This window comes from Streptosporangium sp. NPDC049046 (assembly GCF_040649155.1).
Classification (GTDB): domain Bacteria; phylum Actinomycetota; class Actinomycetes; order Streptosporangiales; family Streptosporangiaceae; genus Streptosporangium.
The window spans coordinates 124,758-182,428 of record NZ_JBEZEZ010000013.1 but is presented as its reverse complement, the minus strand read 5'-3'; the positions used below and the strand labels follow the sequence as shown (position 1 = coordinate 182,428).

Genomic DNA, 57,671 nt, shown 5'->3' with positions numbered 1-57,671 from the left:
CCGCGTCGAAGTGGTACGGCCCCTGGGTGGTCTCCTCGGTCAAAACGCACGTCGGCGCGTCCTCGAACAGCGCGGCCAGTCCGGTCGAGGAGGCGGTGGTCGGCTGAACGGTCGCGGTGCCTCCCGTCGTCGTCGCCACCTGCGTGGTGGTGCTGTCCGATCCGGCGCAGGCGGCCAGCAGCGTCCCGAGGCCCACGGTGCCGAGCCCTGCCAGAGCCGTTCTCCGGTCGATGTTCTTCATGGCGATGCCTTCCTCGTGTCGGCCCCTCGTGTCGGCCCCCACGCTCACCGCGCCCTCTGGACTCTCGCTGAGCGGGTCCTTAACGCTTGATGAGAAGCCTCACGGCGCCGCGGGAATGTGGGCGCGGGCCGAGGAGCCCGGCAGGCGGACCCGCGCCAGGATGCCGCCGCCCTCGGCGTTCCTCAGCTCCACCTCTCCCCCGGCGTCACGCACCGCCTTGGCGACGATGGCCAGCCCGAGCCCCGAGCCGGGCATGCTGCGGGCCGAGGAGGACCGCCAGAACCGGTCGAACACGTACGGCAGCTCCTCCTCCGGGATGCCGGGGCCGTGATCCCGCACGGTCAGCTCGCCGTCGCCGAGCCGCACCTGCACGGGTGCGGCCCGGTCGGCGGAGAACTTCACCGCGTTGTCCAGCAGGTTCACCACGGCCCGCTCCAGGGCCGCCTGGTCGCCCAGCAGGTACCAGGGGCTCAGCTCCACCTCGATCGAGGTGTCGGGGGCGCGCAGCCGCGCCCTGCGTACGGCCGCCTCGACGACGTCGTGGAAGGCGACCTCGACGTGCGGTTCGTGCTCGTCCTCCGACCGTGAGAGCTGCAGCAGGTCCCCGACGAGCGTGGACATCTCCTCGAACTGGGCTTTGAGGTTGGTCAGCAGCCTGCGTTTGGGAGCGGCGTCGAGAGGGCGCCCGGCGTTCTCGCTGCGCAGCAGCAGGTCGATGTTGGTGCGCAGGCTGGTGAGCGGGGTGCGCAGCTCGTGGCCCGCGTCGGCGATCAGCCGCCGCTGGCGCTCGCGGGAACCGGCCAGCGCGGTGGTCATCGCGTTGAAGGAGACCCCCAGTCTGGCGATCTCGTCGTTGCCCTCGACCGGGATCCTGGTGTCGAGGTCCTCGGTCCTGGCGACGTACTCGACGGCCTCGGTGAGGCGGCCGACGGGACGCAGCGCCGTACGGGAGACGAGCAGCCCGGCGGAGGCGGCGCCGAGCACGCCGAGCGCGGTGACTCCCGCGAGGATCCCGGCGAGCGTGGCGAGGGTGGTGCGGACCTCCTCCAGGGATCGGGACTCCATGACCGCGACACCGGGCCGGACGTTCCTCGTCAGTACCCGGACCTCCTCGCCGTCGTCGGTGACGCCGTTCCTGAACACCTGCCGGCCCGGGGGGCCGTGGGTCAGGGCCAGGTCCGCCGGGGTGACCTTGACGGGGGTGGAACCGGCCACGCACCTCTCGCCGTCGGCGTAGAGGAGCTGGATGGGCGCGAGGCGGGGCAGCGGCCTGCGACCGGGGGCCTCTCCGGGGTGATCGGGACCATCGGGGACCTTTCCGGGATGGTCGGGACCTCCCGGAACCCCCACCCCTCGCGGCCCTTCGTGGCAGTAGGGAGCGATCCACTCGATGCCCTGCGGCCGTCCCTCCAGCGAGCGCTCCACCTGCCGCAGCAGCTCGGCCTTCACCACGAACCAGCACAGCGCCGCGCACACCGCGATCGCGAGCGCCACGGCCGCCGCCACCAGCAGGGTGAGCCGGGAGCGCAGGGAGCGGCGCCCGTTCACGCGGAGGTCCGCAGCACGTATCCGACGCCCCGGACGGTGTGGATCAGCCGGGGGCGCCCGCCGATCTCGGTCTTGCGGCGCAGGTACATGACGTAGACGTCGAGGGAGTTGGAGGACGGCTCGAAGTCGAAGCCCCACACCTCGCCGAGGATCTGCTCCCGGGTGAGCACCTGGCGGGGGTGGATCATGAACAGTTCCAGCAGCAGGTACTCGGTGCGGGTCAGCTCCAGCGGCTCGCCCGCGCGGGTGACCTCGCGCCCCGCGGTGTCCATCCGCAGGTCGCCGAAGATGAGGACCCCGTCGTCTTGGGCCGTGGGGGCGCTCAGGGCGCCGCGCCGCAGCAGCGCCCGGACGCGGGCCAGCAGCTCGTCCAGCTCGAACGGCTTGACCAGGTAGTCGTCGGCCCCCGCGTCCAGGCCGGACACCCGGTCACCCACGGCGTCGCGGGCGGTGAGCATGAGCACCGGCAGGTGGTTGCCCGCCGCCCTGAGCCTGCGGCAGGCGGTCAGCCCGTCCATCCTGGGCATCATGACGTCGAGCAGGACCAGCTCGTACGGCTCCCGGTCGATCGCCTCCAGCGCCGCCTGGCCGTCCGGGGCGACGCCGACCCGGTAGCCCTCGAACTCCAGGCTGCTCTGCAGCGCCTCCCTGAGCGCGGGCTCGTCGTCCACGACCAGCACCCGCGCCGCCTCACCCTCAGCCATGACCTCCACGGTAGACGCACACCATGAGAGCGGGATGAACGCCTCAGGTGAGCGGCGCCATCGCTGCCATCGCGGCGTTGTGGCCGGGGATGCCGCTGACGCCACCGCCGCGCCTGGCGCCCGCGCCGCAGAGCAGGACGCGCTCGAAGGCGGTCTCCACGCCCCAGCCCCCCGGTTCCCCGTACGGCCAGGACAGGTCGCGGTGGAAGATGTGACCGCCGGGCAGGCCCGCCTCGTTCTCCAGGTCGACCGGGGTCTTGGCCTCCAGGCAGGGGCTGCCGTCGGGGGCGCGCAGCAGGCAGTCCTCGACGGGTTCGGCGAGCACCTCGTTCATCGAGGCGAGCGTGGCGCGCAGCGCCGCCTCGCGCGCCCCCGCCGGGTCCTCCCGGAACAGCCTGGCCGGCATGTGCAGGCCGAACAGCGTCATCGTGTGGGCTCCGCTCCGGCGCAGCTCCGGGCCGAGGATGGAGGGGTCGGTCAGCGAGTGGCAGTAGACCTCGGCAGGGGGCAGCGAGGGGATCCGTCCCGCCGACGCCTCCCGGTACGCGCGGGCGAGCCGGTCGCGGCCCTCGTTGATGTGGAACGTGCCGCTGAACGCGGCCGCGGGGTCCACGCCGGTGTCCCTCAGGCGCGGCAGCCGGGAGAGCACCATGTTGACCTTGAGCTGTGCCCCCTCGGGGGTGGCGGGCTCGGCGTCCCCGAGCAGCCGGGCGAGCACGGCGGGCGGCACGTTGGCCAGGATCCGCTCGCCCGTCACCGTGTGCTCCCCGAGGGTGTCGCGGAAGGAGACCTCACCGGAGGGGTCGACCGCGAGGACCTCGGCGCCGGTCAGGATCTCCGCCCCCGCGGCGCGGGCGGCGTCGGCGAGCGCGCCGGAGACCGCGCCCATGCCGCCGACGGGGACGTTCCAGTCGCCGGTACCGTCGCCGATCACGTGGTAGAGAAGGCAGCGGTTGGCGAGCAGGTCCGGGCCCGCGGGGTCGGCGAAGGTGCCGATGAGGGCGTCGGTGAGGACCACGCCGCGTACGGTGTCGTCGGCGAACCGCTCGTCCACCACCTCGCCGATCGGGCGTTCGAACAGGTCGCGCCAGGCCTCCTCACCGACGAGGTTCCGCGTCGCCGCGCGGTCGGCGAGGGGTTCCAGCAGCGTCGGCGCGATCCGCCGGGCCACCTCGGCGGTCATCCCGTAGAAGCGCCGCCACGCCTCCAGCTCACCGGTGCCTCCGGTGACCCGGGCGAAGGAGGCGGCCGTCCGCGCGGCGTCGCCGTTGTCGACGAGCAGCCCGGTGTCGCCCACCGGCGTGTACGAGGCGTACCTGCGCCGGCGCAACTCGATCTTGAGCCCCAGGTCGGTGACGATCTTCGAGGGCAGCAGGCTGACCAGGTAGGAGTAGCGCGAGAGCCTCGCGTCGACCCCGGGGAACGCCTGCGCCGAGACGGCGAGGCCGCCGACGTGACCGAGGCGTTCCAGGACGAGGACGCGTCGTCCGGCGCGGGCGAGGTAGGTGGCGGCGACCAGGCCGTTGTGGCCGCCTCCGACGATCACGGCTTCGTAGCGAGAGCGGAGCACGAGACCTCCCGATCGGTGATGGATGAGGTGGATGGGATGAGGTGAGGGAGCCGGTCCGGGGTCATCGCCGCTCGCGGGCGGCGGAGAGGGTGATGTCGAGGAGGGTGGCGGCGGGGCCGGTGAGGACGCGGCCGTGGCGCCACACCGCCCGCAGGCGGCGCGTGAGGTCGATGTCCTTCGTGGGCACCTCGACCAGGCGGCCGGTGGCCAGTTCGGCCTCCACCGCGTAGCCGCTGAGCACGGCCGGGGCGGCGCCCTCGCGGGCGGCGCCCTTGACCGCGGTGTTGGAGCCGAGTTCCAGCCTCGGGGGGGCGACCGTGTGGCCGGTGAGCGCGAGGTCCAGCGTCTCGCGGGTGCCCGACCCCCGCTCGCGGACGACGAGCGGGGTGGCGGCCAGCTCCGCGGCGAGCAGCGGGGTGCGACGACGCGCCCACGGATGCCCCGGCGCGACCACCACCACGAGCCTGTCGGTGGCCACCACCCGCGACACCAGCCCTGCCGGGACCGATGGCCCCTCCACGAACCCGAGCTCGATCTCCCCTCCGATCAGCCTCGCCACCTCGGCCGAGTTCTGCACGTCCAAGCCGACCTGGACCTGGGGCTCGCGATCCTGGAGCTCGCCCAGCCAGCGCGGCAGCAGGTATTCGGCCACCGTCATGCTGGCGGCGATGTGCAGGTGCGCGGCCCGGCCGTGCCGTACCGCCTCCGCCCCCCGCATGAGCTCCTCCGCCGCGGCCAGCACCTGCGCGGCCCAGGCCGAGACCATCACGCCCTGCGGGGTGAGGGTGGATCCGCGCGGGGTGCGTTCCAGCAGGGGCAGCCCGAGACGGCGTTCCAGCAGGGAGATGCGCTTGCTCACCGACGGCTGCGCGATGCCCGCGGCCCGGGCGGCCTGGCCGAGACTGCCCAGGCGTTCCACGTCGACGAGCAGGCGCAGGGATTCGAGGTCGGGCAGCTCACTCATAGCGCCAGGCTATGACCTGCCACAGAGGTGACGGCTACCGGCCTCCCGGCGTCACACCGACACTCGGGGCATGCCCGTCTCGCACTCCCCCCGTCCTGTCGGCTCCGCCACTCAGTCCCCGACGACGCCCGTACGCCCGGCACCAGGCTCGGCCGCGGCACCGACATCGGCACCGGGCGCGCGGCCCGGAACCCTCGGGGCGTTCGGGAGGCTCGCGCCGGGGCTCGGGGCCGCGATCGTCGCGGTGGTCCTGGCGACGGCCGCGACCGGGGTCGTTCCGGGGGTGAGCGCCGGCGTGATCGCGGTGTTCCTCGGGGTCGCGCTCACCAACCTCGGCGGCCTGCGCCGGTCGCTCGTCCCCGGGCTCGGGTTCGTCTCCCGCCGGGTGCTCCGCCTGGCGATCGTGCTGCTCGGCCTGCAGATCGCGTTGCCGGAGCTGCTGGCGCTCGGCTGGCGGGCGCTCGCGGTGGTCGCCGCGGCGACGGGCGTCACGTTCGCCGCGACGCGGTGGATCGGCGGCCGCCTCGGGGTGGGGCCGCACAGGTCCCTGCTGATCGCGACCGGCGTGTCCGTCTGCGGGGCGGCGGCGGTGGCCGCGATGCACGAGGTCGCCGACAGTGACGACGACGACGTGGCGGCCGCGGTCGGCGTGGTCGTCCTGTACGGCAGCGCCTCGATCGTCACGCTGCCCCTGCTCGCGGGGGCGTTGGGACTGACGTCGCGGCAGCTGGGACTGTGGGCGGGGGCCTCGGTCCACGAGGTCGCGCAGGTGGCGGCCATCGGCGCGGCGGCCGGAGCGGGTGTCCTGGTGAGCGCGGTCGCCGTCAAGCTGGCCCGGGTCGTCCTGCTCGCCCCGATCGTCGGGCTGACCTCCGTCTCCCTGCGCCGTGCCGCGACGGACCGCTCCAAGACCGGGGGCCCTCGGAACGCGGAGAGCGCCGCAGACGACGGGAACTCCAGGAGCACCGGGAGTGCCGGGAGCACCGACGGCACGCTGCGGCGCCCGCCGGTGGTGCCGCTGTTCGTCGCCGGGTTCGTCGCGGCCGTGGCTGCGCGGAGCCTGGGCGCGGTGCCGCCCGAGATCATCGAGGTGGTTCCCGGTCTCACGGCGGTGCTGCTCGCCGCCGCGCTCTTCGCCCTGGGTACCGGTGTGGATCTGAGAAAGCTCGCGCGGGGCGGGCGATCGCTGCTCCTGGGCGGGATCGCCACGGCCATCATCGGCGGGATCTCACTGTTCGGGGTGCTGGTCATTGGCTGATCTTTAAGTGGACGTCTCCCCGCAACCGCCGTAACGTGCTCTTTTTGGGGAAGACGGTGTCGTTTACACCGTTCCAAAAGCAAGCAATGATTACGACCTCGGACAAGGAGACAGAACCAGCTCATGCGTACCACCCGACAGGCCCTCTCCGGTGTGCTCCGCCCCTCGGACGAGGTGGCCGAAGCACTGGAGCGGGGTGCCCCGATCGTGGCACTGGAGTCCACGATCATCTCTCACGGCCTGCCTCAGCCCCGCAACCTCGAGGTCGCGGTGGAGCTGGAGCGGATCGTCCGGGAGACCGGGGCGGTGCCCGCGACGATCGCGGTGCTGGACGGCGTGGCGCGCATCGGCCTCGACAAGAGCGAGCTGGAGCGCGTCGCCGGCGAGCCGGGGCTTCGCAAGCTGGGCTTTCGCGACCTGCCCACCGCCGCCGCGCTCGGGGCGAGCGGGGCGACGACGGTCTCCGCCACCTCGTTCCTCGCCGCCAGGGCGGGCATCCGGGTCTTCGCCACCGGCGGCCTCGGCGGCGTGCACCGCGGCTGGACCGAGAGCCAGGACGAGTCGGCCGACCTCGACATGCTGAGCCGGACCCGCATCACCGTGGTCTGCGCGGGGGTGAAGTCGATCCTGGACGTTCCGGCCACCCTGCAGCGGCTGGAGACGCGCGGCGTCACGATCGCGGGGTTCCGCACCGACGAGTTCCCCGGCTTCTACCTGCACTCCTCCGGCGAGCCGATCGACTGGCGCATCGAGACCCCCGACGAGGCGGCGGGCATCATGCGGGCCCAGGACGCGCTCGGCGGCCCGGAGACCGCGCTCATCGTCGCCAACCCGGTGCCGCTGACCGAGCAGCTCGACCCCGGGCTGCACGACCGCGTCCTCGCCGGCGCCCTCGCCGAGGCGGAGGAGCGGCGGATCACCGGTCAGGCCATCACCCCGTTCCTCCTGGGCTACCTGGTGCGCGGCACCGACGGCGCCTCGCTGGAGGCGAACCTGGCCGCGGTACGGGGCAACGCGCGTGTCGCCGGGCAGATCGCGGCCTCCTGGAGCCGGGGAGACTGAGGGCACCGTGGCCGGAACGGGTCTGCTGATCATCGGCGACGTGGTGACCGACGTCGTCGCACTTCACGGCGGGTCCGCCAGGAGCGGTCTGGCCGTCGGGACGGACACCGCCGCCGACATCGTGCTGCGTCCCGGCGGCTCCGGCGCCAACACGGCCTCCTGGGCCGCCTGGCTGGGCGCCGACGCGCGGATCCTGACCCGGGCCGGCTTCGACACCGCCGACTGGCACGCCGCCGAGCTGCGGCGGTTCGGGGTGCGGCCGCACCTGCGGGTCGACCCCGACCGGCCCACCGCGGTGGTGATCGCCATGGTGGACGTGACCGGGGAGCGTTCCATGCTCACCAACCGGGGCGCGGGCGGACACATCGGCACGGGCGACTGGGACGAGACCCTGCTCGACGGTGTGGGTCATCTCCATCTGTCCGGATACACACTGTTCGCCGAGCCTGGGCTCCAACTTTCCCGGCTGGCGATGGCCGAGGCGTCCCTGCGCGGGGTCTCGATCAGCGTGGACCCGGCCTCGACCGGTTTCCTGCGCTCGTTCGGCGTCGAGCGGTTCGTCCGGGAGACCCTCCCCGCCCAGCTGGTCATTCCCAACCTGGACGAGGCGCTGCTGCTCACCGGCGAGACGACCCCCGAGGGGGCGGCCGAGAGTCTGAGCCTGCGCTACGGGGCCGCGGCGGTGAAGCTGGGATCCCGCGGCGCGCTGATGGCCAGGGAAGGAAAGTTGGCCGCCCGGGTTCCCGCGCTCACCACCGAGGTGGTTGACTCCATTGGAGCGGGGGACGCGTTCGCCGCCGGGCTGCTGACGGCCCTGCTGAGCGGGGCCGCCGACGAGGTCGCGCTGGACGCGGGACGCCGTGCCGGGGCGGAGGCCGTGACGGTTCTGGGTGGCCGTCCACGTGTCCTACCGTCTGATTTGGGTACCAGGGAGCTTTACCCTCTTAATGCCAATTGATAGCTTGCGGCGTAAGCTGCACCATTAGCCACACGCGTCACTTTGGGGAGGTTACGGTCCGCCGATGGATGCCGAGTCATCGATCTGCCTGAGTGATCTGGTCCCGGCCCTGCGCTGGAGCCGTCCCCAGCAGGTCGCCGAAGCCCTCGCCGACCCCCGGCTGCCCGCCGGCTGGTGGTCGTCGGTCACCCTGCCAAAGGCCCTCGGCGCCGCGGGGCTCGACTGGGTTTGCGACAGGCTGGCCCGGCTCTCGCTGTCACGCTGGGATCATCTGCCGTTGAGCGACGTGCTGCCCGCGCTGCACGTGCACACGGTCGATCCCACCCTGCCCGACTGGCCGGAGCCCGCACGCTCGGCCATCGCCGGCCTGGGCGGCTGGAGCCGCCTGCGCCGCCTGACCGCGGGAGACCTGAGCGCGCCCGCGACGCCCTCCCCGGAGATCGTGGTCACCGCCGTCTTCCGCGAGGTGCTCAGCCACGTCCCCGGGCTCGCCGAGCAGACCGCGCCGTCCGCGCCGGCCGCCGTCCACGCCCAGGTCCCGCTCCAGGAGCGCGACCAGGACCCGGCGCAGACACCCGCGCCGCGGATTCCGGCTCAGCCGTCGGCGCCGTCGGCGCCCCAGGTGCCGGTCCCCGAGCCCGCGGCCGCAGAACCGGCGGTCCCCGAACCGGCCGCCCCCGCGCCCCCGGTCAACCTCAACGACTATCCGCTGGTGCGCCTGGTCGACAACATGTTCCGCGACTGGAGCCCGCTGGAGCGCGCGGTCGCCGTGGAACGGCTCTTCGCGGTCGAGCCGATCAGCCTGCGCGCGCTCGCGCACAAGCTGAACGCCGACCGTGACGCGCTCTCGGCGGCCCAGCGCGCCGCCGAGGAACGCATCCTGCTCTGGCTGCGCTCCCCGGAGTCCGCCCCGCTCACCGGGCACATGTTCGGGCTGACCGAGTGGCTCGGCGCCGCCGCCACCAAGGACCAGCTCATCGGCGCCGACCCCGCGCACCCGATCGAGGTTCCGACCCTGCGGACCCCGCTGTGGAGGGTGCTCGTCACGCTCATGCCGGACCGGCGGCTCCAGGACGACTGGCTCGTCGTGGGCGATCTGGGCGGCCTGCGCGAGCGGACCCGCCAGCTCCTGTCGAACAAGCCGATCGACAGCGACTCGCTCAGGCTCATGGAGCACCAGCTCGGCATCCGTGCCCACTCGGCCCAGCCCTGGCTGGACGCCCTCGCCGCCGCGAGCACCGCGCAGGAGGCGGCCCTTCAGGAGGGTTCCTCCGAGGAGGTCAGGCAGCTGCCACGCCGCACCCCGGGGGCCAACGGCCACCACCACCGCGGCGGGCAGCCGATCCCGCAGGTGAACGCCGGCGCCATCGACCCCCGCGCGGCCCTGGCCACCCTGTCGGCCCTGGCGAGCGGAAACTCCAGACCGCACCTGATCACCAGCCAGCGGGCCCCGCTGCACTCGCCCGCGAGCCCGTCGTCCGACCCGGGCCGCTGGCAGCGCATCGAGGTGACCAGCGACCACCTGCGGGGCGGTCCGGTGGCCGTGCCCGAGGGATACGCCACCCGGCTGGGCATGCGTCCCGGCACGCTGCTGTCGGTCACCGGCCCCGGCGACAACGCGGTGGTCCTGGTCTGGCGGGACCACCCCGTCTTCGACTCGCTGCAGCCCGTCCTGATGCGTCTGAACGCCCGTCCCGGCGACCAGGTCTACGTCACCGTCGACGGCTACCGCCTGGACGCCCAGCTGCCCGCCTGAATCCCGCGCCTCCCCTGCCCCGGACTTGAGGAAAAGGGCCCCGGGGAGGTGGGTCAGGGCTTTCCTCGACCACTCCCGAACAGGTCACTCCCAGACATCATCGTCAGGGCGCGGAACCGGACGATCTTTCCCGGCCGCTCTTCTTCGGCGCTATGCTTTTGGGACTCAAGTGACTTGGCAACACCACTGTGACCCGTTTTGACGAACGGGCTCTCATTGGTGTTGTTTTCTATGACTTTTTGTCAAGAAATTGTCATCGTTTCTCCAACAGCGGGAGTCCGTATAGCTCTCTCCCTCCATTGCCTTGTGAGGTGTTCCCTAGAACGCGGACGGGGACGGCGGGCGACCAGGTCGCGCTGGGGCACCCGGGATCAGAGAGCGACTTCGAACTAGCCGATGAGAAAATTCGCCCGCGTCTGGCTGGGGATGACATTCTCGACCGTGGGGTCACGAGCCGTGAGTGTCGCCTATCCCCTCCTGGCATTGACTCTGACCGGTTCCCCGGTGCAAGCGGGCTGGACCAGTTTCGCGCTGACCTTCCCGATTCTGGTCTTCTACATTCCGGCGGGTGTCCTGGCGGACCGGGTGAACCCGCGCTCGCTCATGCTCCTCACCGAGACCCTGCGAGGACTGATCGTCTTCACCGTGTTCCTCGCGCTCGTCCTGGACCGCCCGTCCCTGACACACCTCCTGGCGGCCGCCTTCCTCGAGGGCACTCTGTGGGTGCTCTACTCGCTGGCGGAGACGGCGCTGATCTCGTCCCTCGTCCCAAAGGATCAGGTCTCCCTCGTGATGGCGAGGAGCGAGACGATCTCGCATATCGCAGTGCTGGCGGGCAGGCCGCTTGGAGGGTGGCTCTTCGGGGTCATGTACGCGATGTCCTTCGCGGTGAACGCGGCGCTGTTCTTCCTCGCCCTCCTCTCTCCCCTGAGCGTGGCCGGCGGCAGGACGGAGCACAGGACAGGTCGTCCGCGACTGCGGGTGCTCCGCGAGATAGCCGACGGGGTGCGAAGCCTGGCGGGACGGCACCTGCTGAGGGAGATATCCGATGGTTTCCGGGAACTGTCCAGGCACAGCTTCCTTCGCAGGGCGATGGCCGTGACCACGGTCACCAACCTGATGGTGAACGCGCTCATCATGATCTTCATCGCGGGGTCGGCGAACCTGCCCTCGCACCAGGTCGGCCTGGTCCTCGCCGCCGGAGGCCTGGGCGGCGTGGCGGGATCGGCCCTCGCCCCCTATCTCAGGCTCGAACCGAGGAACTTCACGCTCTTCGCCCAGCTGTGGATATGGGTGCTGGCGCTCTTCGTCGCGGCGTACGGGGAGAGGCCGCTCTTCTTCGGGCTCGCGATACTGCTGACCGGCTGCACCGGGGCGCTCAGCAACGTGGCCATCAGAACCTTCGAGGTCGGCACCGTCGACAAGGGCAAGCTCGGGCGGGTGATGAGCGTGCATCGGCTCGTCGCGCACGGTGCCGTGTGCGTCGCCGCCCCCCTCGGCGGGATCCTGGTCGCCGGGTTCGGCGTCCGCAGAGCGGCCGTCATCCTGACCGTCCTGATGTTCGCCGTCGCCATGGGGGTGACGTTCACGTCACTGCTGCGCCTCCACGCCCGGCTCGGTCTCGCGGGGACGACCAGGAAAGTGAGGGCGACCGGTGCCCACGTGGCCGCCCGGGCGCTCACGACGTGGCGAGCAGCCGATCCGCTTCGGCCGCGAGATGCGCAGGCAGACTGGGCGCTCTCGCCTCCCTCGCCCGCCGGGCCAGATCGGCCGCCGACGCGGCGTCACCGGTCAGGGCGTAGACGCGGGCGGCGTACAACAGCGCCGGACCATGATCTCCCGCCTCGGCCGGCACCGCCCTGACCTCCCGTTCCGCCTCGGAAAAGCGTCCCAGGACAGCCAGCGCGAGAGCGTGGGCGGCCCTGGTGGAGGGCCACTGCAGCGGCCGGACCCTATCGAGGTCGCGTAGCGCGGCCTCGGGCCGGCCGAGGCCGACGAGGATCTCACCGCGGGCGCGCAACGCCTCGGCGAGGTTCCCCTCCCTGCCCAGCACGTCGTCGAGGACGTCACGCGCCGCGTCGGGATGGCCGTCGTACCAGAGCGCCCAGGCGAGCTCGGTCTGGATGTTCATGTCATCGGGCAGGCGGCGTATCGCCGAGTACAGCTCCCGCACCGCGGCCGAAGGGCGTCCCTGGGCCAGTCGCAGCCTGCCGATCCCGGCGAGAAGGCCGCCGACCGCCGAGGTCGCCCCCAGCGACTCGAAGAGGACCGCGGCGGTGCGGTAGTGGGAGACGGCCTTCTCGAAGTCCTCGCGCCGGTGCGCGACGTTACCGAGGAAGGACTCGATCTCCGCCCGCGACCTGGTGTTGTCACCGCAGCGCTCCAGGGCCTCCTCCGCCTGCTTCGCGGCCAGCGCGAACTCCCCGTCGCGGAACGAGAGTTCGGCGGCGCGCAGGTAGTCGTCGGGGAACGACCCGCTCTCGGCCCGCACGACGAGATGGTCGTTCTGGAGGATGGGTTGGATGAGACGCTCGTGCGAGAGCTCACACCACCGAGTTCCGGCCTTGATGTCCTCACGCAGGATGTGGCGGTCGACCAGCGCCCTGACCAGCGCGTTCGGCATGCCGGCGGTGACGGTCTCCCCCTGGTAGACGACCTCGCGGGTGCCGAGCTCGGTGATGAAACAGCGGCGCAGCCAGCTCCTGAGCTCCGCGACGTCGTCCCCGAAGTGGTCACGGGCCACCTCGGAGATCATCCGCTCGGAGAAGTCGGTGAGCGAGCGGTCGGCGTTGGCGAACCTGCGGACGTGGTCGGAGGAGATGACCCGCACCTCCTCGGGCAGGGAGCGCCACATGGCCGAGCACACGACCTGCAGCTGGACGGGCTCGACCACCTTGGCGTCGGCGACGACCTCCTCGCCGAGCGCCCTGCCGACCCTGATCATGCGCAGGTCGTCCACCAGCCCCCGCGCCGCGCCGGGGGCGAACGAGCGGCCCGTCCCCTCGAGCGGCCCCTCGGTCGCCCGGACCGCGGCGGCCGTGTCGAGGGCGGTCAGTGAGAAGCGGCTTCTGGCCATGCCCGCCAGTTTCGGCTCGTGGGGCAGGATCGCGGCGAGGTGGTCCTCCCGGATCGAGACGAGCAGGCGCAGGTTCGGGTCGTCGTCCAGCGCCTCGACGAGCTGGCCGATGAACCACTCCCGGTACGGCTGGCGGTGGGCGAAGCCGCCGAAGAGCTCCTCGGCCTGGTCGATCGCGGCCAGGGTGAGCACCGGATCGCCGTACGGATCCTGGCGGGGCGGGCGCCGGCCCAGGAACTCGCGGATCGTCAGCCCCGCCAGCCGGGTGGGTGTCTCCAACGGGGACCACGACGACAGCAGCGCGAACACGTGCGGGTTGTGGCGTGAGAGCGCGGCGGAGGGGAAGGGCGAGCCGTGCGAGACCCGTCCTATCGGCAGGACGTCGGTCCTGCCCGCGTCCAGCAGCGGGAGCACCCCGGCCTGGATCAGCGAGGTCTTGCCCACGCCGGACGGCCCGTACAGCACGGTCAGGCGCCCGGCCTGCCACAGGTCGGAGACCTCGCGAGCCTCCCTGTCGCGGCCGAAGAACTTGGCGCGGTCCTCGCGGCGGAAGGCCCGCAGGCCGACGTACGGCTGGCCGGTCGCGTCGGACCTGTCGCGATCGGGGGTCACCTCGAAGGTCACGGCACCGGTCCCATCCGCCGGCGCAGCTCACGGCAGAACTCCTCCGCCGTCCCCCAGAAGATGGAGATCCGCCAGTCTTCGTAGTATCTGGCCAGCTGGCGCTGGACCTCCAGCACGTCCGCCTTCGTGCTGGCGAGCGAGGGGGCGAGCTGGACGCTCACGTGCCTGCGGCGGTTGATGCCGGGAACGGCTTTCAACAGCCCGTGGAAAAGCACGCGAAACGTCCAGTCCTGCAGGCTGTAGCCGATGAACAGCAGAGGTCTCCTGGTCAGCGCCGCGAGAATGGAGGTGGGCAGCATGCGCTGCCCACCCGCGACGCCGTCCACCGCGAGGTTGGTGAGAAACTCCAGATAGTCGTCCTCGGCCAGCACGATCGACGCCGGATCCTGCAGGTTGCCGTGCAGATGATAGATGAGCGGAGCCTCGGGCCTGGGGTTCCAGCCTGCCTCGCTGCTGAACAGATCTTCCGCGTAGGCAAGCCCTTTGTTCCATGGGCAAATTGCCACATTCGGCCTTTTTCCCACTGCTTCGAGCGAGCGCAGGATGAAGTCGTCGTAGTTCGTCGTCAGGTACACCGGAAGAGGGAAACTCGCCAGCAGGGCGTGCGGCTCAAGCGGGTCGAGGAAGTCGGGAGCTCCCCCGGCATCGAGTTCGTCGCAGATCCGCCTCTTCACATATACCGAATCCCCATATCTCATCACCGCGAACTGCGTCACCCTGGGGAGATCGTGGTCGTCGGCGAAGGGATAGTCCCATCGGCGCGCCATGTCGCGGCTCAGCGCCGTCCCCGTCGGCAGGGTGCCCACGCACGCCCCCGACCCCAGGAAGGGCGTGCAGTCTCCGCTGTTCAGCTGGTCGAGCAGGCGCTCCCACTCGGCCTCCCCCATGTCGTGCACGCAGGGCACCACCTCACGGACGGCAGGTCCAATCAGGTCATGGACTCGATGCCGTACGACTCTATTGGCATGGTCAATCCCCCCCGCACGGTAAGGCATCCCCTGTGTCACCGAGGCGACCGGAGTGGGCGAATGATTCACGATCACCTTTCTGCCGCAACCCGCATGAAACGGCAAGGTGATTCCTCAGATCGAACTCGTGAATCCCGCCGCGGGCTCCGCCTTCTCCAGCAGCAATGGCTCCAGCATCCTGCGCAGCCAGGCCTCGTCGACCTCCGTGAGCTTCTCCAGGGAGAGGCCCTCAAGGTCGATGAGACCTCCCGGCCTTGAATCGTCATCGCGCATGCGTGCTCCCTATGACGTCGCGTCGTCTCCGGACCGACCCGGCACCGGTTTTTAGGACGCCCCAAAAGGGGGCGTGATACCACTCCCGAAAATTTCCGAGGCCAGGTTTTTTCTCAATGTGATTCTGTAATACCCCACTCTTCGAATCAACCTTTAGGATGACCGTACGATCCCTTTGGCTAGAAAAAGGCGGTGGCCCGAGGTGGTGGAGCTTTCACACGCGGCGAACACGGTGCCCGAGCGGCAGCCCGAGATCTGGGAGAAGGTCCCACCCCGCAACAGAAACTTCACCGGGCGCGACGACATGCTCCTCAAGCTCCGCCAGGGCATCAGCACCGTCACCGCCGTCGTCCCCCAACCCCAGGCGCTGCAGGGGTGGGGTGGTGTCGGCAAGACCCACCTGGCCATCGAGTACGCCCACCGCTACCGCTCGCACTACGACCTCGTCTGGTGGATCCCCTCCGACCAGCGCGTGCTGGTGCCGTCCGCACTGGCGGCGATGGCGCCCTACCTGGGCCTGCCGCCGGCGTCGGCCACCGGCGTCGAGGAGGCCGCCGAGGCGGTGCGCAGGACGCTGCAGAGCGGCACCCCCTACCGCCGCTGGCTGCTGATCTTCGACAACGCCGAGGAGCCGGGGCAGGTTCAGGAGTTCATCCCGCGCGGGCCGGGACATGTCCTGATCACCTCACGCAACCCCAAGTGGGAGGACCACTTCGAGACCCTCCAGGTCGACGTCTTCACCCGCGAGGAGAGCATGGCGTTCCTGAGGAAGCGCCTGCGCCGGGAGGTCCCCGACGACGACGCCTCGCGGCTCGCCGAGCAGCTCGGCGACCTTCCCCTCGCCCTGGAGCAGGCCGGCGCGCTGCAGTACGAGACCGGCATGTCGGTCGACGAATACCTGGAGCAGCTCAACGAGCAGGCGAGAAGGCTACTGGGGGCCAACAGGGCACCGGGATATCCGCTCTCGATGACGGCGGCGTGGAAGGTGTCGGTGTCGCTGCTGGAGGACCGCCTCCCCGAGGCGATCACGCTCCTGCGGTCCTGCGCCTTCTTCGGCCCCGAGCCCATCCCCCGCGACGTCTTCCGCAGGGGAAACAAGGCCGTCGCACCCCGGCTCGGCGGAATCCTGTCCGACCCGATCCTGCTCGCCACGGCGCTGAGCGAGCTGAGACGCTTCGCACTGGCCAGGATCGAACCCACCACCCGCACCATCCAGGTGCACCGGCTGATCCAGGCGCTCCTGCGCGACGACCTGCCGGAGAAGGACCAGGCCGACATCCGGCACGAGGTGCACGTGCTGCTGGCCGGCAGCGCCCCCAACGATCCCGACGAGAGCGCCAGGTGGCGCCGCTTCGAGGAGCTGGTCGCCCACGTCACCCCCTCAGGCCTGGAGGAGTGCACCGATCCGGCCGTCAGACGGTTCGCCCTCAACATCACCCGTTACCTCTTCGTGTCGGGCAACTACCAGTCGGCCCGTTCCTTCCTGGAGAGCTTCGTCAAGAGGTGGACCGAGGTCAGCGGGGCGAGGCACCCGGACGTGCTCGTCGCGTACAAGCACCTGGGCAACGTGCTGCGCGGGCTCGGCCAGTACTCCGCGGCGTACGAGATCGACCGCCGGACCCTCGACGACATGCGCGAGGTCCTCGGCCACGACCACAACGAGACGCTCCTGACGACCAACGGCTACGGGGCGTCCCTGCGGGCGCGCGGCGACTTCATCGCCGCCAGGAAGCTGGACGAGGAGTCCCTGGCCGCGCACTCCGCCGGCCGTGGCCCCGGCCATCCGTCCACCCTGCGCGTGCTCAACAACCTGGCCCTCGACTACGCCCTCACCAGTGACTACACCGAGGCGCGGCGTCTGCACCAGGAGACGTATCTGGAGATGAGCGACGCGGGGGAGGGCATCGGCAGGACCGTCCTGCTGCTGTCGTGGAACGGCCTGGCCAGGGCCGTGCGGCTCTGCGGCGACTACACCGAGGCGTGCGACCTGGGCGAGGAGGCCTACGCCTACGGCGTCCAGGAGCTGACGCTCGACCATCACGCCACGCTGCTGACGGCGAAGGACCTGTCCATCGCCAAGCGACGCTCGGGCGAGGTGACCGAGGCGCTGGAGCTCGCGCGTGACACGCACACCCGCCTTCAGCGGCTCTTCGGGGACGAGCACCCCGACACGATGGCCGCGGCGATCAACCTCTCCAACGCGCTGCGGACGACCGGCGACCTCGACGAGGCGTTCGCGACGGCGGAAAGGACGGTCGCCCTCTATCCCAGGGTGTTCGGCGAGGAGCACCCCTACAGCCTCGCCTGCGCCGGCAACCTGGCGATCCTGCATCGGTTGCGCGGTGACGTCGCGACGGCGAGGCGTCTGAACGAGATGGTGAGGGAGGGCCTGATCGCCAAGGTCGGCCGGGAGCACCACTATCCGCTGACGTGCGCCATCAGCCTCCAGACCGATCTCGCGACCCTGGGGGAGACCACCCGGGCGTGCGAGCTCGGCGAGGAGACGCTCGCCCGGCTGCGAGGGCTCTTCGGCGAGAACCACTTCCTGAGCCTGTCCTGCGCCAACAACCTCGCCCTCGACCTGAGGGCCGCGGGCGAGAAGGAGCGGGCCGAGATCCTGTACGACGACACGATGCGACGCTACGAACGCCCGCTGGAGACCGGCCATCCCGACGCCCTCCTCGCGAGCGAGGGCCGTCGCATCGACTGCGACTTCGACCCCCCGCCGATCTGACCGCCGCTCCGTCCCGCTCCGGTGGAACGCCTTTGACCCCGCACTTTTTGGCCGGAACGCCGGTTTTCCGCCGCGGTCTCCCGGTCAGGGGCCGGTGTGGGGCCACCCGTTCGCCCGGAACCCGGGGTTGCGCCTTCTCCAGGCGTCGAGGTGACGCTCCGCCTCGCGCCGGGCCTGGCTCTCCGCGGCGGAGTCGACCGGTTCCGCGGCGCACTCCTCCAGCGTCTTCCTCATGCGCGCCACGAACTCCTCCCCGCGCTCGTTCAGGCCCCCGCTCGCCAGCAGCGTGCCGGTGACCGCGTAGGCGGCCCGCCTCCAGCGGGCGAGTTCCACGCGTGCCCGGAACGCCTCGGCGTCCCGCTCGAAACGGTGCTGCCTGCGCCAGAACTCCGCCACCCCGAGATAGGCGTACGAACCCTGCAGCAGGCCGTAGACGGGGCGCGGATCGTCCCGCCAGGGCGCGTAGTGGCGGGAGCCGTCGTCCGGCAGGGTGAGCGGGATCGCCTCGGTCAGCGCGGTGAGCTTCGCGTGCTGGATCTCGTGGGCGAACGTGGCCGCGAGCCCCACGCCGTGCCACGGGTCGGACATGGCGACGGTCCCGAACGTCTCGCGCGAGGTGGCGCTGTTCTGCCCCCGTTCCGGGGCCTTGACGGGGGTGAGCACCGACACGGTGAGCCTCACCTCCTCGGCCACGGTCGCGTGGTGCGCGGCGAGGATCCGCCAGGCGTCGTCCAGGTGCGTCCCCCACGCGCGAAGCCGCCCGGGGTCCAGCCGCGGCTCCGCGACCTCCTTCGCGGACCACCGGTACGGGTCGAGGTCGTCGACGACCGGCTCGAATCCCGGGGTCACCCGCAGCCCGTGAAGCGCCTGCCAGCCGGGCCGGTCGCCGCGGGGACGGACGCGGACCGTCAGGCCTGCGGCCTCGAGTTCGGCGCCGTCGGCGTCCGGTCTCACCGTGATGTCGACCGTCTCCTCCACCCCCTCGGGGAGGGTGAGACGCCCCAGTGACGGCAGCATGATCGCGCCGTCACGGACGGGCAGCCGGACCCGGCAGGCGATCCGGGCCCGCACCGCGGCCACCACGGCCGGCGCGCCCAGCTGCGCGGGATCGTCGGACGTGCCGTTCCCGCTCCGCAAGGACCGGTAGGTCCGCCACGCCCACGCCCCCACCGCCGGATAGCGCAGCACGCGCTCGACCTCCTCGCCCGCCTCCACCTCCAGATCCGCCAGGAGGCCGTAGGCGCGTGCCGCCAGGGCGGCGCCGGGGTGGCTCGCCGAGCGCGCCTCTGTCACGACCCCGCGAATCAACATCCTGTTCTTGAGGCGCTGGAACGCGCTCAGCTCGGCCACGGCGTCGGCTCCGCCCTCACCGGCCGCCAGCGCGAGAACCGTCGTGTCGGACACTCCCTGCGCACCGAGCCTCATCGACTTCCCTTCAGCCGGGCGACGTCTCTCGCGAAACCTGTACGGATGTGGGTGATCAACCGGTAGAGGTCGGGACAGTAGACCGAGGGGCCCTTGAAACCGGTGGCCTCGCTGTATCTGTGCGCGTACAGCCCTCCGCCGCAGACCGAACGCAGGTCGCAGGCCAGGCAGGCGGGGGCGAGCGCGAGCTCGCCGATCTGCCGGGCGGCCATGGCCGGATGCCTGAGCGCGTCGTCGAAGGAGTCGCGGAGCAGATGCAGCCGGGTCGCGGCCGCTCCGTGGTAACTGGACTTCAGGATGTCCGACTGCTCGATGCTGCCGTCGGTCTCCACCACGGCCATCCTGGCGGGTGAGAGCCCCACCGTCTCGCTGCGCGAGGCGCCTCCCGTCAGCAGGCGCAGGATCTCGCGGAACAGCCGGATCTCCGTCTGGTCGGCGGCCGAGCCGTACCAGCGGTCGAAGATCGGGATCAGCCAGTCGGCGTACGGTGTCACCTCGTCGTCCGGGAGGCGGTACGGCGGCGGGGCGGACCAGTTGCCGTGCGGGAGCAGGAAGTCGACGGCCGGTGGGTCGAAGGCGAGGAGCGCCTCGTAGGTCGCCAGCGGGTCGTTACGGACGTCGACGGTGCACAACAGGCCGCTGAACAGGTGGTGGAACGGGCCCGCGGTCAGCCTGCGGAGCGCGTCCGCGACGATCGCGTGGCTGCCCCGGCCGTCCGCGTAACGCCTGTGCCGGTCGTGGCCCTCGGCGTAGCCGTCCATGCTCACCCCGACGCGGATCTCCAGGCTCTCGAAGAGCCTCAGGTAGGCCTCGTCCAGGCGCAACCCGTTGGTCTGCACGCCGACGCGGACGCGGGTCCCGACATCGGCGGCGGCCCCCCTGATGGTGCGCACGGCGTAGGAGATGAGATCGGGCCCGGCCAGCAGGGGCTCTCCCCCGTGCAGGATGACCTCGACCTCGGCCAATTCGTGGGCGAGCGCGTGCTCGGCGACGCGTCTCGCCGTACAGTCGACGATCGCCTTCGACATGCGCCGCGGCTGGGCCTTCCACGACTGGTCGGCCATCTCGTAGATGTAGCAATGGCGACAGGCGAGGTCACACCTGCTGTGGATCTTCAGGATGAACTGCCGGAAAGCCGCCGGCCGCCACCCCGAGTCCAGCAATCCCCCGACATCGAGCGTCGCGGGGAACACGCTTCGAGGCAGGGGGATTATGGGGTCAGGTTTCTCCGGCAAACGTGGCACACCTCTCTTGCGCCATTCCCTATCTGGCATGACTTTGCCCCAATAGTCAAGTTTTCAGCCCCGCGCATTCCTACCCCTTCATCGACATGATCACTGGTTTTTCCTTCAATCTGGAACGACGGCCGAGCATCATCTATCGTGGAAACATCTTTCGGGCGTCACATAACGTGGTCTCGGCAGGGGGCTGATCAGCGATGCGCGAGTGGCCGTCGACTCTCGATATCGGAGGGCTGATGGCCGATGGCTGGCGGCCGACTCCGTTCCGGCAGTTCATCCTGAAGATCCACAGTAGGTGCGATCTTGCCTGCAAATATTGCTACATGTACGAAATGGCCGACTCCTCCTGGCAGACGCGACCGAAACAAATGTCACGGGAGATCTTCACCGCCACGGCCGAGAGAATCGCCCAGCACGCCCACCGCCACAACCTGGCCCACATTGAGCTCATCCTGCACGGGGGCGAGCCCCTGCTCGCCGGTCGTGAGGCGATCCGCGAGCTCGTCACGCTGGTCCGCTCCGCGGTCGGCCCCGCCACCAGGACCACCGTCGGCCTGCAGACCAACGGCACCCTGCTCGACCTCCGCCACCTCCGCCTCTTCGACGAGCTGGGCGTCCGGGTCGGGGTCAGCCTCGACGGCGACGAGACCATGCACGACCGGGGCCGCCGCCGCGCCGACGGCCGGGGAAGCCACGCCGACGTGCTGCGCGCCCTCGGACTGCTGGGCTCGCCCACCTTCAGGCACCTCTTCAGCGGCCTGCTGTGCACCGTCGACCTCAGGAACGACCCGATCGGGGCCTACGAGGCGCTCCTCGCCTTCGACCCACCGGCCGTCGACTTCCTGCTCCCGCACGGCAACTGGTCCGCGCCACCTCCCGGCCGGACCCCGGACACCGAGGCGACACCGTACGCCGACTGGCTGATCCCGATCTTCGACCGCTGGTACGCCGCGTCGCGGCGCCCCACCTGGGTCAGGACGTTCAACGAGATCATTCGCGGACTGCTCGGCCGCTCGTCGTCGAGCGAGCAGATGGGCCTGTCCCCCGTCGCGATGGTCGTCGTGGAGACCGACGGCGGCATCGAGCAGTCGGACGCCCTGAAGTCGGCCTACCGGGGAGCACCGGAAACCGGTCTGCACGTGGCGCGCGACTCCTTCGACGACGTCCTGCTCCTGCCCTCGATCGCCGCCCGCCAGATCGGCGAACTGGCCCTCTCCCCGACCTGCCGGGCGTGCCCGGTCTCCCGCGTCTGCGGAGGAGGCCACTACGCCCACCGCTACCGCTCCGGCCACGGTTTCGCCAACCCCTCCGTTTACTCCCCCGACCTCCTCCGCCTCATCGGGCACATCAAGGGAACGGTCGAAGCCGATCTGCGGGCCCGATCGAAACGGCAGAGAAAGGGCACGATGAACCTGCGTGAGCACCGGATCGCGGCCGGCACGTTCTCAGAACTCGCCGCAGGCGGTGGGGGCACCACCGCGGTCGCCGAACTGTCCGCCGCACAGCACAGCAAGCACATCCTGCTCGTACGCGGGGTGCTGGAAACCGCGCGGGCGAGCGGCCATCCCGACGCCGCCGCCACCCGCCGCGCCTACGACCTGCTCGCCACCGTCCAGCGCCGCTACCCCGGCGTCGTCAACGCGGTCCTGCGCCACCCGTCGGTGGGCGCCTGGGCGCGCCGTACGGTCAAGTTGCTCGACGCCGGCGACCGCGACGCGGCTCCGGGACAACTCGCGGCCCTCGCCGCCGCGGCGGCGATCCGTTCCGGCACCGCCTGCGAGATCGACGTACCGGCGGTGGAGGGGGTGGTCACACTGCCGTCACTGGGGCAGGCGATCCTGTCGCCGACCGTCTCGGTGGCCACGGTCGAGTGCGGCCCGGACGACACCGAGATCACCGCGGACGGGATCATCGTCAGGATTCCCGGCGACCCCCGCCAGGACGCCCCGGGCTGGCGAGGGCTGCGTTCGCTGTTCAGCGAGGCGGACGGCATCTCCCTCCGCCTGGTCATCGACGACCTCGACCCTTACCGGATGCCGGGGACGGGCAACATCGGCGGGCGTCTCACCGAGGCCGAGACCGAGCGGTGGCAGTCGACGCTGCATGAGGCATGGGATCTGCTGGTGCGTCACCACCGGACCGTGGCCGAGGAGGTGGCCACGGCGATCACGGTCCTCACGCCGCTCGTCGCGCCCGCCAGGGGCCAGTCGAGCTCGTCCTCACGGGAGACCTTCGGGTGCGTGGCCCTGTCGACGCCGCCGGACGCGTCCTGGCTCGCGGTCACGTTGACGCACGAGACGCAGCACGCGAAGCTCTCGGCCCTGCTCGACCTCGTTCCCCTCACCCTGCCCGACGACGGCTCCCGCTACTACGCTCCCTGGCGCGAAGATCCACGCCCCGTGCCGGGACTGCTCCAGGGCGCGTACGCCTTCCTGGGGGTGGCGGGCTTCTGGATGCGCCAGCGCGAATGGGAGTCGGGGGCGGCGGCCCTGCGCGCGAACGCGGAGTTCTTCCAGTGGCGCGAGGCCTCGCACCTCGTCACCGCCACCCTCCTCGGCAGCGGGCGGCTCACCCCCGCCGGTGAGAACTTCACGGCCGGTATGGCGCAGCGCCTCGACGACTGGTCGAGGGAGAGCGTGCCGGCCCGCGCACGAGCCATGAGCCGTGAACGCTCCGACGACCACTACGCGCGCTGGCTCGAACGCAACGGCTAGCGGCCGGAGCGGATCGGTCACGACATGACGTCCGGCGCACGGGAAATGCGGCGCGGCCGCCCGGACGCGCCGGTCACAGCGCGGGCATGCCGGTCACAGCGCGGGCGGATCGAAGTCAAAGTCGAGCCGCTCCCCCCTCAGCGCCACCGTCGTGTCGGGGTGCTCCTCGCCCAGCACCCGCCGATAGCGCTCGAAGGTGTCGGCCCGTAGTGTCTCCGCCTCCGCCGAGGCCCCCCGCGTCCGCAGGTCGATGACCAGGTTGTTCGCACAGGCGAGGGTGAGCGGGTGGTCGATGCCCAAAAGCTCCCGCAACTGGGCCAGGGTCTCTTCACCCAGTCGCCCGGCCTGGGAGACCTCTCCACCGGCGGCGAGGTCACTGGCGAGGTTGATCGCGCAGGTGAGCGAGTAGTGGTGCTCACGTCCCAGCGTGCGGTCGAAGCCCTCCAGAGATCTCAGGTCGAGCTCGGTCGCCTCCTCGATGTCTCCGTTGACCCGCAGCAGTAGCGCGAGGTTCATGTTGCAGCCGAAGGTGAAGGGGTGCTCGTCCCCGTAGCGCCTGGGATAACGGGCCGCCGTATCGCGCAACAGTCCCAGCGCCTCGTCGACCTCACCCCTGGTGCGCTGCGCGTTGGCCAGGCACAGGGCGGCCGCGAGCGTGTCGGGGTGGTCGCGGCCGAAGATGCGCTCCTCCAGCTCGAACGTCCGCTGGGCGATCTCGAACGCCTCGTCGATCAGTCCCGCCCTGCGCTTGGCGATGGACAGGTCCTTGGCCGCACGCAGGGTCCTGGGGTGGTCGGCCCCGAGCTCCTGGACGCTGAAGTCGTAGGCGTCCTCGCCGATGTCGCAGGCCTCCGAGTATTCGCCCCTGAGCCGCACGATGCGGGCCAGGCCGTTCCATGAGGTGAGGATGGACTGCTGGCTCGACTTGGAATCGCCGGAGCGCTGCAACGTGTAGGCGGTCTGCTGCAGCTCGCTCGCCTTCTGGTAGTCGCCGAGCAGCATGTAGTCGAGCGCGAGGTTGTTCATGGTCCGCAGCGTCCGGCGGTGTTTCTGGCCGAACAGCGTCCGGTGCTGACGCAGCGACTCCTCGTCGTGCGCCAGGGCGGCCGCGAAGTCACCTCGCATCCTCAGGTCGCCGCCGTGGCTGTTGGTGATCAGCAGGGTCTCCTCGTGGTCGGGTCCGAGGACCTCCCGCATGTGCGCCAGGGTCTCGCGGTTGAGCTCGAAGGAGGCCCGGTAGTCGCCGAGCTCGCGCAGGATGATCCCGAAGTGCCGCTGCGCGGAGAGCACGTACTGGTCCTCGTCCCCGCTGTCGGCCCGCCACCTCTCGATCAGGCGCCCGACAAGGTTTCTCGCCGACTGGTAGCCCCCCGACGAGTAGAGGTAGCGCACGACGTCCAGGGCGAAGGCGCGAACGCGGGGATCCTGGCTGACCTCGACCGCCGCGGGGGTCACGTGGGTGAGCAGCTCGGCGTAGCGTGGCCACAGGACGTTGTTGTCGGGGAGGCCCGGCACCGCCGCCGCCAGCAGCAGGTGCACCTCATGGAGGAAGGACGCCTGCTCCTCGTCGCTCAGCTCGTTGCGCAGAAGTGCCTGGATCAGCCGGTGCACCTGGATGGTCCGGTTCTCGGAGTCGATCCGGACGAGGGCGTAACGCCCCAGCTCCCTGATGGCCTTGCTCAGCAGGATCGGGTCGGCGAGGATCGCGCCGAGAGACGACCCCGGAGCGAACTCCTCGGTGAGCACTCCGAAGACGTCGCGAGGGATCGGATCCGGTCCGAAGAAGGCGCAACAGCGCAGGAGTTGCACGGCCTCGGGCAGTTTCGCCTTGAGCTGCGACACCGACAGCGACCACGCCGCGGTCATGGACAGCGGGTAATCGGGCGCCTTGTTGGCCCCGAGCAGCTGGGCCGTCTGCTCCCGCAGCAGCCGGAGATACTGCTCGACGGACATCCCGGTCTCCGTCTGCAGGGCCCCGGCCTGCTCCAGGGCGAGCGGCAGGTCGCCGAGCTCCTCGGCCAGCCGGTTCCTGTCGTCGAGGCTGGTCGAGCTGGGCACCCGCTTGCTGAGGAACTCGATGCTCTCGGCCCGGGTGAAGACGTCGACGGGCAGGGTGTCGACCACGCTCTGCCAGGCGTGGTTGCGTGAGGTGATCAGGACATGCCCTGGACCGCGCGGGATGATCTCGTTGATGTCCTCCGGCTGCTCGGCGTTGTCGAAGACGAGCAGCCAGCGGGAGTAGGGCTCACCGCGGCGCAGCGCGTCCAGCACGGCCGCCGAGGCGTCCTCCACGCCCATCGAGGAGGAGGAGGGGACTCCCAGGTGCGGGGCGAGCGCGGCCAGCGAGGAGCGCACCAGCATCGGCTGGTCCGCGGGAATCCACCAGACCAGGTCGTACTCGTGCCGGAAGCGGTAGGCGTACTCGATCGCGACGTGGGTCTTGCCGACGCCGCCGAACCCGTGGAGGGCGTGCGGAACCACCGCGGTGACCTCGGCGGTGACCCCCGTGTGCAGCTTGTCGAGAAGATCTTCCCTGCCGGTGAAGTTCTTGTTCTGCTGGGGAACCTTGCCCCAGATCTGGGGCTGGCGTCCCGTTGTCCGGGAAGACCCCGACGACTGTGAAATGGGCACGCGACCGCCTCCACTCACCCGATTTGGGATCAGCCTAGACGCCCGCCCCTCACACGCGCATAAACAAAGAGGTCAGAGTCTTATGGCTATGTCCCAAAAGGAGATAACTGTCACACCTTAAAAAGGATTGTTATCCGTAAACCATACCGGCCCGTCTTCCAAATTATCTTCGGAGGCACTCGTCCGACCACCGGAAGAGTGTAACGATGGGCCAGGGCGGGGACACACGGAGAGCCGGAAACGCGGGGGTGCGAGGGAGACCGCATGAGCGACGAAACCGTCATAGCCGACACCGATTACCGCAAAGGCCTGATCGACCTCACAGGGATGAACCTAGCCGATCTTGATGGGATCGACGATTCCGCTCTTGGACTCGCGCTGCGGGAAATAGTCGAGGACGAGGACACCGGCCCGGTGGCCGGATTTGATTCGTTCATATCAAAACCTTTGTGACACCCCGGCGATGTGCGACATTGGAGTGCGATACTCACGCTCTTTGTCGACAAACATGGTGGAGCCGTGGACGACACCGACTGGGAACGTTTGATCGACCAGCTCGGCAGGGGTGACTGCGCCCCTTTTCTCGGAGCGGGGGCCTGTGCCGGCACCCTGCCCACCGGCGCCGCTCTCAGCAACCAGTACGCCCTCCGCTACGGCTATCCGTTCTCCGACGCGGGCGACCTGGCCCGTGTGATGCAGTACGGCGAGGCCGTGGTGCGCGATCCGGTCGACCTCAAGGAGACGGTCTGCGGCCACCTGCGCTCGCACGGCCGGCCTCCGGTGACTGATCCCGGCGAGCCTCACCGGCTGCTCGCCGGTTTCCCGCTCACGACGTTCCTCACGACGAACTACGACGACTTCCTGGCCGAGGCGTTGCGGGCGGAGGGCAAGGATCCCCACGTCGCCGTCTCCCCCTGGTGGGACACCGACCCCGGCGCGGCCCCTCTCCTGCCGGAGCCGACGGTGGAGCGGCCCATCGTCTACCACCTCCACGGGAGTTGGGCGGAGCCCGCGTCGCTGGTGCTGACCGAGGCCGACTACCTGACGTACCTCGTCAACATGGTGGACGCCGTCGCGACCGACGGGCGGCATCCGCTGCCGATCCCGATCCTGCGGGCGATGACCACCCGGCCGCTGCTCTTCGTGGGCTACAGCCTGCAGGACTGGACATTTCGGGTGCTGTTCCACGGCCTGGTGCGCAACACACCTCGCAGCAACAAGCGGCGGCACGTGAGCGTGCAGCTCATGCCCGAGGTGAGCCGCCCCACGGGCGGCACCGGGAGCACCGGGAGCACCGGGAGCGCGAAGAGCACCGAGAGCGCGGAAAGCAAGGCCAGGCGCTACATCACCCACTATCTCGACCGCTGGAACATCTCGATCTTCCTGGGGACCGCCTCGGAGTTCTGCGCGGAGCTCCGGCGGAGAATGGGACGGACGTCATGACGACCGCGACACGCGCCGGCGACGGAACCATCCGGCCCTACGTGGGGCTGCGTCCCTACGACCGGAGCGAGCACACCCTGTTCTTCGGACGGGAACGCGAGGCCCGCGACATCGCCACCATCTGGCAGGCCACCGGCCTCACCGTGCTGTTCGGGGCCTCCGGGGTCGGCAAGACGTCCCTTCTGCAGGCGGGTGTCCTGCCCCGCGTGGAGCCCGAGCGCGCCGACGTGCTGCCCATCGCCCGCGTGTCACCCCACGGCATCGCCTCGCTGCGTCCGAAGATGCCCGGCAACCCCTATGTGCTGGCGCTTCTGTCGGCCTGGGCCCCCGACCGGCCACTGCCCGCGCTGGCAGGGCTCACGATCTCGGACTTCCTGGCCGAACGCCCGGAACGCACCGACAGATACGGCGACCCGGTGCCCGTCCTGGTCGCCCTCGACCAGGCCGAGGAGCTGTTCGGCGGCCCGCTCGACCGCGAGGAGGACCGCAACGAGCTCCTGCGCCAGCTGGCGCGGGCGGTGGAGGATCACGACGGCCTCCACCTGCTGCTTTCCCTGCGCGAGGAGTATCTGGCCTCCGTCCTGCCGCACGAGCGCCCGCTGGGCCGAGGTTCGCGGGCGCGGTTCCAGCTGCCGCCGCTCACGCGCGCCGCGGCGCTCGACGCCACCACGAGGCCGGTTGAGCGCACCGGCAGGTTCTTCGCCCCCGGGGCCGCGGAACGGCTCGTCGACGACCTGCGCACCGTCCCGATCTCCAACGACGAGGGGCAGACGACCACGCTGACGCTGAACACGATCGAACCGGTCCAGTTGCAGGTCGTCTGCTCCGCACTGTGGGAGTCGCTGCCCTCCGGGCTCAGGGAGATCAGCGTGGACCACGTGAACCTGCACGTGAACGTCGACCGGTTCCTCACCGGATTCTGCGATCGGATGCTCGCGCGCGTCTCGGCCGGATCCGGTGTCACGTCGAGCGAGATCCGCTCCTGGCTGCGCAGGACCTTCGTCACCGAGCACGGGACGCGCAACACCGTCTACGAAGGACTCCACGAGACGGCCGGCATGCCGAACGCCGTCGCCAAGGCCCTGGAGGACTCCCACATCCTGCGCGGCGAGCACCGGCTGGGGATCCGCTGGTACGAGCTGCAGCACGACCGTCTGATCGGGTCGGTGCGCCAGTCGCGGCCCCCGGCGTCCTATCTCGGCGACGCGCGGCTCGCACTGGCCAGAGAGAGCTGGGAGACGGCCCGCGGGCTCGCGGAGGAGGCGGTCCGCGCCTCGGGGAGCGGGGAGACGTGGGTGCGTGCCGAGGCCCTGCTGATCCTGGGAGAGGTGGCGTCGGCGGAAGGTGAGACGGAGAGCGCACGCAGCCGGTTCGAGGAGGCGGCCGACCTGTTCGCGACGCTGCAGCGGTTCAACGGCGTGGCCTCCGCGCTGACCGGGGAAGGGCGGCTCTGGCTGGCGCTGGGACACTACGACAGCGCCGTCGAGCGGCTGCGCGCCGCCCTCTCCTGGGTTCCCAACGACCTGCCGGCGCATCTGGCGCTCGGGCAGGCCCTGTGGCATCTGGGACAGCCGCGCGCCGCCCTCGCCCTGCTCAACGGGGCCGTGGCGCTCGCGGACGAGCCCCCCGCCGAGGCACTCGCGCTGCGCGGTGAGATCCTGGCCGACCTCGGAAAGCCGGTGGAGGCCCTGCGCGACCTGGATCGGGTACGCAGGCACCAGCGGCCCGGCACGATCGCCGCCAGGGCGCTCGCCCTCGCCCTGGAGCAGCGGTTCGACGCCGCCCAGCAGGAGATCCTCGACGCCCTCGCCGACGGCTCCGACAGCGACTCCGACAGTGGCCCCCTGCTGGTGCGGGCCGCACGTGTCCACGCCCTGCTGGGGCGGCCCACCCTGTCGGAGGAGTTCGCCTCGCGGGCGCTCGGCGCGGTCACTCCCGGGCTTCCCGGGCATCTGCGGGCGCAGGCCGAGGAGCTTCTGCGGAGGACGGCGTGACGTCGTCCGCTCTCGCCGCCTCCCACATGTGGTCGAACTGGCTCACCCAGTAGGTGTACCAGCGTTCGTCGCGGCCACGGGTCAGCTCGAGGTGCATGCGCGAGGAGATGGACGTGTTGTGGAAACCGTGAATCTCCACGATGACACGGCCCCCGGGGGTTTCCGGGTCGACAAGGACGAGGCTGAATCCCGGGTTGTAGGAAAGAAGGCGGTATTCGAACCGGCCCGCCGTTTTCCAGCCGCTCATCAACCGTAGGCGTTCCGTCGTGCTCTCCAGCGCGGCGGGAAGCCGCTGGACGGGAAACTCGACCGAATCGTCCAGCTGTTTCGCGGCCTGCCGGACCGCCGCCTTCTCCGTGGGGTCGAGAATGACGATCCTGGCGCTTCCCCGCTCCCTGGCGAGGACCGTGTTGCGTATCAGCTCGCAGGTCTGCGCCGACAGCAGGTTGACCGCGGAGGGCGCGAACACGCGCACGTCGCGGGCCTGGGCGAGCAGCGAGGAGAGCGGCACCCTGTCGTACACGGAACGGTCGTGCAGAAGGTCGGTGCGCGATTCCGCGGGCTCGTCGGTGAGGGTGAGCCGGTAGAGGAGCAGCCCGACCCCGGAGAACAGGGCCGCCCATCTGAGGTCGTCTTCCAGCTTGTCGGCGAATATCGAGAGAAAGGCGAAACCGAAGAGGACGACGGTGAGAGCGTACGCGTCGATATGCTGCCGGGCCTTGAAATCCCTGCCGATTCTCTGGATCAGACGCACACCGACCCCCAACTCTTGAGCGCTGTCGAGAACAGCTATGCCCATTGTCCGGGATCGGGACCTCGTAATGTTCGATGTCGTTGGTTCCGGTCGGCCGGGCCCTCCCGCTGGGGAAAGACCCGGCATCCGTAATTCCGGCGACCGGCCGAACCACCCGGAGCGGTGACCGCTCCAGGAGCCGGCTCCGTACGACGGCCGGTCGGATGGTGACGGCGGTGTCGGACAGGGTCCGACGGTGTCCTACAGGTTCTTACAGGGTCAGACGGTGGCCGGCTGGCGGCGGCGCTGCCAGAGGGCGTCGACGGCGAGGGCTCCGCCGCCGCTGAGGGCGATGACCATGGTGCCCGCGGCGAGGGCCAGCACGTACTCGTAGCCGCCCTCGCTCACCGAGAAGCCGTTGGAGAGGTGAACGAAGACGAGGGCACCGAGCATGACGAGCGTGAGCAGGAAGCCGAACACGGGCAGGGCCGCGCCCAGGATGAGCGCGATACCGCCCACGACCTCGATGATGGCGACCGCCGGTGCGGAGACGACCGCGAGGGGGATCCCCATGGCGTCGAAGGCCGCGGTGGTCTGGGCCAGCCCCGAGCTCAGGAACTTCTGTGAGCCGTGGAATACGAAGATTACGCCGAGAGCGATCCTCGCCAGCAACAGGACATACGGTCTTAGCTGGTCAAGCATTCTGACTCCTCCTGTCATTCGAATTTGTACAAACCATAGCGGTTAGTTCAAATTTGAACAAGCAGTAGAATGTTCCGGTGAGCGACGTGAAATGGCTCAATGAGAGCGAGATGGCCGCATGGATGGCTTATGTGGCCGCGACACACCTCCTGGAGCGACGCGTCGAGGATCAGTTGAAAGTCGATGCCGATCTGACCCACGCCCAGTACGAGATCCTGGCGAAACTCTCCCAGGACCCCGGCGGGCGGATGCGGATGACCGAGCTGGCCAACCGGTTGATCGTTTCGAAGAGCGGCCTCACCTATCAGATCGGCCAGCTGGAGCGGAGAGGGCTCGTCACCAGGGAAGCCTGTCCCTCCGACGAGCGGGGCGTGCTCGCCGTGCTCACCGAGGAGGGCATCCGTTGCCTCAAGCGGACCGCGCCGGGGCACGTGGCCGTCGTGCGCGCCTTCCTGATCGACCAGCTCACCCCCGAGGAGGTCGAGAGCATGCGACAGATCATGACGAAGGCCACCGCGGCCATGCGAGCGGCCCCTGCGGGCCCGCTCCGGCCGGGCAAAATCCCAGGGTAAGGCGCGGAACGGACCCATGAGACCGGTTCTCCCTTTCGGCTACGCGGTCGGAGGGAAGGCGGAAGAATCCGGTACGGCTCGCGCGGGGGGCATACCGCGCGAGCCGTCCGGATCAGGGCCGCACCACCTGGTCAGGCGGCGGTGCAGCTGACCGAGGAGGGCGCGCCGTTACTTCCTGACCAGTTGCCGGTGAACCCGAAGTTCGCCGTGGCACCCGCGGAGAGGTTGCCGTTGTGGGACACGTTCCGCACCGAGACGCTCGCGCCGCTCTGGGTGTGCTGTCCGTTCCAGAGCTGGGTGATGCTCTGGTTGTTGGGGAAGGACCAGTTCACCGTCCAGCCCGTGAGGGCCGCGCCGCCCGAGTTCCGCACGGTCACCTCGGCCTGGAAACCGCCCGGCCAGGAGCCGATCAGCTGGTAGCTGGCCGTGCAGGCCTTGCCGCCACCCGGAGTGGGAGTCGGCGTGGGCGTCGGCGTCACCGTGGGGGTCGGGGTCGGGGTGGGATCCGGGCCGGGTCCAGCGGCCATGGCCAGGTCGTAGGCGCGCTGCGGGACGAACTGCCCGGCCGCGGCGATGCAGCCGTCGGCCTCGCCCGGCAGCTTGATCCACAGGAAGGCGTCGATCATCGAGTCGCCGGTGGCGTTGGTGCTCGGCGTGCCGATCGCCCGCCCCGGCGGGTCACACCACTCGCTGCCCTGCGGGCCGTTGCCGTTGCGGCTGGTGTCGATCACCGCGCGGAGCCTGGAGATCCCGGTGGCGGAGATGATGTTCTTGGCGTAGGAGACCTCGGTGGAGGTCCACCGGTAGTTGGAGACGTTCAGGGAGATGCCGTCCGCGCTGTTCGCCACGTCCGCGGCCCTCAGGCGGTTGGCGGCCTCCGACGCTGACAGCCACCCCGAGTGCCCGATGTCGAAGTAGACCTTCGCCGAGGACGAGCCCGCCTTCAGCTTCTTGCCCGCGTACGCCATGGAGGCGTTCGTCTCCTGCTGCTGGGAGGAGTTCATGCAGCTGGTCATGATCGGGAGCACGTCCGGCTCCAGGATGATCGTCGCCGGGCGTCCCTGCAGACCCGCGGCCACCTCGTCGACCCACTGACGGTAGGCCGTGTGGTTGGGCGCGCCACCCGTGCTGGCGCCGCTGCAGTCGCGGTTGGGGATGTTGTAGACGACGAGGATGGGGATCTTGCCCGCCGACGCCGCCGCTCCGACGAACGACGACACCTGGCCGCGCACGGTGGAGGTGTTGGTGGTGGTGAACCACCGGGCCTGCGGCACGGAGGCGATCCGGGTCCGGATCACCTGCGCCTTGGAGTCGCCGGGATTGGCCGCGACCCACTTGGCGGCACCGGTGTCCGGATCGACGTAGAACGGGGAATCGGCGGCGGACGCGCCGGAGGCGCCGGCGAGCGCCGCACCTGACGCGATCACCAAAGCCGCGCAGAGCGTGGCCAGGATTGATCTTCTTGGCATGGATCGGCTCCTTCGAAGGAGGCATGGGAGCGCTCCCACCATAGGTGGCACGCCTCTTCCGCTGTAGTCCCCGCCGTCGGCGCCTCACTTCCTCGCGCGCTGACCTGTGCGAACACTCCTGACATCCGTTGAAAGTTTCACCACCCGGCACCGCCCGGCTGATCGGCGAGACAGCGACGATCGACGGCGCCGCAGGCGCCGAGCGCGCGTTCCGCCGCCGCACGATCTTCATGGAATCCTTCGAAAGGGATGAGCCACACCAAATGACGTGGTCTGCAGGCCTGCGGTCTGGAAGCCTGGTCTCCTATGCCCCGAGCACCCGAGCCCCTACCTCACAACGCCCCCGATCGGTCGCGCACCGGATTCGCCCCTCCCCCGCAGGCCCCCCGGTGAGCCTCACCGGCCGGATGAGCCCCGCGGGCGGGATCCGCGCCCGGCGGTGCCGCGAACGACCGCGACGATGAAGGTTTCCTCTGGAGTGCGGGCCACCCTCGACAACGCGCGAGGCACTCTCACGGGGGCGCGCACGAAGGCGGGGGCGTGGTTCGTGCGCGGGCTTTCCTGGCTCCGAACACGATGGCCGGAAGCGAGCCGTTCGCGGGTCGCCGACGTGCTCCTCGCGCTGGGCGTGTGGGCGGTGTACGTCACCCTCGCCGTTCTGCAGGACAGGTTCTCCGTCCTGGCGTTCGTGTTCTTCACGGTCTCGTCGGCGGCGCTGCTGTGGCGGCGCAGCAGGCCGGTCGTCGCCGTCGCCGTCGCCGTGGCCTGTGACTGCGTGATCGTCGTGTCGACGGGCTGGAAGGGGTACGGCCTGCAGGCGATGCTGGCCCTGTACGCGGCGGGCAGGTACGGCGAGGCCCGGCGCGCCTGGGTCGCGGCCGTCGCGGTGGGGCTGTTCTACCCGTCGGTGTCGACGGCCGTCCAGCTCGCCACCGGAGCCGAACGTCAGGACTCCGGTTCCGTAGGGATCTTCGTCCCGCTGCTGCTCGTCGGGCTGGGCAGGCTGGCGCGGCTGCGCGCGGAGGCCATCCGCAGGAGGCAGGCCGAACTCGCCGAGGAGATCGTACGGGCGGAGCGCCGTCACATCTCCCGCGAGCTGCACGACGTGGTCGCCCACAACATCAGCGCGATGCAGGTCCTCATGGGGGCGGCGCGCACGACCATGGCCCGCGATCCCGCCGGGGCCGAGGCCGCCCTGCTCAGCGCCGAGCGCGCCGGGCGGGAGGCGATGGCGGAGATGCGGCAGTTGCTGCACGTGCTGCGCGCCGACCGGGCGGACGACCCGGCCCCCGTCGAGAGCCCGTCCTTCACCGGCGAGGAAACCGGCCTCTCGGGGAGGGTTTCCTCGCTGGTCGGCCGGGCCCGCGAGGCGGATCAGCCCGCCTTTCTGGAGGTGACCGGCACCCCAGGGCGGCTGCCCGCGGCGGTCGACCACGCCGTCTACCGGATCGTCCAGGAGTCCCTGACCAACGCGCGCAAGCACGCGGGAAACGTCCCGGTGAGGGTGAGGGTCGAGTACGGGCCCACCGCGGTCGAGGTGGAGGTCGTCGACGACGGGCCCGGGGTGCCCCCTGCCGGAAAGAGACACGAAAACCACCCCGGCGAGGGTTTCGGGTTGGGCGGCATGGCCGAGCGTGTGGCACTCTGCGGTGGGCGGCTGGAGACGGGTCCCCTGCCGGGCGGGGGCTTTCGGGTCCACGCCCGGCTGCCCCTCCCGGTTCTGGGAACCGCCGGACGACCGGAGCCGGGCCACGAACCGGCCTCACGGGAGGAAGGGACATGATCAGAGTGCTGGTCGTCGACGACCACGCGCTGGTGCGCTCCGGCTTTCAGATGATCCTGGACGCCCAGGACGACCTCTCCGTGGTGGGTGAGGCCGGCGACGGCGAGGAGGCACTCGCCCTAGCCCGCGACCTGCTCCCCGACGTGGTGCTGATGGACCTGCACATGCCGGAGGCCGACGGCGTCACCGCCACCGGACGGATCACCGCCGAGCTGCCCGGCGTGCGCGTGCTCGCGCTGAGCACCTTCGACCTGGACGAGTACGTCGTCGAGGCTCTGCGCGCCGGAGCCTCGGGCTTCCTGCCCAAGGACATCTCCCCCGAGGAGCTCCTGGAGGGTGTGCGGGTGGTGCACCGCGGCGACTCGGTCGTCGCGCCACGGCTGCTGACCCGGCTGATCGGCACCTTCGTCAGGGCCGTACGGCCCCGGCCCGCGACGATGCCGCCCGAGCTCGCCGGGCTGACCGACCGCGAGCGGGAGGTGCTCGTCCTCATCGCGCGCGGGCGATCGAACCTGGAGATCGCCGAAACCCTCGACGTCGCGACCTCCACCGTGAAGAACCATGTGACCAGCCTGTTCGCCAAACTCGGCGTCCGCGACCGCGCCCAGGCCGTGGTCGCCGCCTACGAGGCGGGGTTCGTCACCCCGGGCACCACCGGCTGAGCCCTTCCGGCCGTTCTCCCTTCTGGGACCGTACTCCCAAAAGAGGAGAGCGGCCGGTGCCCGGCTCCCAGGCTGGAAACCGTTCCCCGTGCCGAGGAAAGGGGGCCGATCGCGGACGAGCCTGGAAAGCATGAACGCAGACCAACGATCCATCACACGCCGGGTCGCGGCGGCGCTCGTCGGCGCGGCAACCTGCGGGGCGCTTCTCGTCTCGCCGCTCACCACCCAGAGCGCCGCCGCCCGCGACCACGACACATCCCAGACGATCACGCGGACCGGGACCGCGGAGGCGGCAGGAGAGACGAAGGACGCGGGCGGGTTCCGACATCCGTGTGCCGCCGCGAAGACCCGCTGCGACGGAGAGATGACGGTGCCCCTCGACTGGAGTGATCCCGCCTCGGAGCGGATCACGGTGGCGTTCGCCTGGCTGCCCAGGAAGGACGCCGGCCGTCCCTCGGCCGGGACCATACTGGCCAATCCGGGCGGGCCGTCGCCGGCGCTCCCCGCGGTGCCGTTCCTGACCGAGGCACTGGGACCGGTGCTCGACCGGCACGACCTCCTGGTGGTGGAGCCGCGTGGGCTGGGGAAGTCCAGCCCGCTGCTCTGCCCGGGGCTCGACCTGGAGCGCCGGGAGACCGTGAGCGCCTGCGTCGCCCACCTGGGTCCTCGCGCCCGGTTCTTCACCGCCGACCAGGCCGTCACCGACATGAACGCCGTCCGCGAAGCCCTGGGGGTGCCGAAGGTGACGTTCTACGGCATCTCGTACGGCACCGTGTTCGCCCAGGCCTACGCCACCCGCCACCCGGACGGCCTCTCCGGGGTGCTGCTCGACAGCATCGTGCTCACGGGCGAGGACGGTTACGTGACCACGCCGATCCGCTCCCGCGCCGACCTGCTCGACGTGGCCTGTGACCCCTCACGCGCCTGCCGCCGCCTGCCGGGTGATCCCTCCGGCCTCCTCTCCAGGCTGGTACCGCACCTGCGCGCCCACCCCGATCCGCAGCTGCGGCTCTCGTCCCTCATGAACCTGACGCACAGCCTCTACCTGCCGATGGTCGGCCGCGAGGCGAGCGCGGCCGTCGCCGCCTACCTGAACGGCGACCGGCTCCCGCTACGCCGTCTCACACGAATGATCGACGAGGCACCGCGCCAGCCGCTGCGCGCGCCGGAACTGGCGGGCCTGCTCTCCTACATGTGCGCCGACACCGCCTTCCCGTTCGAGCGCACCGCCCCGGCCGACGAGCGGCGACGCCAACTGGATAGCCACTACAAGCGGGAACGCCCGTTCCGGCCGTTCGCCGTCACCGACCTGACCGCACCGCCTCCGGCGAGTCCGATCCTCGGCATGCAGGACGTCTGCACCGACTGGCCGGCCCCTCGCGTCAGCCCGCCCGTGCCGCCGGGCGCGAAACACCCTCGGGTGCCGGTCCTCGCCCTGGGAGGGGACTTCGACTCCACCACCCCGGCGGAGGCCGCCGCGGTGACCCGGCGCTTCCCCGACTCCACCTTCTCCCGGGTACGCTTCGCCGGCCACAACCTCACCACCGGCGCCCTGGTGAACGAGTGCGTCCGCGACGCGATGCGCGCCTTCCTCACCGATCCGGACGCCTTCGACGACAAACCCCGCTGTGACGACGCGAACTACCGCGCCGTCGGCTCCTTCCCCGAGACCGTGGCGCGGGTGCCCCAGGCGCGCGGCACCGACCTGCCCGCGCGGGACCGCCGGGTCCTCGCCGCCGCCTTCGCCACCGTCGCCGACGCCACCGCCAGGCGCAACCCGCTCAGGACCCCGCCCTGGGCGCCGGCCACACAGGCGGGCCTGCGCGGCGGCGCGCTGACGTTCGACGACAAGGCCGCCACCGTCGATCTGCGAGACGTCCGCTTCGTCGGCGACCTCACCGTGAACGGCGAGGTCCGCCTGAGCGGCGGCGACGCCACGGCCCGGCTCACCGTCACCGGTGGCGGCGGCGGATCCCGCGCGCTGGAACTGTCATGGAAGCCCTTCCGCGCCGAGGACGACACCGCCGTCTCCGGCACCTTCGCGGGGCACGGCTTCACCGCGACGATCCCCTCGCACTGACCCCCTTTTCTGGCCCAGGACCCTCATGAGACCGGGACGTCTTTCCCCGGAATCGCCGTAGCCGGTGCTCGCGCGGCCGGGACACCCATCGGCGAGACCTCCGTAACCGGTAACCATGCGACGGGAGGCAAGGGAGAAAAGGCCACGAGAGGCCCATACCCACCCCTTGCCTCCCGTCCGGCCGTCTCAGACGGCCGGCTCACACATCGGGGTCGTCGTGGCCGCAGCGACCACCGCCGCAGCACGAGCGGCCCGTGGTCTCCCTGCCGTCGGGACCGGTGACGGCCTCGAACACGAACTCGGGTCCCCTGTCCTCACGAGTGGTGTCATCGTTCACGATGTTCCTCCGTTCGCCGACGCCTGCCGGGGCAGGGCGGGATGACGGCCCGATGCCGGGCCGGCTTCTCCGCGATCCGGCACACCGGATGGCCGGACGCGGAGGATCGATGGCGACCGCCCATGGGAGGTCGCGCCCCGGATGCCGGGGCGGGGGCCGGTATCGGCGGAACGGGGTCCGCACGCGCCTCTCGTCCAGCCCTGCCGGTCACGACCGGCATCGCCTTCCACCTCGCGGTGACGCCCCGTCGCGATCTCGCGAGAGTCGACAAGGATCCTCCCGCCGGGCGACGCGTGCGGAGTCAGGATCGCGGCCACACCAGACCGGCCACTACCAGCTGGGTGAGCGTTTCCGCGGCTCGGGCGCGGTCGCCGCCCACCGCGGCGATCACCTGGACGGCGTCGCGGGTGCCGTCGCAGCGGGCGAGCAGCGTGGCGGTGCCGTCTCCGATCCGGTAGGCCCGCAGGAGGGGCGCCCGCCATCGGCGCTGCAACAGCACCCGCGTCGTCGCGGCGGGCAGCTCACCGATCGGCGGCCCGGCGGTGACGTCATGGGTGTACGTCCCGATCCGGACGGCGGCCGACAGCCGCAGCGCCCCGGTCACGGTCCGGCCTCCGGGTTCCGCCATGGTGGCGGCCTCGCGGGCGGCCAGCGCCGCGTCACGGTCGTGGACCAGCGTGGCGCGCGCCAGCTCGTAACGGGCGTAGGCGGCCAGCCGCGGTGTCGCGTGGACCGCGAGCCAGGCCGTGAGCCGTTCGGACTCCCAGATACCGAACGGCCGCTCCGCCGGCTGCGGGCGGCGTACGACACCTCGGGTGAACTCCTCCCACAGGGCGCGGTGACCGCCGGTGAGCTCGGCGACCGTCTCGGGCAGGCAGGTGGCGATCGCCGACCGCAGCTTGCCCAGCACGCCGGCGCGCGTCACCCGGTAACCGCCGACCGCGGCACCGGCCAGCATGGCCAGCTCGGCCTCGCTCAGCCCGTACCGGAGCCGCAGCCTCTCGGGGTCCTCGCGCAGCAGCGCGGACTCACCCTCGCGGGTCAGCATCGCCGCGAGCGCGTCCTGCACGCCCATCAGGCGCCCCCCGCCGGTTGTGCCGCTCCGCGGGAGCGCAGGACGGTTCGCGCGCGGTCGATCTCGGCGAGCAGGTCACCGAAGTCGTCGGGGAAGTTCTGGTCGCGTTCGATCAGGGTGGCGTTGAGGTGCGTACGGGACACCAGCTCCGCCAGCAGCCCCCACACCCGGGCCGGGATCGCGGCACCGTGGCTGTCGAGGGACAGCCGCTCCCCGTCCTCGTCGACGTCCCCGTCGACGCCTCCGGCCAGATGCACCTGGACGACCCGTTCGACCGGGATGGCGTCGAGGAACTCCAGCGGGTCGAAGCCGTGGTTGCGCGCGTTGATGTCGAGGTTGGCCAGATCCAGCAGCAGGCCGCACTCGCAGTGCTCCATCACCTCGGTGATGAACTGCGCCTCGGTCAGCGGGGTCGCCATGTCCACGTAGTAGGTGATGTTCTCCAGCAGGAACGGCCGACCCACCGCCTCCTGCACCCGCCCCGCCCTGCGTCCCAGCCGCCGGGCGACCTCCCTCGTCCTCGGCAGCGGCACCAGCAGCCCCACGTCGACGCTGCCGGTGCGGGTGAAGGACAGGTGGTCGCTGAACCACGGCGCGCCGACGTCGGCCACCAGCGCGGCCAGCGCCTCCACGTACGCCGCGTCCGGCTCCCGCTCCGAGCCGATGGACAGCTCCAGCCCGTGCGGCACGACCGGGAACCGGTCGGTCAGCCCTCTCAGCCGCTCACGCTCGTCGGCCGGGGCGAACAGAAAGCGCTCGGTGATCACTTCCAGCCAGTCGATCCGATCGGCATGCGCCTCGATCTCCTCGGCCAGCTCCACGCGATGTCCCAGCCCTGATCCCAGTGCGGGCAACCCTGTCAGCATGTGGTTCTCCCATCACTTCGCAGTGATGTTCACCGGCACTTCGCAACCGCTGTACCCGCAGCGTGCCCGACGGGGTCCCGAGCCACGCCGGGCCGCCTCGTCAAACTTCCGCAAAGCGCGCCGGCCGGTCCCCGCAACGGGGTCAGAGGCCGGAGAGCCCCATCTCCCGCGCGATCAGCATCCGCTGGACCTCGCTGGTGCCCTCGCCGATCTCCAGGATCTTGGCGTCGCGGTAGAAACGACCGACCGGGTACTCGTTCATGAACCCGTAGCCGCCGAAGATCTGGGTGGCGTCGCGGGCGTTGTCCATGGCGGCGTCGCCGGCGACGAGCTTGGCGATCGCGGCCTCCTTCTTGAACGGCTCGCCCGCGAGCATCTTCTCGGCCGCGTGGTGGTAGGCGAGGCGGGCGGTGTGGGTGCGGACCTCCATGTCGGCGATCTTGAACTGGATCGCCTGGTAGTGGCCGATGGGGTGACCGAACGCCTCGCGTTCGCGGACGTAGCGCAGCGACTCGTCCACGCAGCCCTGGGCCAGGCCGGTGGACAGGGCGGCGATCGCGACGCGGCCCTCGTCGAGCGTCTGCAGGAACTGCGCGTAGCCGCGTCCGCGCTCGCCGAGCAGGTTGCCCGCGGGGACCCGGCAGTTTTCGAAGGAGAGCTCACGGGTGTCGGAGCAGTTCCAGCCCACCTTGGAGTACTTCTTCGAGACGGTGAGGCCCGGCGTGCCGGACGGCACCAGGATCGTGGAGATCTCCTTCTTCCCTCCGGCCCGCTCGCCGGTGATCGCGGCCACGCCGATCACGCCGGTGATGTCGGTGCCGGAGTTGGTGATGAACGCCTTCGTACCGTTGATCACCCACTCGTCGCCGTCGAGCACCGCGGTGGTCCGCATGCCGCCGGGCACGTCGGAGCCGCCGCCGGGCTCGGTGAGGCCGAAGGCGCCGAGCATCTCGCCCGAGGCCAGCCGGGGCAGCCACCGGGCGCGCTGCTCGGGCGTGCCGAACCGGTAGATCGGCATCGCGCCCAGCGACACCGCGGCCTCAACGGTGATCGACACGCTGGAGTCCACCCTGGCCAGCTCCTCCAGGGCCAGGCAGAGCGCGAAGTAGTCGCCGCCCATGCCGCCGTACTCCTCGGGGATCGGCAGCCCGAACAGGCCCATCGCGCCCATCTGCCGCACGATGTCGTAGGGGAACTGCTCACGCTCGTAGAGGTCCCCGATCACCGGGGCCACCACGTCGCGGGCGAACGCCTCGACGGTCTTGCGAAGCTCCTCGTACTCCTCGGTCAGCTTGGGCATGATCACTCCTCGGCGTTCTCTGCGGTGGTGCGGGACGGGTGCTCGCCCAGGGCCTGGACGACCCGCGACGGGCTGGGGCGGCCGAGCCTCGCGGCGAGCCAGGTGCTGGTCTCCACCAGCGCGGCGAGGTCAAGCCCGGTCTCGACACCGAGACCGTGCAGCATCCAGACCAGGTCCTCGGTGGCGAGGTTGCCGGTGGCGCTCTCGGCGTACGGGCAGCCGCCGATGCCTCCGGTGGAGGCGTCGACGACGGTCACGCCCTCGCGCAGGGCGGTGAGGGTGTTGGCGAGGGCCTGGCCGTAGGTGTCGTGGAAGTGCACCGCGAGCCGGTCCGGGCCGCCGAACGCCTCGATCAGCGCGGCCACGTGGCCGGGGGTGCCGACACCGATGGTGTCGCCGAGCGACAGCTCGAAGCAGCCCAGGTCGAGGAGCCTGCGCCCGACGGAGACGACCTGGGCGACGGGCGTCGGCCCCTCCCACGGGTCGCCGAAGCACATCGAGACGTACGCCCTCACCTTCAGGCCGTGCTCCAGCGCCCGCGCGACGACCGGCTCGAACATCGCGAACTGCGACTCCAGCGTCCGGTTGAGGTTCCTGCCCGCGAACGTCTCGGTGGCGCTGGCGAAGATCGCGATCTCCTCGACGCCGTGTTCGAGCGCGCGGTCGAGGCCGCGCTCGTTGGGGACGAGCACCGGGTAGCGCACGCCGGGAACCCGTTCCATGCCCGCCAGCAGCTCCGAGGCGTCGGCGAGCTGGGGCACCCACTTGGGATGGACGAAGCTGGTGGCCTCGATCACGCGGTGCCCGGCGGCGGCGAGCCGGGCGATGAACTCGGCCTTGACCTCGACGGGAATCACCGCGGTCTCGTTCTGCAGCCCGTCGCGCGGCCCGACCTCGTAGATCGTGACCCGTTCCGGCAGCCCCGCGGCCTCGACCCTCTGTGGCTCGCGCATCATTCCCCCCTCACCGGTTCGTGCCTCGAGGTCCCCGTGGCCGGAATCCCGACCTCGGCGACCCATCCGGCCGTGACTCCGCCGTCGTCGTGGGTCACGGCCCATCCGGTCGTCCGCGTCGCGACCTTCCCGCGTTCCCGTACGGCCTCCGCGACCTGAGCGGAGACCGTCACGACTCCTCCTCGCGGACCACGGCGAGCACGGCGTCCATCGCGACCGCCTGGCCCGCGCGGACCCGCAGCTCGGCGACGACCCCGCCGATCGGCGCGGTCACGGTGTGCTCCATCTTCATCGCCTCCACGATGAGCAGCGGCTGCCCCTCGGCGACCCGCTCCCCCTCGCCCGCCTTCACCACCAGGACGGTGCCCGGCATCGGGCTGCGGACCAGCCCGTCACCCGCGCCTCCCGCGCCGGCCCGGTCGCCGGGGTCTCCCAGGTGGTGGCGGGTGAGCGCCCAGGCGTCGCCGTCGCGGCCGAGCCAGACGACGTCGCCGTCCCTGGCGACGGCGTAGCGTCTCGCGGTCTCGCCGAGAGTGACGAGCAGGTCGCCGTCCTCGCCGCCGCTCTCCTCGGTGAGCCGTGCCCGCACGGCCTCCGCGCCGGGCAGGCGGACCTCGGCCCCCGAGGCGGGCAGGCCGCGGACCCTGATCTCGCAGACCCCGTCGCGGCTCTCCAGCCGGTGGACGGTCCAGGCCGCCTCGCCCAGCCGCCAGCCGTCGGGGACGTCCCACGGGTCGGCGGGCGTGCCCGCGGGCGCGTGCTCGCGGTGCAGCACCAGGGCGGCGGCGGCGAGGACGTCGGCGGGGACGTCCTCGCGGGAGACGAGCTCGTCGAGGTGGCGCTCCACCAGACCGGTGTCGAGGTCTCCGGCGAGGACGGCGGGGTGACCGACCAGGGCCCTCAGGAAGGCGATGTTGGTGGGCACCCCGAGTACGGCCGTCGCCGCGAGCGCGCCGTCGAGCCGCCGCAGGGCGGCCGTCCTGTCCTTGCCCCAGGCGATGACCTTCGACAGCATCGGGTCGTAGTCGCTGCCGACCAGGCCCCCGGCCATCAGTCCCGAGTCGACCCGCACCCCCGGTGGCTCGCGCAGCGCGAGGACCCGGCCGCCGGTCGGCAGGAAGCCCCGGGAGGGGTCCTCGGCGTAGACGCGGGCCTCGACGGCGTGGCCGATGAGGCGTACCTCGTCCTGGGTGAGCGGGAGGGGCTCACCGGCGGCGACCCTGAGCTGGAGTTCGACGAGGTCCAGGCCGGTGACCAGCTCGGTGACGGGGTGCTCGACCTGCAGGCGGGTGTTCATCTCCATGAAGTAGTAGTCGCCGGTGGCGCCTTGGACGATGAACTCGACCGTCCCCGCGCCGGTGTAGCCGACGGACCTGGCGGCCTCGACCGCCGCCGCGCCCATCGCGGCCCTGGTCTCGGCGTCGAGGAGCGGCGACGGCGCCTCCTCGACGATCTTCTGGTGGCGACGCTGAAGGCTGCACTCACGTTCGCCCAGGTGGATGACGCCGCCGTAGGCGTCGGCCATCACCTGGATCTCGATGTGCCGGGGGTTCTCCACGAACCGCTCGATCAGCAGGGTCGCGTCGCCGAACGCGGCGGCGGCCGTGCGGCGGGCGGACGCCAGCGCCTCCGGCAGCTCCGCCGCGGAGCGCACGAGCACCATGCCCTTGCCTCCGCCGCCCGCCGACGGCTTGATCAGCGCGGGGAAGCCGACCCGCCCGGCCGCCTCGGCCAGGTCGTCGCCGGGCTCGGCGCCGCCGGGCACGACCGGCACCCCGGCCGCCGAGACGGTGGCCTTGGCGCGGATCTTGTCGCCCATCGCCTCCACGGCCTCCGGCGGCGGGCCGACGAAGACGAGCCCGGCCTCCGCGCAGCGCCGGGCGAAGTCCGCGTTCTCGGCGAGGAAGCCGTATCCGGGATGCACCGCCTGGGCGCCGGTCGCGGCGGCGGCGGCGAGGATGCCGTCGGTGTCGAGGTAACCGCCGGCGAGCCGCACCGCGATGTCGGCCTCGCGGACGTGCCGCGCCCCGGTGTCGGCGTCGCTGTGGACGGCGACCGAGCGGATGCCCAACCTCCGGAGAGTGCGGGTGATCCGCAGAGCGATCTCGCCGCGGTTGGCGACGAGGACGGTGTCGAACATCCGGCCCCCGCGCGGCGGCGACGCGTGTGCCGAGGAGGTCTGGTGAGTCGAGTGGGCTGAGTGGGTCATGGGGCGGTCACATCCGGAAGACGCCGTAGCCGACGGGTTCGAGGGGGGCGTTGGCCGAGGCCGACAGGGCCAGGCCCAGGACGGTACGGGTGTCGAGGGGATCGATGACCCCGTCGTCCCAGAGGCGGGCGGTGGAGTAGTAGGGGTTGCCCTGCTCCTCGTACTGCGCGCGGATGGCGTCGGGGTCGGCGTCGCCCACGGTGGACAGGACGTTGGCGGCCTGCTCGCCGCCCATCACCGAGATGCGCGCCCCCGGCCACATCCACAGGAACCGGGGCGAGTAGGCGCGCCCGGCCATCGCGTAGTTGCCGGCCCCGAACGAGCCGCCGACGACCACGGTGAACTTGGGCACCCGGGCGCAGGCGACGGCGGTGACCATCTTCGCGCCGTGCTTGGCGATGCCCCCCGCCTCGTACGCCCTGCCGACCATGAAGCCGCTGATGTTCTGCAGGAACACCAGCGGGGTGTTGCGCCGGTCGCACAGCTCGATGAAGTGGGCGCCCTTGAGCGCCGACTCGCCGAACAGGATGCCGTTGTTGGCGACGATCCCGACGGGGTGGCCGTGGATGCGGGCGAACCCGGTGACGAGCGTGGCGCCGTACTCGGCCTTGAACTCGCCGAACCTGCTGCCGTCCACGATCCTGGCGATGATCTCGCGGACGTCGTACGGGGTGCGGGTGTCGGCGGGGACGATGCCGTACAGGTCGCGGGGGTCGTGCGCGGGCTCCTCGGAGGGCACGCGCTCCCAGGGGGAGGGCGTGCGCGGCGCGAGGGTGGAGACGATGTCGCGGACGATCCGCAGCGCGTGGCGGTCGTCGTCGGCGAGATGGTCGGTGACGCCGCTGACGCGGGCGTGCAGGTCGCCGCCGCCCAGCTCCTCCGCGGTGACCTCCTCGCCGGTGGCGGCCTTCACCAGCGGCGGGCCGCCGAGGAAGATCGTGCCCTGGTTGCGGACGATCACCGCCTCGTCGCTCATCGCCGGGACGTACGCGCCGCCCGCGGTGCAGGAGCCGAGGACCGCGGCGATCTGCGGGATGCCGCGCGCGGACATGGTCGCCTGGTTGTAGAAGATCCGGCCGAAGTGCTCGCGGTCGGGGAAGACCTCGTCCTGTTCGGGGAGGAACGCGCCTCCCGAGTCGACGAGATAGACGCACGGCAGGTTGTTGTGGAGGGCGACCTCCTGGGCCCGCAGATGCTTCTTGACGGTGATCGGATAGTAGGTGCCGCCCTTGACGGTGGCGTCGTTGGCGACGACCACGCACTCGCGCCCCGAGACACGGCCCACCCCGGTGATGATCCCGGCGGCGGGGGCCACGTCGTCGTACATCCCTCCCGCGGCCAGCTGGGAGAGCTCCAGGAAGCGTGAACCGGGGTCGAGCAGCGAGTCGACGCGGTCGCGGGGCAACAGCTTGCCCCGGGAGACGTGCCGGGCGCGCGACTTCTCGGGGCCGCCCAGCCCCGCCACGGCCAGGCGCTCCCTGAGGTCGGCGACCAGACGCTCGTTCACCTCGGCGTTGCGTTTGAAGCCCTCACCGCCCGGATCACAGGCGCTCCGCAGCACCGGCCAGCCACTCATACGAGCCTCCCCGTCCGCTCCGCCCGGATCATCCGATCCGCCCTGGCGCTGCCATCGCCGGGGCACCGATGCCCGACTTCACCGCAGATGTTAGTCATTATTAACGTTACCGTCTACCATGCGAGAGGTGACGACTGCTCAGTCCCCTGCACGCACCCGTGGCTCCCGGCGCGCGGAGATCCTGGACGCCGCGGCGGAGCTGTTCGCCGCCCGCGGCTTCCACGGCGTCTCGATCGAGGAGATCGGCGGCGCGGTCGGCACCTCGGGCCCGGCCCTGTACCGCCACTTCAGCGGCAAGGACGCCCTGCTCGCGGAGATGCTGCTGGATGTCAGCGAGCGCCTGCACACCTCGGGCGCGCGCCGCGTGACCGAGGCCGCAGATGCGGAGCAGGCACTGGACGCCCTGCTCAGCTGCCAGATCGAGTTCGCGCTCAGCCACCCCGCACTGATCACCGTGCACGACAGGGAGCTCGGCAACGTGCCCGAGCCCGCGCGCCGCCGGATCCGTCGGCTGCAGCGGCTGTACGTCGAGGAGTGGGTCACCGTGCTGAGCGAGCTCTACCCCGCGCGTTCCCAGGCCGGGCTGCGCGCCGCGACCCACGCCGTCTTCGGACTGCTCAACTCCACCCCGCACAGCGCGGGCGAGCTGCCGCCCGCGGCGATGGCGGAGCTGCTGCGCGGTATGGCACGTGCGGCGCTGGCCGCCTCCCAAGGTTAAGGGTCGCTAACCTCTGGCGGACAGCTCCGCCCAGGTGGACGGACTCCACGCCTGCGAGGGGGTCACCACGACCGTGCACGGCGCCTCGCTCAGCATCACCCGGCAGACCGGGCCGATGGCGGGATCCAGCGGATCGTGGTGCTCCCGGTCGGGGACGACCAGCAGGTCAGAACGGTCGGCCGCGTGACGGAGCGCCTCGACGTGAGGGCGTGTCTCGATCATCGTCTCCACCACGACCGTGGGATACCTCTCCTCCCACACCGAGACGCTGGTGTTGAAGTGGACGGCCGCCGACCTGAGATCGCCGGTGTCCTCGGAGCAGAGGCAGATGATGAGCAGCGTCGCCCTGCGCAGCCTCGCCTCCTCGAAGGCGATGGCCAGCTCCTGCGAGTCGACGGCGGCGTCCTCCACCGCGATCGCCACGCGGCCGACGCGCTGGTGGCCCGGCCTCCTGACGACGGCCACCGGGCAGCGGGCGTGCGCGGCGACCTCGACGGTCGAGCCGATCCGCAGTTCCTCGGGGTCGCCCGCGCCACGCGGGCCGATCGCGATCAGCTCCGCGTCGTTCGACAGGCCCACCAGGGCGGCGGCCGGGGTCCCCTCCACCAGTCGCCCGTGTATGGACGCCCTGGGTGCCATCTCACGCGCGGTCATCAGCCCGTTCTCCAGGACGCGCCCGCCCATCCGCCGTACGACCTCGGTGGTCTCGGGGGCGAGGGAGAGCCTGGGGTAGGGCCACTGCCAGGCGTGGCAGACGAGCAGCGGGAGAAATCTCAGGCGGGCGTCCTCGACGGCCCATCGCAGGGCCAGGCGGCTCTCCGCCGAACCGTCGTATCCGACGACCACCGGTCGCCCTTCGTCCCGTACCGGCATGGCGGCTCCTCTCCTGCGTCACTCCTTTCCATCCTTCTCCGAGTCCGCCCGCCGAGAAGGGCACCCTTCCACAAGACTCTTCCTGTTTTGCGGCGCGCATCGGCAAAGACGCCTTCTCCCGCCCGGGGGCGGGAGGGCGATTGAAGACCGGCCGGGGCCGGGAGGGGTTTCGCGCGGGCCGCACGGCCGCGCGAATCTGCCGGAGTGGCACGGCGGCCGGTCGCCGGCACGGTCATCCGTAACGTCGCCGTGTCTTGTCCGCGTCTCACCCGCGTCTCACCCGCGCGGGACGGTCACGGGCATGGGACCGTCACCGGCGCGAGCCGATCACAGGTGCGGGCACGGGACGGTCACGAGCACCGGCGTGAGCCGGTTACAGACACGAGCCGGTCACGGCCACGACGCCGGTCGGCGCACAGAACGTTCCCGCCCATGCGGCGACGGCCGACGTGACCGCGAGCGGCGTGCCCGGCGCGGCGAAGATCACCGGCGTCGATACGACCTGGACCGGCGGGACGGTCACGGGCGGCGCGACGCCGACCGGCGGGGTGGTGCCGGGCGGGGTCGTGTCGACCGGTGGAGTCGTGCCAGGCGGAGTGGTGCCAGGCGGAGTGGAACCGGGCGGAGTGGTGCCAGGCGGGGTCGTGTCGACCGGTGGAGTCGTGCCAGGCGGAGTGGAACCGGGCGGGACGACGCCGGGCGGGGTCGTGCCGGGCGTGAGCGACGCGTCGGGCGGCGGCGGAGTCCCGGGCACCGCGGCCGCGGGCACCGGAGCGGTTCCCGGTACGGGCGGGGGCGGCGTCGCGACCGAGGGCGCCGGCGCGGACACCGGCGCCGACGGGTTTCCGTACGCCGGTGCGCTCCCAACGGCCGGCATCCCGGAAACCGGCGTGTCACCGGAAAGCGCCGTGACGGACCTCGCCGTATCCGGAGACGGTTCGGCGGCGTGGGCGGCGGCCGGCAGCATGACGACCGCCCCCACCGCCCCGGTGAGAATCAATTTTCCAAGCATGCGCGTCTCCACTCATGTGACTGATGCGATGGACGTGAACTCCGAAGATGCTGGCAGCCGCAGTATCCGCCGATGGCAAAGAGACCCTCCGCGAGAAGTCCGCAGGAGGAACGGCTTGTGGCAACAGGGGCGCGAGATACCCATGGATCGGAACACAAGGCCGGAAACGAATGCGCTCACCCTGTTCGGGGCTTCCGCCCTTCTGACCCGACTCATCCTGCCCGGCAGGCCCGGTGTCGGATTCCCGTGTCAGAGCCCTGCGCCGGCAGTGTCCCGCCGGGGTTCCGGCGTCAAGGCCTCACCCTGGGGACCGGCGTGAAGTATCCGGCTCCGACGTTCCCGTTCATTCGTCGAACGGGCTGTAAAATCACGTCTGACAAGGTGTCATGAATGCTGGTTAAATGTGATCGGTCCGCCATCTCGTCGCCATCAAAGATGTCAAGGTTGGGGACGGCGTCCGTCGATGGGGGACATAATCGGGCTGTGGCGCGCGACACTGTTGAGACCCATTTCACCGACGCCGTGAGTGCCCTTTCCCCCGGCACACCGCGCGACCCCGGCCTGCCCGTGCGGGAGGACACCACCCTGACCGGGGCCAGGTGCCGCGAGCTGTTTCAGTTCCAGCTCGGCAGCAGGCTGCTGGACGTCACCGCCCGCTGGCTGCGCGAGCAGGGCGAGGGGTTCTACACGATCGGCTCGGCTGGGCACGAGGGCAACGCCGCGGTCGCCGCCGCGTCGCGCGTCACCGATCCGGCCCTCCTGCACTACCGGTCGGGCGCCTTCTACCTGACCAGGTCGGCGATGGCGGGACGGCTGCCCGAGGAAGGGCTGCGCGACGTGCTGCTCGGCCTGACCGCCTCGGTCGAGGAGCCGATCGCGGGCGGGCGGCACAAGGTCTTCGGCCACCCGGACCTCGCGGTGATCCCCCAGACCTCCACGATCGCCAGCCACCTGCCCCGCGCGGTGGGCGTGGCCTTCGCCATCGAGCGCGCCCGCCAGCTCGGCGTACCGGGGCCGTGGCCGAGCGACGCGATCGTGATCTGCAGTTTCGGCGACGCCTCGACGAACCACGCCAGCGCCCTGTCGGGCCTCAACACGGCCGCCTACGGCTCGTACCAGAAGCTGCCACTGCCGATCCTCTTCGTCTGTGAGGACAACGGCCTGGGCATCAGCGTGCGCACCCCCGACGGCTGGGTCAAGGCCGCCCGCCACCCGTTGATGAGGTATTTCGAGGCCGACGGCTGTGACCTGGCCGATGTCCACGACATGGCGCTCGCCGCCACCGACCACGTCCGCACGCACCGCGCGCCCGCCCTGCTGCGCGTGAGCACCGTCCGGCTGATGGGCCACGCGGGCTCGGACGTGGAGCTGTCGTATCGGACCAAGCGGGAGATCGACGCCGACCTGGCGCGCGACCCGCTGGTGGCGACCGCCAGGCTGCTCGTCGAGGCCGGTCTGACCACTCCCGACGAGCTGCTGCTCCGGTACGAGACGACGCGCGAGCACCTGTTCAAGATGGCGATGGAGAGCTCTCGGCGCCCTCGGCTGATCTCCGCCTTCGACATCGTGGAGCCGCTCGCCCCGCGCACCCCCGCGGCCGTCGCCGCGGCCTGCACCGAAGTGGCGGCCACCGACGTCAGGTCGAGGGCCTTCGCCGGCAGGCTCCCCGAGCGGGAGGGCCCGCTGACCTTCTCCCAGGCCGTCAACCGCACCCTCGCCGACTCCCTGGCCGCCCACCCCGACGTGCTCGTCTTCGGCGAGGACGTGGCACGCAAGGGCGGCGTCTACGGCGTCACGCGCAGCCTGCAGAAGCGCTTCGGCCCCGGCCGGGTGTTCGACACCCTCCTCGACGAGCAGTCCGTGCTCGGCCTCGCGCTCGGCTCGGGGGTCTCCGGCCTGCTGCCGGTGCCCGAGATCCAGTATCTGGCCTACCTGCACAACGCCCTGGACCAGATCCGGGGCGAGGCCGCGACGCTCCAGTTCTTCTCCCAGGGGGCCTTTCGCAACCCGATGGTGGTGCGCGTCGCCTCCTACGCCTACCAGAAGGGCTTCGGCGGCCACTTCCACAACGACAACTCCATCGCCGCCCTGCGCGACATACCCGGCCTGGTCGTGGCCTCCCCCGCCCGGCCCGACGACGCCGCCTCGATGCTGCGCACCTGCCTCGCCGCCGCCCGCGTCGACGGCAGCGTCTGCGTCTTCCTTGAGCCCATCGCCCTGTACAACACCCGCGACATGTTCGAGGAGGGTGACAACGGCTGGCTCGCCCCGTACGCCCCCCCGGCGCGATGGGCGGAGACGCACATCCCGATCGGACGCGCCCGCAGCTACGGCGACGGCCGCGACCTGACCATCGTGACCTTCGGCAACGGGCTGCGGATGAGCCTGCGCGCCGCGGTGAGGCTCACCGCGGAGGGGCACAGCTGCCGGGTCCTGGACCTGCGCTGGCTCTCCCCCCTCCCGGTCGAGGACCTGATGCGAGCCGCGGAGCTGACCGGCCGGGTGCTGATCGCCGACGAGACCCGCCGCACCGGGGGCGTCTCGGAGAGCATCGTCGCCGAGCTGCTCGACGCGGGTTTCACCGGCAGGATCGCCCGGGTGACCTCCTCGGACAGCTTCATCCCCCTGGGCGAGGCGGCGAGGCACGTGCTGCTGTCGGAGGCCGAGATCGAGGCGGCCGCCCGCAAGCTGCTCGGCTGACCGCCCTCGCTTTTCGAAATCGTCGACAACCTTGAGGTGAAGATGGACGCCCGGATGGAGTCCTTCGAAAGCCGGATGAAGTCCATGGAAGGCCGGATGGACGCCTTCGAGGTCCGGATGGACTCCATGAACGGCAAGCTGGACCTGATTCTGACCAAGCTCGGCTGAGCCTCGCCGATGGGCCTCGGGCCGGTGGCCCGGGGCTCACGACGGGTTCACAGCCAGTCTCGGCGTTTGAACACCAGATAGAGGGTGAGGCAGACGCCCGCCATGAGCATGACCGCGAAGGGATAGCCCCACGCCCAGTGGATCTCGGGCATCACGTCGAAGTTCATGCCGTAGATGGTGCCGACGAGGGTGGGGGCGAACAGGATCGCGGCCCACGCGGAGATCCGTTTGACCTCCTCGTTCTGGGCGTTGCTCGCCTCGGTGAGGTTGGTCATGTGCTCGTTCTGGGCCTGGGCCACCATGGTCGAGTTGACCACGAGGATGTCGTGGAGCATCTGGCGGAAGCCGCTCACCCGCTCGGCGACGGTGATCGCGTGGTCGGCCACGTCCCGCAAGTATCTCTGCAGTTCCTGGTCCACCCCGTACTTGTCCGCGCCCGCGATGAAACCCTCGATCATGCCCAGGAGCGGCTGGGTGGCCCGCTGGAACTCGATCACCTCGCGCGACAGCTCGTAGATGCGGCGGGAGACCCCGGGTTCGTTGCCGAAGACCTGGACCTCGATCTCGTCGATGTCGTTCTGCAGGCCGGCGACCACGGGGGCGTAGCCGTCCACGACCGCGTCGAGGATGGCGTAGAGCACCGCCTGCGGCCCCTGGCCGAGCAGTTCGGGGTCGTGCTGCATGCGGCGGCGGACCTGGGACAGGTCGGGAGCCTCACTGTGCCGTACGGTGATCACGAAGTTCTTGCCGACGAAGACGTGCAGCTCGCCGAAATCGACCTCCTCGGCCTCGTCGAGGTAGCGGGCCGGGCGCAGCACCACGAACAGGGTGTCGCCGTAGCGGTCGGCCTTGGGGCGCTGGTGGGCGACGATGGCGTCCTCGACCGCCAGCTCGTGCAGGTCGAACTCCTCGGCGACGTTGAGGATGACGCCGTCCTCCGGCCGGTAGAAGCCGATCCAGGCCATGCTGTCCGGGGTGTTCTTCAGGCGGTCGAACGCCTCGGGCAGCGACTCGGGGGTCGCCGCCCGATGACCGTTGACGTAGATCGCGTTGTCGATGACGCGCGAACGGGGCGGGGCCGGCCGCTCCTCGCCGGCGGACCTGGGGTCCATCGATCGCTCGGGAGACTCCCGACCGGTGCCGGAACGCCCGCGCATCAGGCTCCGCAGGCCTCGCATTCGCCGGTCGGTCACACGTCTCTCCTCATCGGGCGCTCATGAACTCCTGCAGCGACCGCATCGCGGTGGCACGGATCTTCGCCCTCAGCATCGGGGTCCAGCCGAGGACGATTCCGACCGGCCGGCCCATCGCCATCTTGGACCAGCGCCTGAGGTCGAAGTCGTCGTGGTGGCGGACGATCAGTCCGTCCTCGAAGCGGAAGAGGGCGTCGACCTCGTTGACGACCCTCCTGCCCCTCTCGCCGAAGGTGTAACGACCGGTCCAGTGCGCCGTGCCCTCGTACGGGCGCACGGTGATGTCGCGTACGGTCACGGCGAGGTCGGGGCTGCGGCTCAGCAGCATCCGCCACATGCCCATGACCTTGTCGCGTCCTTCGAGGTCCTGGAAGACGGGATCACCGAAGGTGACGTCAGGGTGGTAGCAGAGCTCCATCGCGTCGGCGTCGCGGCGCGCGAATGCCTCGTAGAACGTCTTGATGAGCTCGGCGTTCCGATCGTTCACGAGTTTCTCCCGACCATCAATGTCCTGCCGACCGAAGTGTAGTGCGCGGAGGAGCCAAGGAGATTGTCCGCGTTTTGCCAGTACAGCGCATGGATCCGGTCGTCGCCAGGCCTGCCGGGCGCGTGGAGCCGAGGGGCGTACGGGTGGGGGACGTTCGAGAGGTCTCCGCCGAGCGGGATCTCTCCGGTCCGGCCCGGTCCTCGCCGGCGGGCGGAACCGCCCGCGGCCGCGAATTCCGGCATCATATTCGGCACGGTTCCGACTTTATCCCCAGCACACCGGCAGTCGTGGGACGCTTTACTCTCACGCCGCGAAGGAGAAACGAGCGTTGTCCGACCTCTGGGTGACCCTGACCACGTCCCGTTCCGGGCCGCCCCTGTGGGTTGTGCTGCTGTCCGCTCTGGCCGCGCTGGGCGTGGTGTCGTGGTCCACCTCGTGGCAGCTGTCGCGAGGGCTGATCACCATCGCCCACGAGGGCGGGCACGCGCTGGTGGCGCTGCTCACCCGGCGCAAACTGGAGGGCATCCGGCTGCACTCCGACACTTCGGGTGTCACCCTGACCAGGGGAAAGCCCCGAGGGTTCGGCATGATCCTGACCGCCGCCGCCGGATACGTCACCCCGTCCCTGCTGGGACTGGGCGGGGCGTGGCTCACCTCCTCCGGCTATGTGGCGGTGCTGATCACGATAGTGATCGGGTTGCTGTTCTGCATGCTGCTGCTGATCCGCAACCTGTTCGGCGTGGTGAGCCTGCTCGCCACCGGAGGCGCGATCTTCGCCTTCACCTGGTACGCGGCGCCCGACATGGACGCGGTCCTGGCCTATCTGGCCGTGTGGTTCCTGCTGCTGGGCGGCATCCGGCCGATCGTGGAGCTCCAGCGCAAGCGGCGTCGCCACCAGGCGCCCGACTCCGACGCCGACCAGCTCGCCAGGCTCACCTTCCTGCCCGGCGGATTCTGGGTCTTTCTGTTCCTCGTGGTGGCGGGCGCGTGCCTGGTGGCCGGAGCGTACCTGCTGCTGCCCTCGACGCTCGGGCTCATCTGAGAGATCCCGCTGGATACTCCCGCCCGCCGTCCCCGCGCGGGAAGCATGGCGATCACGATTCGCCGACGAAGCATTAGACGGGCTATACCACCGCATTTCATGCTGATTTCCTGACGGTCCTCGCCTGCCGCCTCATGTCGCGGAACCACGCCTCTTGATTGACATTTAACGACTTTTTTGAGTTTATTAGCGGGAATATCATTTCTCCTGCGAGAGGCGTTCCATGCCCCACCCCGCTTACCTCGTCGGAGCGGTCGGAACGGGCATCCTGCTGGTCTCACTGGGCGCGACACTCGTCCTCGCCCTGCGGATCAGACGGCTCCACGCCGAGCGGGAGCGGGCACTCAGCAGAGCGTACGAGAGATTCGCCCGCGACATGCACGACATCGTGGGGCACTGGCTCTGGCTGGCATCCATCAAGGGAGAGCTGGCCCACAGGAAGGCGAACGGCGACGCGCGCCTGCGCGAGGAGCTGGAAGAGGTGTTGCAGGCGGTGCGGCAGGCCGCGCACGCCGTACGGAACGTGTCGGAGGCCGCCCGCCGTCTGTCGTTCTCCGGGGAGGTCACGCGGGCCAGGACCCTGATGGAGGGCTTCGGGGCCTACTGCTCGGTCCGGGTCGACGTGGACGAGCTTCCCGAGGTGGTGAGCACCGCGCTGGGCGCCGTGGTCCGCGAGGGCGTGACGAACATGCTGCGGCACAGCCGGGTGAAGCGGTGCGCGATCGAGCTGGTCGAGTACGACGGCCGGCTGCGCCTCACCGTCGTCAACGACGGGGCTCCCCGGCAGGAGACCCCCTCCGAGGGCGCCTTCGGGACCGCCTCCACCGGCAACGGCGTGGACAACCTGGGTCACCGCGTGGGCGAGCTGGGCGGCATGGTTCGGGCGGTCGGCGGCACGGACGGATGGTTCACGCTGATGGCCGAGATTCCCACTAATTTTCCCGAATCATATTCACGTTTGCCGCAAAAGCGCAGGTAGCGCACATCGTCATGGTTGACACTGTGAGTTTCGCATATACGACTGGTTTAGTTTGTAACTAGTGGTTTCTCGGGTTATCCGTAATTCTCTCTTCTGGAAGACAGCAGGGGAGAATGTGGTGGATGACCAGTATGAGCTTTATTGCCTGGCCGACCCGCTTTTTTATGACACGCTTGACGGCCGCCGGGGTGATCACCCCGATTTCGCGCTCGCTGCCCGAGATGTCCCGGACGGCTGGCAGCACCAGGCGACCGACACCTGGATGCACTACGCGCCGCTCGACGGTCGCACACCCGCCCAGGGCTGGAAGATCCACATCTCCGCTCGCGCCGAGGACGCCGACCGCGCCATAGAGGCGGTCTGGGACTACTGCGTCCCCCGCGGCATCGCGTTCAAGTTCCTGCGCAACCTGCCGGTCATGACCATGCTGAACTCCAAGGCCGCCCCCCGCGGCTCCAGCGGGAAGCTCGTGACGATCTACCCGGTGGACGAGGCGCAGCTGGAGCTCACCCTCAAGGAGCTCGACGAGCTGCTCACGGGCGTCGAGGGGCCCTACATCCTCAGCGACCTCCGCTACGGCCAGGGCCCGCTCTTCGTACGGTACGGCGGCTTCGCCGGACGGCGCTGCCTGGCCGACAACGGCGAGCTGGTGCTGGCCATCGAGGACGGCGAGGGCCGGCTCGTCCCCGACGTGCGGGAGCCCTCCTTCGGCGTGCCGTCCTGGGTGACGCTGCCCGCCTTCCTCGAACCCCACCTGGCGGCCCGCAACGCGGTCACCACCGAAGGGCTGCCGTACCGGGTCGAGAGCGTGATGCAGTTCTCCAACGGTGGCGGCGTCTATCTGGGAGAGGACCTGCGCACCGGGAAGCGGGTCGTACTGAAGGAGGCCCGCCCGCACGCCGGCCTGGACGCCGCCGGCCGGGACGCGGTGGCGCGGCTGGCGCACGAGCGCGACATGCTGGAGCGCCTGTCCGGACTGGACGCGGTGCCCACGCTGATCGACTACTTCACCCTGGGCGGGCACCACTTCCTGGTCGAGGAGTTCGTCGACGGCAACCCGCTCCAGCGCCAACTCGTGCACAAATACCCGCTCACCAGGGCGACCTGCGACGAGGCGGCCATCGCCGAGTACACCGCCTGGGTGCTCGACATACTTCCCAAGGTGCGCCGGGCGGTCGAGTCCCTGCACGAGCGCGGGGTGGTCTTCGGCGACCTGCACCCGAACAACATCCTCGTGACCGAGGACGGCCGCCTGACCCTGATCGACTACGAGGTGGCGACCCTCACCGAGGACCGCGGCCGCGCGGCGCTCGCCCACCCCGCGTTCGGCGCCCCGGCCGACCGGCAGGGCGTCGACGTCGACCTGTACGCCCTCTCCTGCCTCTGCCTCGGGCTCTTCGCCCCCCAGCTCACGATCATGCTGCCGCTCGACCGCGCCAAGGTGACCGAGCTGGCCAGGCTCATCGGCGAGACCTTCCCCGTGCCGCGCGAGATGCTCGACGAGGCGGTCCTCACCGTCGCGGGCCCCGAACCCGCTGCGGCCACGCCCTACCCGAAACCGGGACGCGACAGCTGGCCCCGGCTCAAGGAGGCGATGACCCGGGCCATCCTGGCGAGCGCCACCCCCGAGCGCGAGGACCGGCTCTTCCCCGGCGACGTCGCCCAGTTCCAGCCCGGCGGCGGCGTCAACCTCGCGTACGGCGCGGCCGGCGTGCTCTACGCGCTGGCGAGCACCGGAGCCGAGCGCCGTCCCGAGCACGAGGACTGGCTGCGCGCGAAGGCGCTCGCCCCCGCCCCGGGGACGGGGATCGGGTTCTACGACGGCCTGCACGGTGTGGCCTACGTCCTTGACCTGCTCGGGCACCGCCAGGACGCGATCGACACCGCCGACCTGTGCCTGCGCCAGAAATGGGAGGCGCTGGAGCTCGGGCTGTTCAGCGGCCTGGCCGGCATGGGCCTGAACCTGCTCCACCTGGGCCGGACCACCGGCGAGCGGACCTTCACCGAGGTGGCCCTGCAGATCACCGGCATCTGCTCCGACAGGCTGGGCGGGCCCGAGGACGTACCCCAGGTCAGCGGCGGCGTCCACCCCCGGGCCGGGCTGATGTACGGCTCCTCCGGGCCCGCTCTTCTCTTCATGCACGCCTACGAGCACACCGGCGACGCGTCGCTGCTCGACAGGGCCGCCGTGGCGCTCCGGCAGGACCTGCGGCGCTGCGTCACCGGTGAGGACGGAACCCTCCAGGTCGACCAGGGCTGGCGTACGCTGCCCTACCTGGACGAGGGGTCGGTGGGCATCGGCATCGTCCTCGCCCGTTACCTCGCCCACCGGGAGGACGAGGACCTGCGCGCCGCGCTCGACGGCTGCCGGCGTGTCACCCGGGGACGCTACTTCGTGCAGTCCGGCCTGTTCACCGGCCGGAGCGGCATGCTCGGCGCCCTCGGCTGGGGTCTGGGCCCCGAGCCGAACGCCTCCCTTACCGACCACACCGACATGGCCGAGCAGCTTCGCGGGCTGGCCTGGCACGCGCTGCCCCACGGCGGCGGGCTCGCCTTCCCCGGTAACCAACTGCTCAGGCTCTCCATGGACTTCGCGACCGGCACGGCCGGAGTCCTGTTCGCGATGAGCGCCGTGCTGCACGACCGGCCGGTGTTCCTCCCCTTCATCGAGCCGCCCGGCGACACGAGCACCCCGTCAGGGGTGTCCGCGCACGAACCCGCCGGGCGGTTTGGCCCCCACGGCACATCAGTATCAAAGGAGGTGTAACGACATGGTCCTTCTCGACCTGCAGTCCCTGGAGGCCCCCACCGGCGGTGGTGGCGGTGGCGGCGGCAGCACCCTCACGGTCCTGGGCTGCCAGTCCGGCAAGCCCAGCAACCTGAGCGTCGCCCTCTGCCACTAGGCATCCCGGTTTTCCCGATATCCGTTCGGTTCCCACCAGAAGTGAGGCAATCCCATGGTTCTTCTCGACCTGCAGTCCCTGGAGACCCCCGGCGG

General features: G+C 70.7%; 45 protein-coding genes and 1 pseudogene (1 of these 46 only partly in view). 20 read left to right on the top strand and 26 right to left on the bottom strand.

Annotation, left to right across the window (positions count from 1 at the left end; translation table 11 throughout):
* From AB0B96_RS20475 to AB0B96_RS20455, 5 genes are all read right to left on the bottom strand, one after another.
* Nucleotides 1-241: the 5' portion of an intradiol ring-cleavage dioxygenase gene (locus AB0B96_RS20475; RefSeq protein ID WP_350944009.1), read on the bottom strand. The gene continues 623 nt to the left of window position 1, outside the view; 241 of the gene's 864 nt are visible here — the first part of the coding sequence; the start codon lies at nucleotides 239-241; its stop codon lies off the left edge, out of view.
* A gap of 99 nt (nucleotides 242-340) precedes the next feature.
* Nucleotides 341-1,789, bottom strand: coding sequence for a HAMP domain-containing sensor histidine kinase (locus AB0B96_RS20470; protein ID WP_362900744.1), 1,449 nt, complete (start codon nucleotides 1,787-1,789; stop codon nucleotides 341-343).
* A complete protein-coding gene (locus tag AB0B96_RS20465; RefSeq protein WP_362900742.1) occupies nucleotides 1,786-2,493 on the bottom strand; it encodes a response regulator transcription factor in 708 nt (235 codons plus the stop codon). The genes AB0B96_RS20470 and AB0B96_RS20465 overlap by 4 nt, the downstream gene beginning before the upstream one ends.
* A gap of 43 nt (nucleotides 2,494-2,536) precedes the next feature.
* The gene (locus AB0B96_RS20460; RefSeq protein ID WP_362900740.1) at nucleotides 2,537-4,063 is read right to left on the bottom strand and encodes an NAD(P)/FAD-dependent oxidoreductase; all 1,527 of its coding nucleotides are present in this window, start codon (nucleotides 4,061-4,063) and stop codon (nucleotides 2,537-2,539) included.
* Between the two features lie 61 nt (nucleotides 4,064-4,124).
* On the bottom strand, nucleotides 4,125-5,027 hold the full coding sequence (locus tag AB0B96_RS20455; RefSeq protein ID WP_362900738.1) for a LysR family transcriptional regulator: 903 nt from the start codon (nucleotides 5,025-5,027) through the stop codon (nucleotides 4,125-4,127).
* Nucleotides 5,028-5,097: 70 nt separating this feature from the next.
* On the opposite strand from AB0B96_RS20455, the gene AB0B96_RS20450 reads away from it, so the two are divergent.
* The 5 genes and pseudogenes from AB0B96_RS20450 to AB0B96_RS20430 form a co-directional block, all read left to right on the top strand.
* Nucleotides 5,098-6,285, top strand: a complete 1,188-nt coding sequence (locus AB0B96_RS20450; protein WP_362900736.1) for a putative sulfate exporter family transporter — start codon at nucleotides 5,098-5,100, stop codon at nucleotides 6,283-6,285.
* A gap of 123 nt (nucleotides 6,286-6,408) precedes the next feature.
* Complete coding sequence (locus AB0B96_RS20445) at nucleotides 6,409-7,347, top strand: pseudouridine-5'-phosphate glycosidase (protein WP_362900734.1); 939 nt, start codon at nucleotides 6,409-6,411, stop codon at nucleotides 7,345-7,347.
* 7 nt (nucleotides 7,348-7,354) lie between these two features.
* The gene (locus AB0B96_RS20440; protein WP_350944021.1) at nucleotides 7,355-8,305 is read left to right on the top strand and encodes a sugar kinase; all 951 of its coding nucleotides are present in this window, start codon (nucleotides 7,355-7,357) and stop codon (nucleotides 8,303-8,305) included.
* A 64-nt stretch (nucleotides 8,306-8,369) separates the two neighbouring features.
* Entirely contained in the window at nucleotides 8,370-10,061 is a 1,692-nt protein-coding gene (locus AB0B96_RS20435) for a hypothetical protein (RefSeq protein WP_362900732.1), read from the top strand.
* Nucleotides 10,062-10,457: 396 nt separating this feature from the next.
* Nucleotides 10,458-11,645, top strand: a pseudogene (locus AB0B96_RS20430) (MFS transporter); the annotation flags it as partial.
* 94 nt (nucleotides 11,646-11,739) lie between these two features.
* Here the strand turns inward: AB0B96_RS20430 and AB0B96_RS20425 are convergent.
* From AB0B96_RS20425 to AB0B96_RS20415, 3 genes are all read right to left on the bottom strand, one after another.
* Entirely contained in the window at nucleotides 11,740-13,761 is a 2,022-nt protein-coding gene (locus AB0B96_RS20425) for a tetratricopeptide repeat protein (RefSeq protein ID WP_362900730.1), read from the bottom strand.
* Nucleotides 13,758-14,648, bottom strand: a complete 891-nt coding sequence (locus AB0B96_RS20420; protein WP_350944250.1) for an SIR2 family protein — start codon at nucleotides 14,646-14,648, stop codon at nucleotides 13,758-13,760. Before AB0B96_RS20420 ends, AB0B96_RS20425 begins: the two co-directional genes overlap by 4 nt.
* A 195-nt stretch (nucleotides 14,649-14,843) precedes the next feature.
* Nucleotides 14,844-15,002, bottom strand: coding sequence for a hypothetical protein (locus tag AB0B96_RS20415; RefSeq protein ID WP_362900728.1), 159 nt, complete (start codon nucleotides 15,000-15,002; stop codon nucleotides 14,844-14,846).
* A 205-nt stretch (nucleotides 15,003-15,207) separates the two neighbouring features.
* Between AB0B96_RS20415 and fxsT (AB0B96_RS20410) the strand changes: the two genes are divergently transcribed.
* Nucleotides 15,208-17,736, top strand: a complete 2,529-nt coding sequence (gene fxsT, locus AB0B96_RS20410; RefSeq protein ID WP_362900726.1) for an FxSxx-COOH system tetratricopeptide repeat protein — start codon at nucleotides 15,208-15,210, stop codon at nucleotides 17,734-17,736.
* Between the two features lie 84 nt (nucleotides 17,737-17,820).
* On the opposite strand, the gene AB0B96_RS20405 is transcribed toward fxsT (AB0B96_RS20410), so the two are convergent.
* A complete protein-coding gene (locus AB0B96_RS20405) occupies nucleotides 17,821-19,161 on the bottom strand; it encodes an HEXXH motif domain-containing protein (protein WP_362900724.1) in 1,341 nt (446 codons plus the stop codon).
* The gene (locus AB0B96_RS20400; RefSeq protein WP_362900722.1) at nucleotides 19,158-20,354 is read right to left on the bottom strand and encodes an FxsB family cyclophane-forming radical SAM/SPASM peptide maturase; all 1,197 of its coding nucleotides are present in this window, start codon (nucleotides 20,352-20,354) and stop codon (nucleotides 19,158-19,160) included. The genes AB0B96_RS20405 and AB0B96_RS20400 overlap by 4 nt, the downstream gene beginning before the upstream one ends.
* Nucleotides 20,355-20,599: 245 nt before the next feature.
* Here AB0B96_RS20400 and AB0B96_RS20395 point away from each other — a divergent pair, with 245 nt between their 5' ends.
* Nucleotides 20,600-23,116 (top strand): FxsB family cyclophane-forming radical SAM/SPASM peptide maturase, encoded by a 2,517-nt coding sequence (locus tag AB0B96_RS20395; RefSeq protein ID WP_362900720.1) that lies wholly within the window; start codon nucleotides 20,600-20,602, stop codon nucleotides 23,114-23,116.
* Between the two features lie 93 nt (nucleotides 23,117-23,209).
* Here AB0B96_RS20395 and fxsT (AB0B96_RS20390) read toward each other — a convergent pair whose 3' ends face one another.
* The gene (gene fxsT, locus AB0B96_RS20390) at nucleotides 23,210-25,747 is read right to left on the bottom strand and encodes an FxSxx-COOH system tetratricopeptide repeat protein (protein ID WP_362900718.1); all 2,538 of its coding nucleotides are present in this window, start codon (nucleotides 25,745-25,747) and stop codon (nucleotides 23,210-23,212) included.
* Nucleotides 25,748-26,011: 264 nt separating this feature from the next.
* Here fxsT (AB0B96_RS20390) and fxsA point away from each other — a divergent pair, with 264 nt between their 5' ends.
* The 3 genes from fxsA to AB0B96_RS20375 all read left to right on the top strand — a co-directional run bounded on the left by fxsA (nucleotide 26,012) and on the right by AB0B96_RS20375 (nucleotide 29,184).
* On the top strand, nucleotides 26,012-26,200 hold the full coding sequence (fxsA, locus tag AB0B96_RS20385; RefSeq protein ID WP_362900716.1) for an FxSxx-COOH cyclophane-containing RiPP peptide: 189 nt from the start codon (nucleotides 26,012-26,014) through the stop codon (nucleotides 26,198-26,200).
* A 66-nt stretch (nucleotides 26,201-26,266) separates the two neighbouring features.
* On the top strand, nucleotides 26,267-27,190 hold the full coding sequence (locus AB0B96_RS20380; RefSeq protein WP_362900714.1) for an SIR2 family protein: 924 nt from the start codon (nucleotides 26,267-26,269) through the stop codon (nucleotides 27,188-27,190).
* Complete coding sequence (locus AB0B96_RS20375; RefSeq protein ID WP_362900712.1) at nucleotides 27,187-29,184, top strand: tetratricopeptide repeat protein; 1,998 nt, start codon at nucleotides 27,187-27,189, stop codon at nucleotides 29,182-29,184. The genes AB0B96_RS20380 and AB0B96_RS20375 overlap by 4 nt, the downstream gene beginning before the upstream one ends.
* On the opposite strand, the gene AB0B96_RS20370 is transcribed toward AB0B96_RS20375, so the two are convergent.
* Complete coding sequence (locus AB0B96_RS20370; protein WP_362900710.1) at nucleotides 29,120-29,938, bottom strand: hypothetical protein; 819 nt, start codon at nucleotides 29,936-29,938, stop codon at nucleotides 29,120-29,122. The two genes, AB0B96_RS20375 and AB0B96_RS20370, sit on opposite strands and share 65 nt — an antisense overlap.
* Before the next feature lie 258 nt (nucleotides 29,939-30,196).
* Nucleotides 30,197-30,619 (bottom strand): DoxX family protein, encoded by a 423-nt coding sequence (locus AB0B96_RS20365; protein ID WP_350944042.1) that lies wholly within the window; start codon nucleotides 30,617-30,619, stop codon nucleotides 30,197-30,199.
* 77 nt (nucleotides 30,620-30,696) lie between these two features.
* Here AB0B96_RS20365 and AB0B96_RS20360 point away from each other — a divergent pair, with 77 nt between their 5' ends.
* Nucleotides 30,697-31,191: a MarR family transcriptional regulator gene (locus AB0B96_RS20360; protein ID WP_362900707.1), complete on the top strand. Its 495-nt coding sequence runs from the start codon at nucleotides 30,697-30,699 to the stop codon at nucleotides 31,189-31,191.
* Nucleotides 31,192-31,322: 131 nt separating this feature from the next.
* Here AB0B96_RS20360 and AB0B96_RS20355 read toward each other — a convergent pair whose 3' ends face one another.
* Entirely contained in the window at nucleotides 31,323-32,660 is a 1,338-nt protein-coding gene (locus AB0B96_RS20355; RefSeq protein ID WP_362900705.1) for a glycoside hydrolase family 6 protein, read from the bottom strand.
* A gap of 460 nt (nucleotides 32,661-33,120) precedes the next feature.
* Between AB0B96_RS20355 and AB0B96_RS20350 the strand changes: the two genes are divergently transcribed.
* The 3 genes from AB0B96_RS20350 (at nucleotide 33,121) to AB0B96_RS20340 (ending at nucleotide 37,185) form a co-directional block, all read left to right on the top strand.
* Nucleotides 33,121-34,443 carry a sensor histidine kinase gene (locus AB0B96_RS20350; protein ID WP_362900703.1) on the top strand — a complete coding sequence of 441 codons (1,323 nt, stop codon included), beginning with the start codon at nucleotides 33,121-33,123 and terminating at the stop codon, nucleotides 34,441-34,443.
* Complete coding sequence (locus AB0B96_RS20345; protein ID WP_362900701.1) at nucleotides 34,440-35,105, top strand: response regulator transcription factor; 666 nt, start codon at nucleotides 34,440-34,442, stop codon at nucleotides 35,103-35,105. Before AB0B96_RS20350 ends, AB0B96_RS20345 begins: the two co-directional genes overlap by 4 nt.
* Nucleotides 35,106-35,235: 130 nt before the next feature.
* Nucleotides 35,236-37,185: an alpha/beta fold hydrolase gene (locus tag AB0B96_RS20340; RefSeq protein WP_362900699.1), complete on the top strand. Its 1,950-nt coding sequence runs from the start codon at nucleotides 35,236-35,238 to the stop codon at nucleotides 37,183-37,185.
* Between the two features lie 199 nt (nucleotides 37,186-37,384).
* Here AB0B96_RS20340 and AB0B96_RS20335 read toward each other — a convergent pair whose 3' ends face one another.
* The 8 genes from AB0B96_RS20335 to AB0B96_RS20300 form a co-directional block, all read right to left on the bottom strand.
* Nucleotides 37,385-37,522 (bottom strand): hypothetical protein, encoded by a 138-nt coding sequence (locus AB0B96_RS20335; protein ID WP_362900697.1) that lies wholly within the window; start codon nucleotides 37,520-37,522, stop codon nucleotides 37,385-37,387.
* Between the two features lie 301 nt (nucleotides 37,523-37,823).
* On the bottom strand, nucleotides 37,824-38,597 hold the full coding sequence (locus AB0B96_RS20330; RefSeq protein WP_362900695.1) for a hypothetical protein: 774 nt from the start codon (nucleotides 38,595-38,597) through the stop codon (nucleotides 37,824-37,826).
* Nucleotides 38,597-39,463, bottom strand: a complete 867-nt coding sequence (locus AB0B96_RS20325; RefSeq protein ID WP_362900693.1) for a DUF692 domain-containing protein — start codon at nucleotides 39,461-39,463, stop codon at nucleotides 38,597-38,599. Before AB0B96_RS20325 ends, AB0B96_RS20330 begins: the two co-directional genes overlap by 1 nt.
* A gap of 142 nt (nucleotides 39,464-39,605) precedes the next feature.
* Nucleotides 39,606-40,769: an acyl-CoA dehydrogenase family protein gene (locus AB0B96_RS20320; RefSeq protein ID WP_362900691.1), complete on the bottom strand. Its 1,164-nt coding sequence runs from the start codon at nucleotides 40,767-40,769 to the stop codon at nucleotides 39,606-39,608.
* Nucleotides 40,766-41,719: a hydroxymethylglutaryl-CoA lyase gene (locus AB0B96_RS20315; protein ID WP_362900689.1), complete on the bottom strand. Its 954-nt coding sequence runs from the start codon at nucleotides 41,717-41,719 to the stop codon at nucleotides 40,766-40,768. Before AB0B96_RS20315 ends, AB0B96_RS20320 begins: the two co-directional genes overlap by 4 nt.
* Nucleotides 41,716-41,889, bottom strand: a complete 174-nt coding sequence (locus tag AB0B96_RS20310) for a hypothetical protein (protein WP_362900687.1) — start codon at nucleotides 41,887-41,889, stop codon at nucleotides 41,716-41,718. The genes AB0B96_RS20315 and AB0B96_RS20310 overlap by 4 nt, the downstream gene beginning before the upstream one ends.
* A complete protein-coding gene (locus AB0B96_RS20305) occupies nucleotides 41,886-43,856 on the bottom strand; it encodes a biotin carboxylase N-terminal domain-containing protein (RefSeq protein ID WP_362900685.1) in 1,971 nt (656 codons plus the stop codon). Before AB0B96_RS20305 ends, AB0B96_RS20310 begins: the two co-directional genes overlap by 4 nt.
* Nucleotides 43,857-43,932: 76 nt before the next feature.
* A complete protein-coding gene (locus AB0B96_RS20300) occupies nucleotides 43,933-45,501 on the bottom strand; it encodes a carboxyl transferase domain-containing protein (protein WP_350944066.1) in 1,569 nt (522 codons plus the stop codon).
* A 118-nt stretch (nucleotides 45,502-45,619) separates the two neighbouring features.
* Between AB0B96_RS20300 and AB0B96_RS20295 the strand changes: the two genes are divergently transcribed.
* Nucleotides 45,620-46,219, top strand: a complete 600-nt coding sequence (locus AB0B96_RS20295; protein ID WP_362900682.1) for a TetR/AcrR family transcriptional regulator — start codon at nucleotides 45,620-45,622, stop codon at nucleotides 46,217-46,219.
* Between the two features lie 6 nt (nucleotides 46,220-46,225).
* Here the strand turns inward: AB0B96_RS20295 and AB0B96_RS20290 are convergent, their stop codons facing one another.
* Nucleotides 46,226-47,092, bottom strand: coding sequence for a universal stress protein (locus AB0B96_RS20290; protein WP_362900680.1), 867 nt, complete (start codon nucleotides 47,090-47,092; stop codon nucleotides 46,226-46,228).
* A 373-nt stretch (nucleotides 47,093-47,465) separates the two neighbouring features.
* Entirely contained in the window at nucleotides 47,466-48,104 is a 639-nt protein-coding gene (locus tag AB0B96_RS20285; protein WP_362900678.1) for a hypothetical protein, read from the bottom strand.
* A gap of 483 nt (nucleotides 48,105-48,587) precedes the next feature.
* On the opposite strand from AB0B96_RS20285, the gene AB0B96_RS20280 reads away from it, so the two are divergent.
* Complete coding sequence (locus AB0B96_RS20280; RefSeq protein ID WP_362900676.1) at nucleotides 48,588-50,804, top strand: thiamine pyrophosphate-dependent enzyme; 2,217 nt, start codon at nucleotides 48,588-48,590, stop codon at nucleotides 50,802-50,804.
* A 215-nt stretch (nucleotides 50,805-51,019) separates the two neighbouring features.
* Here the strand turns inward: AB0B96_RS20280 and AB0B96_RS20275 are convergent, their stop codons facing one another.
* Nucleotides 51,020-52,165 (bottom strand): magnesium and cobalt transport protein CorA, encoded by a 1,146-nt coding sequence (locus AB0B96_RS20275; protein WP_362900674.1) that lies wholly within the window; start codon nucleotides 52,163-52,165, stop codon nucleotides 51,020-51,022.
* A 10-nt stretch (nucleotides 52,166-52,175) separates the two neighbouring features.
* Nucleotides 52,176-52,652 carry a nuclear transport factor 2 family protein gene (locus AB0B96_RS20270; RefSeq protein WP_350944079.1) on the bottom strand — a complete coding sequence of 159 codons (477 nt, stop codon included), beginning with the start codon at nucleotides 52,650-52,652 and terminating at the stop codon, nucleotides 52,176-52,178.
* 328 nt (nucleotides 52,653-52,980) lie between these two features.
* Here AB0B96_RS20270 and AB0B96_RS20265 point away from each other — a divergent pair, with 328 nt between their 5' ends.
* The 4 genes from AB0B96_RS20265 to AB0B96_RS20250 all read left to right on the top strand — a co-directional run bounded on the left by AB0B96_RS20265 (nucleotide 52,981) and on the right by AB0B96_RS20250 (nucleotide 57,576).
* On the top strand, nucleotides 52,981-53,694 hold the full coding sequence (locus AB0B96_RS20265; RefSeq protein ID WP_362900672.1) for a M50 family metallopeptidase: 714 nt from the start codon (nucleotides 52,981-52,983) through the stop codon (nucleotides 53,692-53,694).
* A 223-nt stretch (nucleotides 53,695-53,917) separates the two neighbouring features.
* The gene (locus AB0B96_RS20260; RefSeq protein WP_362900670.1) at nucleotides 53,918-54,673 is read left to right on the top strand and encodes a histidine kinase; all 756 of its coding nucleotides are present in this window, start codon (nucleotides 53,918-53,920) and stop codon (nucleotides 54,671-54,673) included.
* 118 nt (nucleotides 54,674-54,791) lie between these two features.
* On the top strand, nucleotides 54,792-57,440 hold the full coding sequence (lanKC, locus tag AB0B96_RS20255) for a class III lanthionine synthetase LanKC (RefSeq protein WP_362900668.1): 2,649 nt from the start codon (nucleotides 54,792-54,794) through the stop codon (nucleotides 57,438-57,440).
* Nucleotides 57,441-57,444: 4 nt separating this feature from the next.
* Nucleotides 57,445-57,576 (top strand): SapB/AmfS family lanthipeptide, encoded by a 132-nt coding sequence (locus tag AB0B96_RS20250; protein ID WP_350944086.1) that lies wholly within the window; start codon nucleotides 57,445-57,447, stop codon nucleotides 57,574-57,576.
* Nucleotides 57,577-57,671 lie beyond the last annotated feature (95 nt).

What these genes read in the sequence shown, in the direction of transcription:
- AB0B96_RS20465 (WP_362900742.1), bottom strand. Translation starts at nt 2,493, where the DNA reads ATGGCTGAGGGTGAGGCGGCGCGGGTGCTGGTCGTGGACGACGAGCCC.
- AB0B96_RS20455 (WP_362900738.1), bottom strand. Translation starts at nt 5,027, where the DNA reads ATGAGTGAGCTGCCCGACCTCGAATCCCTGCGCCTGCTCGTCGACGTG.
- AB0B96_RS20450 (WP_362900736.1), top strand. Translation starts at nt 5,098, where the DNA reads ATGCCCGTCTCGCACTCCCCCCGTCCTGTCGGCTCCGCCACTCAGTCC.
- AB0B96_RS20445 (WP_362900734.1), top strand. Translation starts at nt 6,409, where the DNA reads ATGCGTACCACCCGACAGGCCCTCTCCGGTGTGCTCCGCCCCTCGGAC.
- AB0B96_RS20435 (WP_362900732.1), top strand. Translation starts at nt 8,370, where the DNA reads ATGGATGCCGAGTCATCGATCTGCCTGAGTGATCTGGTCCCGGCCCTG.
- AB0B96_RS20420 (WP_350944250.1), bottom strand. Translation starts at nt 14,648, where the DNA reads ATGGGGGAGGCCGAGTGGGAGCGCCTGCTCGACCAGCTGAACAGCGGA.
- AB0B96_RS20415 (WP_362900728.1), bottom strand. Translation starts at nt 15,002, where the DNA reads ATGCGCGATGACGATTCAAGGCCGGGAGGTCTCATCGACCTTGAGGGC.
- AB0B96_RS20405 (WP_362900724.1), bottom strand. Translation starts at nt 19,161, where the DNA reads ATGAGGCTCGGTGCGCAGGGAGTGTCCGACACGACGGTTCTCGCGCTG.
- AB0B96_RS20395 (WP_362900720.1), top strand. Translation starts at nt 20,600, where the DNA reads ATGCGCGAGTGGCCGTCGACTCTCGATATCGGAGGGCTGATGGCCGAT.
- fxsA (WP_362900716.1), top strand. Translation starts at nt 26,012, where the DNA reads ATGAGCGACGAAACCGTCATAGCCGACACCGATTACCGCAAAGGCCTG.
- AB0B96_RS20375 (WP_362900712.1), top strand. Translation starts at nt 27,187, where the DNA reads ATGACGACCGCGACACGCGCCGGCGACGGAACCATCCGGCCCTACGTG.
- AB0B96_RS20365 (WP_350944042.1), bottom strand. Translation starts at nt 30,619, where the DNA reads ATGCTTGACCAGCTAAGACCGTATGTCCTGTTGCTGGCGAGGATCGCT.
- AB0B96_RS20355 (WP_362900705.1), bottom strand. Translation starts at nt 32,660, where the DNA reads ATGCCAAGAAGATCAATCCTGGCCACGCTCTGCGCGGCTTTGGTGATC.
- AB0B96_RS20350 (WP_362900703.1), top strand. Translation starts at nt 33,121, where the DNA reads ATGAAGGTTTCCTCTGGAGTGCGGGCCACCCTCGACAACGCGCGAGGC.
- AB0B96_RS20345 (WP_362900701.1), top strand. Translation starts at nt 34,440, where the DNA reads ATGATCAGAGTGCTGGTCGTCGACGACCACGCGCTGGTGCGCTCCGGC.
- AB0B96_RS20340 (WP_362900699.1), top strand. Translation starts at nt 35,236, where the DNA reads ATGAACGCAGACCAACGATCCATCACACGCCGGGTCGCGGCGGCGCTC.
- AB0B96_RS20330 (WP_362900695.1), bottom strand. Translation starts at nt 38,597, where the DNA reads ATGGGCGTGCAGGACGCGCTCGCGGCGATGCTGACCCGCGAGGGTGAG.
- AB0B96_RS20325 (WP_362900693.1), bottom strand. Translation starts at nt 39,463, where the DNA reads ATGCTGACAGGGTTGCCCGCACTGGGATCAGGGCTGGGACATCGCGTG.
- AB0B96_RS20315 (WP_362900689.1), bottom strand. Translation starts at nt 41,719, where the DNA reads ATGATGCGCGAGCCACAGAGGGTCGAGGCCGCGGGGCTGCCGGAACGG.
- AB0B96_RS20305 (WP_362900685.1), bottom strand. Translation starts at nt 43,856, where the DNA reads ATGTTCGACACCGTCCTCGTCGCCAACCGCGGCGAGATCGCTCTGCGG.
- AB0B96_RS20300 (WP_350944066.1), bottom strand. Translation starts at nt 45,501, where the DNA reads ATGAGTGGCTGGCCGGTGCTGCGGAGCGCCTGTGATCCGGGCGGTGAG.
- AB0B96_RS20295 (WP_362900682.1), top strand. Translation starts at nt 45,620, where the DNA reads ATGCGAGAGGTGACGACTGCTCAGTCCCCTGCACGCACCCGTGGCTCC.
- AB0B96_RS20290 (WP_362900680.1), bottom strand. Translation starts at nt 47,092, where the DNA reads ATGCCGGTACGGGACGAAGGGCGACCGGTGGTCGTCGGATACGACGGT.
- AB0B96_RS20285 (WP_362900678.1), bottom strand. Translation starts at nt 48,104, where the DNA reads ATGCTTGGAAAATTGATTCTCACCGGGGCGGTGGGGGCGGTCGTCATG.
- AB0B96_RS20260 (WP_362900670.1), top strand. Translation starts at nt 53,918, where the DNA reads ATGCCCCACCCCGCTTACCTCGTCGGAGCGGTCGGAACGGGCATCCTG.
- AB0B96_RS20250 (WP_350944086.1), top strand. Translation starts at nt 57,445, where the DNA reads ATGGTCCTTCTCGACCTGCAGTCCCTGGAGGCCCCCACCGGCGGTGGT.